This window comes from Caballeronia sp. SBC1 (assembly GCF_011493005.1).
In the GTDB taxonomy this organism is placed as follows: domain Bacteria; phylum Pseudomonadota; class Gammaproteobacteria; order Burkholderiales; family Burkholderiaceae; genus Caballeronia.
In genome coordinates, this window is sequence record NZ_CP049156.1 from 1321307 (window position 1) to 1378712 (window position 57406).

General features: G+C 59.4%; 52 protein-coding genes and 1 pseudogene (2 of these 53 cut by a window edge). 34 read left to right on the forward strand and 19 right to left on the reverse strand.

Annotated elements, in window-relative coordinates:
- Window positions 1–26, forward strand: partial view of an amidohydrolase family protein gene (locus SBC1_RS05725; protein ID WP_165088428.1) — the 3' portion only. Its footprint begins 1249 nt before the window's first position; only the last 26 of its 1275 coding nucleotides appear in the window; its start codon lies beyond the left edge, outside the window; the stop codon is at window positions 24–26.
- Window positions 27–166: 140 nt separating this feature from the next.
- On the opposite strand, the gene SBC1_RS05730 is transcribed toward SBC1_RS05725, so the two are convergent.
- The 5 genes from SBC1_RS05730 to fixL all read right to left on the reverse strand — a co-directional run bounded on the left by SBC1_RS05730 (window position 167) and on the right by fixL (window position 8276).
- Entirely contained in the window at window positions 167–784 is a 618-nt protein-coding gene (locus tag SBC1_RS05730; RefSeq protein WP_165088431.1) for a hypothetical protein, read from the reverse strand.
- A gap of 766 nt (window positions 785–1550) precedes the next feature.
- On the reverse strand, window positions 1551–3671 hold the full coding sequence (locus SBC1_RS05735; protein ID WP_165088434.1) for a M3 family metallopeptidase: 2121 nt from the start codon (window positions 3669–3671) through the stop codon (window positions 1551–1553).
- A 267-nt stretch (window positions 3672–3938) separates the two neighbouring features.
- On the reverse strand, window positions 3939–4802 hold the full coding sequence (folD, locus tag SBC1_RS05740) for a bifunctional methylenetetrahydrofolate dehydrogenase/methenyltetrahydrofolate cyclohydrolase FolD (RefSeq protein ID WP_165088437.1): 864 nt from the start codon (window positions 4800–4802) through the stop codon (window positions 3939–3941).
- Between the two features lie 301 nt (window positions 4803–5103).
- A complete protein-coding gene (gene fixJ / locus SBC1_RS05745; protein WP_165088441.1) occupies window positions 5104–5751 on the reverse strand; it encodes an oxygen response regulator transcription factor FixJ in 648 nt (215 codons plus the stop codon).
- A complete protein-coding gene (fixL, locus tag SBC1_RS05750) occupies window positions 5748–8276 on the reverse strand; it encodes an oxygen sensor histidine kinase FixL (protein ID WP_165088444.1) in 2529 nt (842 codons plus the stop codon). Before fixL ends, fixJ begins: the two co-directional genes overlap by 4 nt.
- A gap of 307 nt (window positions 8277–8583) precedes the next feature.
- On the opposite strand from fixL, the gene aceE reads away from it, so the two are divergent.
- From aceE to SBC1_RS05770, 4 genes are all read left to right on the forward strand, one after another.
- Window positions 8584–11283 carry a pyruvate dehydrogenase (acetyl-transferring), homodimeric type gene (aceE, locus tag SBC1_RS05755; protein ID WP_165088449.1) on the forward strand — a complete coding sequence of 900 codons (2700 nt, stop codon included), beginning with the start codon at window positions 8584–8586 and terminating at the stop codon, window positions 11281–11283.
- 87 nt (window positions 11284–11370) lie between these two features.
- Window positions 11371–13029 carry a dihydrolipoyllysine-residue acetyltransferase gene (aceF, locus tag SBC1_RS05760; RefSeq protein WP_165088452.1) on the forward strand — a complete coding sequence of 553 codons (1659 nt, stop codon included), beginning with the start codon at window positions 11371–11373 and terminating at the stop codon, window positions 13027–13029.
- 222 nt (window positions 13030–13251) lie between these two features.
- On the forward strand, window positions 13252–15360 hold the full coding sequence (lpdA, locus tag SBC1_RS05765) for a dihydrolipoyl dehydrogenase (protein ID WP_165088456.1): 2109 nt from the start codon (window positions 13252–13254) through the stop codon (window positions 15358–15360).
- Between the two features lie 11 nt (window positions 15361–15371).
- Window positions 15372–15545, forward strand: coding sequence for a hypothetical protein (locus SBC1_RS05770; protein ID WP_165088459.1), 174 nt, complete (start codon window positions 15372–15374; stop codon window positions 15543–15545).
- Between the two features lie 54 nt (window positions 15546–15599).
- On the opposite strand, the gene SBC1_RS05775 is transcribed toward SBC1_RS05770, so the two are convergent.
- Window positions 15600–16172 carry a phasin family protein gene (locus SBC1_RS05775; RefSeq protein ID WP_165088462.1) on the reverse strand — a complete coding sequence of 191 codons (573 nt, stop codon included), beginning with the start codon at window positions 16170–16172 and terminating at the stop codon, window positions 15600–15602.
- Between the two features lie 318 nt (window positions 16173–16490).
- Here SBC1_RS05775 and SBC1_RS05780 point away from each other — a divergent pair, with 318 nt between their 5' ends.
- Together SBC1_RS05780 and pbpG are read left to right on the forward strand one after the other, a co-directional pair.
- Window positions 16491–17450 (forward strand): histone deacetylase, encoded by a 960-nt coding sequence (locus SBC1_RS05780; protein WP_165088466.1) that lies wholly within the window; start codon window positions 16491–16493, stop codon window positions 17448–17450.
- A gap of 453 nt (window positions 17451–17903) precedes the next feature.
- A complete protein-coding gene (gene pbpG / locus SBC1_RS05785; protein WP_165088470.1) occupies window positions 17904–19100 on the forward strand; it encodes a D-alanyl-D-alanine endopeptidase in 1197 nt (398 codons plus the stop codon).
- Window positions 19101–19206: 106 nt separating this feature from the next.
- Here the strand turns inward: pbpG and SBC1_RS05790 are convergent, their stop codons facing one another.
- The gene (locus tag SBC1_RS05790) at window positions 19207–20004 is read right to left on the reverse strand and encodes an IclR family transcriptional regulator (protein ID WP_165088473.1); all 798 of its coding nucleotides are present in this window, start codon (window positions 20002–20004) and stop codon (window positions 19207–19209) included.
- A gap of 180 nt (window positions 20005–20184) precedes the next feature.
- Window positions 20185–20727, reverse strand: a complete 543-nt coding sequence (locus SBC1_RS39600) for a hypothetical protein (RefSeq protein ID WP_206366018.1) — start codon at window positions 20725–20727, stop codon at window positions 20185–20187.
- A gap of 278 nt (window positions 20728–21005) precedes the next feature.
- On the opposite strand from SBC1_RS39600, the gene SBC1_RS05800 reads away from it, so the two are divergent.
- The 10 genes from SBC1_RS05800 (at window position 21006) to iscX (ending at window position 28102) form a co-directional block, all read left to right on the forward strand.
- Window positions 21006–21248, forward strand: a complete 243-nt coding sequence (locus SBC1_RS05800; protein ID WP_165088478.1) for a hypothetical protein — start codon at window positions 21006–21008, stop codon at window positions 21246–21248.
- Between the two features lie 165 nt (window positions 21249–21413).
- Entirely contained in the window at window positions 21414–21896 is a 483-nt protein-coding gene (locus tag SBC1_RS05805) for a low molecular weight protein-tyrosine-phosphatase (protein WP_165088480.1), read from the forward strand.
- Between the two features lie 152 nt (window positions 21897–22048).
- Entirely contained in the window at window positions 22049–22576 is a 528-nt protein-coding gene (iscR, locus tag SBC1_RS05810; protein WP_047896460.1) for a Fe-S cluster assembly transcriptional regulator IscR, read from the forward strand.
- 112 nt (window positions 22577–22688) lie between these two features.
- Window positions 22689–23912 carry an IscS subfamily cysteine desulfurase gene (locus SBC1_RS05815; RefSeq protein ID WP_165088483.1) on the forward strand — a complete coding sequence of 408 codons (1224 nt, stop codon included), beginning with the start codon at window positions 22689–22691 and terminating at the stop codon, window positions 23910–23912.
- A 93-nt stretch (window positions 23913–24005) separates the two neighbouring features.
- On the forward strand, window positions 24006–24434 hold the full coding sequence (gene iscU / locus SBC1_RS05820) for a Fe-S cluster assembly scaffold IscU (RefSeq protein ID WP_031363893.1): 429 nt from the start codon (window positions 24006–24008) through the stop codon (window positions 24432–24434).
- A 162-nt stretch (window positions 24435–24596) separates the two neighbouring features.
- The gene (iscA, locus tag SBC1_RS05825; protein ID WP_165088486.1) at window positions 24597–24920 is read left to right on the forward strand and encodes an iron-sulfur cluster assembly protein IscA; all 324 of its coding nucleotides are present in this window, start codon (window positions 24597–24599) and stop codon (window positions 24918–24920) included.
- Window positions 24921–25030: 110 nt separating this feature from the next.
- On the forward strand, window positions 25031–25555 hold the full coding sequence (hscB, locus tag SBC1_RS05830) for a Fe-S protein assembly co-chaperone HscB (protein WP_165088489.1): 525 nt from the start codon (window positions 25031–25033) through the stop codon (window positions 25553–25555).
- Between the two features lie 51 nt (window positions 25556–25606).
- Window positions 25607–27472: a Fe-S protein assembly chaperone HscA gene (hscA, locus tag SBC1_RS05835; RefSeq protein ID WP_165088492.1), complete on the forward strand. Its 1866-nt coding sequence runs from the start codon at window positions 25607–25609 to the stop codon at window positions 27470–27472.
- A gap of 54 nt (window positions 27473–27526) precedes the next feature.
- Entirely contained in the window at window positions 27527–27868 is a 342-nt protein-coding gene (fdx, locus tag SBC1_RS05840) for an ISC system 2Fe-2S type ferredoxin (RefSeq protein WP_031363897.1), read from the forward strand.
- A gap of 36 nt (window positions 27869–27904) precedes the next feature.
- A complete protein-coding gene (gene iscX, locus SBC1_RS05845) occupies window positions 27905–28102 on the forward strand; it encodes a Fe-S cluster assembly protein IscX (RefSeq protein WP_047896467.1) in 198 nt (65 codons plus the stop codon).
- Window positions 28103–28208: 106 nt separating this feature from the next.
- Here the strand turns inward: iscX and SBC1_RS05850 are convergent, their stop codons facing one another.
- From SBC1_RS05850 to SBC1_RS05880, 7 genes are all read right to left on the reverse strand, one after another.
- Window positions 28209–28946, reverse strand: a complete 738-nt coding sequence (locus SBC1_RS05850; RefSeq protein WP_165088495.1) for a glycine zipper 2TM domain-containing protein — start codon at window positions 28944–28946, stop codon at window positions 28209–28211.
- A gap of 316 nt (window positions 28947–29262) precedes the next feature.
- Window positions 29263–30789: a lysine--tRNA ligase gene (gene lysS, locus SBC1_RS05855; protein WP_165088499.1), complete on the reverse strand. Its 1527-nt coding sequence runs from the start codon at window positions 30787–30789 to the stop codon at window positions 29263–29265.
- Window positions 30790–31072: 283 nt separating this feature from the next.
- Window positions 31073–32177 (reverse strand): peptide chain release factor 2 gene (gene prfB / locus SBC1_RS05860; protein ID WP_165088503.1). Its coding sequence is split into 2 segments (ribosomal slippage): window positions 31073–32095 and window positions 32097–32177, totalling 1104 coding nucleotides; the frame shifts between segments, so codons are not numbered across the junction.
- 116 nt (window positions 32178–32293) lie between these two features.
- Window positions 32294–34000, reverse strand: a complete 1707-nt coding sequence (gene recJ / locus SBC1_RS05865) for a single-stranded-DNA-specific exonuclease RecJ (protein WP_165088506.1) — start codon at window positions 33998–34000, stop codon at window positions 32294–32296.
- Between the two features lie 77 nt (window positions 34001–34077).
- Window positions 34078–35187, reverse strand: coding sequence for a regulator (locus tag SBC1_RS05870; RefSeq protein ID WP_165088509.1), 1110 nt, complete (start codon window positions 35185–35187; stop codon window positions 34078–34080).
- A gap of 305 nt (window positions 35188–35492) precedes the next feature.
- The gene (locus SBC1_RS05875; protein WP_165088512.1) at window positions 35493–35795 is read right to left on the reverse strand and encodes a HigA family addiction module antitoxin; all 303 of its coding nucleotides are present in this window, start codon (window positions 35793–35795) and stop codon (window positions 35493–35495) included.
- Between the two features lie 12 nt (window positions 35796–35807).
- The gene (locus tag SBC1_RS05880; protein ID WP_165088515.1) at window positions 35808–36095 is read right to left on the reverse strand and encodes a type II toxin-antitoxin system RelE/ParE family toxin; all 288 of its coding nucleotides are present in this window, start codon (window positions 36093–36095) and stop codon (window positions 35808–35810) included.
- Window positions 36096–36557: 462 nt separating this feature from the next.
- On the opposite strand from SBC1_RS05880, the gene SBC1_RS05885 reads away from it, so the two are divergent.
- Genes SBC1_RS05885 through SBC1_RS05895 form a run of 3 tightly spaced genes read left to right on the forward strand, consistent with a single transcriptional unit; the run spans window position 36558 to window position 39333 of the window.
- Window positions 36558–37811: a lipoprotein-releasing ABC transporter permease subunit gene (locus tag SBC1_RS05885; RefSeq protein WP_165088520.1), complete on the forward strand. Its 1254-nt coding sequence runs from the start codon at window positions 36558–36560 to the stop codon at window positions 37809–37811.
- The gene (gene lolD / locus SBC1_RS05890) at window positions 37804–38511 is read left to right on the forward strand and encodes a lipoprotein-releasing ABC transporter ATP-binding protein LolD (protein WP_165088523.1); all 708 of its coding nucleotides are present in this window, start codon (window positions 37804–37806) and stop codon (window positions 38509–38511) included. The genes SBC1_RS05885 and lolD overlap by 8 nt, the downstream gene beginning before the upstream one ends.
- Before the next feature lie 33 nt (window positions 38512–38544).
- Window positions 38545–39333, forward strand: coding sequence for a TatD family hydrolase (locus SBC1_RS05895; protein ID WP_165088528.1), 789 nt, complete (start codon window positions 38545–38547; stop codon window positions 39331–39333).
- A gap of 43 nt (window positions 39334–39376) precedes the next feature.
- On the opposite strand, the gene SBC1_RS39605 is transcribed toward SBC1_RS05895, so the two are convergent.
- Window positions 39377–40096, reverse strand: coding sequence for a hypothetical protein (locus tag SBC1_RS39605; RefSeq protein WP_206366020.1), 720 nt, complete (start codon window positions 40094–40096; stop codon window positions 39377–39379).
- A gap of 262 nt (window positions 40097–40358) precedes the next feature.
- Between SBC1_RS39605 and SBC1_RS05905 the strand changes: the two are divergent.
- The 8 genes and pseudogenes from SBC1_RS05905 to ftsB form a co-directional block, all read left to right on the forward strand.
- A pseudogene (locus tag SBC1_RS05905) lies at window positions 40359–40544 on the forward strand (TatD family hydrolase); the annotation flags it as partial.
- A 92-nt stretch (window positions 40545–40636) separates the two neighbouring features.
- The gene (locus SBC1_RS05910) at window positions 40637–43201 is read left to right on the forward strand and encodes a DNA internalization-related competence protein ComEC/Rec2 (protein ID WP_165088531.1); all 2565 of its coding nucleotides are present in this window, start codon (window positions 40637–40639) and stop codon (window positions 43199–43201) included.
- A 45-nt stretch (window positions 43202–43246) separates the two neighbouring features.
- A complete protein-coding gene (locus tag SBC1_RS05915) occupies window positions 43247–44119 on the forward strand; it encodes an alpha/beta fold hydrolase (RefSeq protein ID WP_165088535.1) in 873 nt (290 codons plus the stop codon).
- A gap of 151 nt (window positions 44120–44270) precedes the next feature.
- The gene (locus SBC1_RS05920; RefSeq protein WP_165088539.1) at window positions 44271–45998 is read left to right on the forward strand and encodes a CTP synthase; all 1728 of its coding nucleotides are present in this window, start codon (window positions 44271–44273) and stop codon (window positions 45996–45998) included.
- Window positions 45995–46849 (forward strand): 3-deoxy-8-phosphooctulonate synthase, encoded by an 855-nt coding sequence (gene kdsA / locus SBC1_RS05925; RefSeq protein ID WP_165088542.1) that lies wholly within the window; start codon window positions 45995–45997, stop codon window positions 46847–46849. Before SBC1_RS05920 ends, kdsA begins: the two co-directional genes overlap by 4 nt.
- A 266-nt stretch (window positions 46850–47115) precedes the next feature.
- Window positions 47116–47241 carry a DUF1330 domain-containing protein gene (locus tag SBC1_RS40485; protein WP_370469584.1) on the forward strand — a complete coding sequence of 42 codons (126 nt, stop codon included), beginning with the start codon at window positions 47116–47118 and terminating at the stop codon, window positions 47239–47241.
- Window positions 47242–47322: 81 nt separating this feature from the next.
- Window positions 47323–48606, forward strand: a complete 1284-nt coding sequence (gene eno, locus SBC1_RS05940; protein WP_097262069.1) for a phosphopyruvate hydratase — start codon at window positions 47323–47325, stop codon at window positions 48604–48606.
- A gap of 131 nt (window positions 48607–48737) precedes the next feature.
- Complete coding sequence (gene ftsB, locus SBC1_RS05945) at window positions 48738–49193, forward strand: cell division protein FtsB (protein WP_089165639.1); 456 nt, start codon at window positions 48738–48740, stop codon at window positions 49191–49193.
- 126 nt (window positions 49194–49319) lie between these two features.
- Here ftsB and SBC1_RS05950 read toward each other — a convergent pair whose 3' ends face one another.
- The 3 genes from SBC1_RS05950 to SBC1_RS05960 form a co-directional block, all read right to left on the reverse strand.
- Window positions 49320–49679, reverse strand: coding sequence for a hypothetical protein (locus SBC1_RS05950; protein WP_165088551.1), 360 nt, complete (start codon window positions 49677–49679; stop codon window positions 49320–49322).
- A 105-nt stretch (window positions 49680–49784) separates the two neighbouring features.
- The gene (locus SBC1_RS05955) at window positions 49785–50729 is read right to left on the reverse strand and encodes an Hsp33 family molecular chaperone HslO (RefSeq protein ID WP_165093086.1); all 945 of its coding nucleotides are present in this window, start codon (window positions 50727–50729) and stop codon (window positions 49785–49787) included.
- Between the two features lie 71 nt (window positions 50730–50800).
- Window positions 50801–51325 carry a gamma carbonic anhydrase family protein gene (locus SBC1_RS05960; RefSeq protein WP_062091101.1) on the reverse strand — a complete coding sequence of 175 codons (525 nt, stop codon included), beginning with the start codon at window positions 51323–51325 and terminating at the stop codon, window positions 50801–50803.
- A 394-nt stretch (window positions 51326–51719) separates the two neighbouring features.
- On the opposite strand from SBC1_RS05960, the gene SBC1_RS05965 reads away from it, so the two are divergent.
- The 6 genes from SBC1_RS05965 to SBC1_RS05990 all read left to right on the forward strand — a co-directional run.
- Window positions 51720–52583, forward strand: a complete 864-nt coding sequence (locus SBC1_RS05965) for a ferritin-like domain-containing protein (RefSeq protein ID WP_165088554.1) — start codon at window positions 51720–51722, stop codon at window positions 52581–52583.
- Window positions 52580–53494, forward strand: coding sequence for an alpha/beta fold hydrolase (locus SBC1_RS05970; protein WP_165088558.1), 915 nt, complete (start codon window positions 52580–52582; stop codon window positions 53492–53494). Before SBC1_RS05965 ends, SBC1_RS05970 begins: the two co-directional genes overlap by 4 nt.
- Window positions 53495–53593: 99 nt before the next feature.
- Window positions 53594–54424, forward strand: a complete 831-nt coding sequence (locus tag SBC1_RS05975) for a 3',5'-nucleoside bisphosphate phosphatase (protein WP_165093087.1) — start codon at window positions 53594–53596, stop codon at window positions 54422–54424.
- A gap of 315 nt (window positions 54425–54739) precedes the next feature.
- Entirely contained in the window at window positions 54740–55378 is a 639-nt protein-coding gene (locus SBC1_RS05980) for an L-threonylcarbamoyladenylate synthase (RefSeq protein ID WP_165088561.1), read from the forward strand.
- 158 nt (window positions 55379–55536) lie between these two features.
- Window positions 55537–56202, forward strand: a complete 666-nt coding sequence (locus SBC1_RS05985; RefSeq protein WP_165088565.1) for a site-2 protease family protein — start codon at window positions 55537–55539, stop codon at window positions 56200–56202.
- Between the two features lie 4 nt (window positions 56203–56206).
- Window positions 56207–57406, forward strand: partial view of a tryptophan--tRNA ligase gene (locus SBC1_RS05990; protein ID WP_165088568.1) — the 5' portion only. The gene runs 3 nt beyond the window's last position; 1200 of the gene's 1203 nt are visible here — the first part of the coding sequence; it begins with the start codon at window positions 56207–56209; the stop codon falls past the right edge of the window.

Genomic DNA, 57406 nt, shown 5'->3' on the forward strand with positions numbered 1-57406 from the left:
AGGTGAATTTCCGGTTGAATCGGTAGAGAACTACAATCCAACGGCAAACGATCGTCTATGCAACTGACAGCCTTCGCCGGAGGTTGCAAAAGCCAAACCCGACGGCACTTGCAACTCGCCTGATTGACGCCGAACCGAACAGTTGCAGGGCGGACGACGTAACGGGTTACTGCCTGATGAAATACATCTCATTGACGGATGTGGGCATGTTCGAACCGCCATCATCCCAGTTGATGGCAAAAACACCTTTGGGGTAAGCGGCACTAGGGCCCATCAAGAACGCTGTTCCCGTGAAATTTTTGCCAGCATATGGGCAAGGGTTCGCACCTGGATTCAACCCTTGCGCCGCCGTTTCAAACTGGATGTCTGTCACGTCTATGGTATTAGTTTGCGGCGTCAAGTTGCCGCTCCACGTGCAGTTGTATCCGTAGCTACCACTAAAAGAGTTGCCAGCGATAACGATCTGCGTTGACGAGGTCATACCAAAAGTCCCGGCTAGCGATGAGACGGTTGGCTTAACCAAAATGGTGTTTAACGTCAGCGTAGAATCTGAAGCGGGGCTTGTGGCTCCCTGAACTTTCAGGGAATAGGCCTTGCCCCCTGAATTAAGGCTCAACGTGGCATTGCCCTGAACAAACGTTCCGGACGATGGAAGCCAGCCATTACCCGTGGCGCTGTTGGCATTCCCGGTCATTGGTACTGTTCCGAGGCCGAGCGTCAGTGCCTGGCCCGTGCCACTTCCATAAACGCGCATGAAGCCGGCCCGATTAATTGTGGCGATCACGCCGTTAGCGGCTAGCCCTGTCGACATAAGCACATTGTCCGCAATGGCAGGGCCCGGCGCGCTGGGCCCTGCATCGTTCCCGCCCCCTCCGCAGCCAGCAAGAATCACGCATGAAGTGGCGGCAAGTACGCAGAGATGTCTGTTGGTCATTTGGTTTGATTTAGATTCGTTATGTATCAAGCCCAGTCGCAACAGAACGGATGGTGAATCTGTTATGCGACGGGCAGGTCTGAGAAAGATCTTGTTGGTTGAGTGGTGGAGTGGAAATTGGCGGGTTAGCAACCACATCCTGCAAAACATCAGATGAAACTTATCACGTGAATCAGCCTGTGATTTATTTGCAATAATTTTTCACAGTCCTAAATGTTTTTTTAAATTTTTAGGAGGAAAAACGGCGAATGCGTGTATTCAAGATTTCAGTAAGCGATTTTTAGTATGTATAACTGATCGATTTAAGTTTGATCAATATGGATGGCATATTGTCATGGAGATGAGAGCAGACCGTGAGCACACCGGAGGTCTTCCGCGGCCGCCAGATACGACGATCGATTTGTCACGCGCTCGTCAAGGCCAGATAACGACGATGATAATCTGTTTCGACCGCACGGTAGCAGTGGGACCACCCGAGTTCGAGCGTGTGATCGTCGATCGACGAGATCAAGCCGCTTCGGATTCGTTGCCGCTAATCGAAACGAGTTGCCTGAAACGGACTGAAAAAAAAGCGGTTCCGATTTTCACCGGAACCGCCTTCCTCATCGTGCGTCAATCAATGCGCCGTCTCCGGCGACATGCCGTTATGCCGCAACAGCGCATCGATATTCGGTTCGCGGCCGCGGAATGCCTTGAACGAGTCCATCGCCGGCCGGCTGCCTCCTACTTCAAGAATCTCGCGCCGGTACCGAGTGCCCGTCGTTGCATCCAGCACCGAACCACCGCCAATCTTCGCGGCTTCTTCGAACGCCGCGTACGCATCCGCCGACAACACTTCCGCCCACTTGTAGCTGTAATACCCCGCGGCATACCCGCCCGCGAAAATGTGCGTGAACGTATTGGTCCAGCGGGAGAAGGGCGCTTGCGGCACGACGTGGAAACGCTCGTTGATCTCACGCGCGAAGTCGTTGACATTGGTGGCGCCGGCCGGATCGTAGTCGCTGTGCAGCTGGATATCGAACATGGAGAGCACGATCTGGCGCAACGTGCCCAGACCGCTCTGGAAGTTCTTCGCAGCAAGCATCTTGTCGAAAAGTTCGCGCGGCAGCGTGGCGCCCGTGTCCACGTGACCGGACATGTCGGTGAGGACGTCCCACTCCCAGCAGAAGTTCTCCATGAACTGCGAGGGCAATTCGACCGCGTCCCATTCCACGCCGTTGATACCCGATACCCCGAGTTCATCCACGCGCGTCAGCATGTGATGCAGACCGTGCCCGAATTCGTGGAACAGGGTGATGACTTCGTCGTGGGTAAAACACGCGGGCTTGCCGCCAACGGGCGCGGAGAAGTTGCATGTCAGATACGCGACGGGCGTTTGTACGCCGCCTTCACGGCGTTTGTGCCGCGAGCGGGCGTCGTCCATCCAGGCGCCGCCGCGTTTGCCTTCGCGCGCATACAGGTCCAGATAGAACTGCGCTACGAGCGTTCCGTCCTTGTTTTCAACGCGGAAAAAGCGCACTTCCGGATTCCATACAGCGGCTTCATCGCGCCGGATACTCACGCCAAACAGCGTTTCCGTGACCTTGAACAAACCCTTCAGCACGGCCTCTTGCGGGAAATACTGCTTCACTTCATTTTCCGAGAACGAATAACGCTGCTGGCGCAAGCGCTCGGCTGCAAAGGTCGAATCCCACGGTTGCAATTCCGGCATCCCGAGCTCGGTCGCGGCGAACGCACGCAATTCCATCCAGTCCTTTTCGCCGTGCGGACGTGCGCGTACGGCCAAGTCTTCGAGGAACGCGATCACCTGTGCGGGCGATTCGGCCATCTTCGGCGCAAGCGATACCTCAGCGAAGTTTTGATAGCCGAGCGCGTGGGCTTCTTCGGCACGCAGCTTCAACTGTTCGACGACATTCGCCGTGTTGTCCCATTCGGGCTTGCCGTTGCCGTAGTTCGCACCCAGTTCGGACGCGCGCGTCACATAGGCGCGATACATCGCTTCGCGCAATGGCCGATGTTCGGCGTACTGCATGACCGGGAAATACGATGGGAAATGCAGCGTGAACTTCCAGCCCTCACGGCCTTCTTTTTGCGCGGCTTCGCGTGCCGCTTCGATCACGTCTTCCGGCAAACCTGCGAGTTCGCTTTCCTTGGTCACGACATACGAAAACGCGTTCGTGGCATCGAGGACGTGATCGGAGAATGCCTTCGATAACGCCGCTTGTTCTTCTTGAACGCGTGCAAAACGGGGTTTTTTGTCTTCAGGCAATTCGGCGCCCGACAAACGAAACCCGCGCAACTCGTTGCTTAGCATTTTCTTCTGCTCGACTGAAAGCGATGCGTGTTCTTCGCTCCCCGCAATCGCTTTGTATTTCTCATAGAGCGCCAGATTCTGTCCTACGCTCGCGGAGAACTCCGTCACGCGCGGCAAATTCTCGGCATGGGCGGCACGCAGTTCGGGGGTATCGGCGACGGCGTTCAGGTGGCCGATCACGCCCCACGCACGCGACAGCCGCTCGCTCGCGCGTTCCACGCTTTCCACAATGTCCCGCCAGGTAGCCGGCGTCTCCGGCGCGCTGGCGTGATCGACGGCGGCTTTGGCATCGGCGAGCAGGACGTCGAGCGCTGGCGTCACGTGTTCCGGTTTGATGTCGCCGAAGCGGGGCAGGTCGGAGAAGTCGAGCAGGGGGTTGCCCTGAGCTGGATTCGCGGTATTCGATGGTGTCGAATTGGACATGACTCTCCCGGTCTCGGATAAAAATGGAACCAACGATGGATGTGAGGCCGCGCAAGTTAAAGCGCGCGATTTTCGACAGTTGGCAAAACACTATTGTGGGGACGCCTCCGCCGATTCTCAAATCGATTCTGGCTAAGGCGGCGATTTACCCTATCGGCGAGCGGGCCCTGCTTTTAAACGCGGCAATCCGACAATACGTCGGCCGGTGCATCCATCATGCATGTAAGCGCTGAACGGCGTTGGCCCCAGCGCTCAACGCTCAACGCTTTAATCCCGATCCTGCTGCATCGCGCGTTCTGCGGCTTCGATGGTATTCACCAGCAGCATGGTGATGGTCATCGGCCCAACGCCGCCCGGCACGGGAGTGATGAAACCGGCCACGTCCTTCACGCCCGCGAAATCCACGTCGCCGCAGAGTTTGCCGTTTTCGTCGCGATTCATGCCCACATCGATGACTGTTGCACCGGGTTTGACCATATCGGCGGTCAGGATGTTGCGCCGTCCCGTTGCGGCGACGACTACGTCCGCGTTGCGCGTTAGCGCGGCCAGGTCGCGCGTTTTGCTGTGCGTGATGGTGACCGTGGCGCCGGCTTCGAGCAGCAGCATGGCCATTGGCTTGCCGACGATGTTCGAGCGTCCGATCACGACTGCGTTGGCGCCTTCCAGCGGGATGCTATGCGCTTCGAACATCTTCATCACGCCGTAGGGCGTGCACGGACGAAACAGCGGTTTGCCGGTCATCAGCGCGCCGGCGTTTTCGACATTGAAACCATCTACGTCCTTGGCGGGAGCAATGGCTTCGATGACCTTGTGGCTATCGATATGTTTCGGTAACGGAAGTTGCACCAGGATGCCGTGCACATTCGGATCGTTGTTCAGGTCGTCGAGCCGGGCCAGCAACTCGCTTTCGGTGAGCGTGGACGGAAAACGATCGAATACGGAATGCAAGCCGTTGTCCTGACAGGCTTTTACCTTGTTGCGGACATAGACCTCGCTGGCCGGATTTTCGCCGACGAGAATGACTGCCAGGCCGGGTTGCTGGCCACGGGCGGTCAGGGCTGCGGCACGTGTGGCTACATCGGCGCGAAGAGTCTTGGAGAGGGCGTTGCCGTCGATGATTTGGGCAGTCATAGGAGGTCTGGGCGGAGGAAAATCCGCTGCTTTTCTTGAGGGCGCAGGGTCGCAGGGGGCCTAGTGCGCCAGTGCGGCGCGGCTTTGCGGTCGGGTGTCAATTATACCGGACGGCGATTTTTGCTGGCGCGGCCCGCAGGGCGTTGCCAGGGGGGGCGATGGCGTCCCGTGTTGTCAATATTTTCGGCGCTTTGTGTTGCTGGCCGGAAAGGGTGGTTTGGCTGCGGCCGAGCCAAAACCACTACCGCCGAGGGGAAGCCAAAAGCCGCCCCTCGGCGTACCCGCGAGAAGACCTGAAACCTTATTGAGCTTGCTGCGTCTGCGGCTTGTTGGAAAGTGCCAGCCTGAGCAAATCCGCAACCGTATTCACGGAGAGCTTCTCCATGATATTCGCGCGATGCGCTTCAACCGTCTTGATGCTGATCCCAAGGTCATCGGCGATCTGCTTGTTCAAACGCCCCGCGATGATCCGCTCCAGCACCTGATGCTCCCGCGCCGTGAGCTTACCCAGCCGCTCGGCCGCCGCACGCTGCTGCGCCACGCTCGAACTCTCGGTACGCGCCTTATCCAGCATGCGTTCAACCAGCTTGCGCAACTCGGCTTCATCGAACGGCTTTTCAATGAAATCCATCGCGCCTTTCTTCATGGTCGACACGGCCATTGGCACGTCGCCGTGACCCGTCACGAAGATGATCGGCAGCAGCGAATTCTCTGCGATCAGCCGTTCCTGCAATTCGAGACCGCTCATGCCCGACATCCGTACGTCCAGTATCAGACACGAGATCGCGCCGGAATGGGCGATCGGGAGGTACGCATCGAGGTACGCTTCAGCGCTCGCAAAGCACGAGACGCGGTAGCCATTGGCTTCAAGCAGCCAGCGCAAAGAATCACGCACGGCTTCATCGTCGTCGACGACAAAGACGGTTTCCTGAGTGGTGACTGTGCTCATAGCTCTCCCGTAACAGTTTGTTGTGTGGGTTGATGACTGAGAGCTTCCGGTCCGCTACTGCCCGGACCTTCGGCTTCTCCGATTGGCAAACTGCAATGGAATGTGGCGCCCGTCACGTTGCCGGAGGCATCGATATTGTTCACCACCCAAAGACGTCCGCGATGCGATTCAATGATCGATCGGCAAATGTTCAATCCCATGCCCATACCGTCGGACTTGGTGCTGTAGAAGGGTTCGAAAAGGCGCTCAGCGGTAGCTTCATCCACACCCGGCCCCTGGTCCACCACACTCACGCAGACAAACCCGCCGTCCACCCGCTGCACGATCACGCGGATCACTGGATCGACGGCGTTCGGCTTGGCATCGTGCATGGCTTCTGCCGCGTTTTTCAGCAAGTTCACAAGCACTTGCTCGATCAGCACCGGATCCACATGGATAACGGGCATACGCGAGCGAATTTCAGTGAGAATGCGAATCTTGCGTTTGCGCGCTTCAATTTCCGCAAGACCCACCGCATCGGCGACGATATCCGCCACGCGCGTAGGCTGGCGTTTCGGTTCGCTGCGCTTCACGAATTCGCGAATGCGCTTGATGATCATGCCTGCGCGCACCGCTTGCTGCGCGGTTTTTTCGAGCACGGGCAACAGCGCGTCCTGCGTCATGCGTCCCGATTTGACCAGCGCGACGCAACCCGAACAGTAATTATTGATCGCGGCCAAAGGCTGGTTCAATTCGTGCGCCAACGACGACGCCATTTCGCCCATTGTCATCAAACGGCTGGTGAACTGCAGCTTTTCTTCCTGCTGATCGGCGAGTTCTTGCGCCTGCTTGCGCGTGGTGATGTCGGTCGCAATTTGCATCTGCGCGAGATGGCCGTCCACCCACTGAATGTATTGGCGGCGCACTTCGAACCACTTCTGGATGCCCTCCACATACACTTCCTGCGCGTCCGAGGTGCTTTCGGTCAGCGCGGTGGCGGGGAGGCCGGCGTAGGTATCGACCATGTCGATGGAGTCCGACGACGTTTGCGCCGTATCGAAGCCCGCACCCGCGAGTTCGAGATGTCCGTCCGGACGAATTCCGAACAGGTGCCGATAGTAGCGATTCGCGAACAGCAGTTCGGCTTCGTCGGCGGCAAGTACGGAGACAGCCGCGTCGAGGCTTTCCAGCACCGTGGTGAATCGCTCATGCGCGGCGGCGAGATCTTCGCGGGCGCGGCGCGGCTCGGTAATGTCGGTCATGGACGACATCCAGCCGGTTTGCCGACCCGAACTATCGATAAGCGGCGAGACATAAAGCCGCGCGTGGAAGAACGAACCGTCCTTGCGGCGCACACGCAATTCGAAGCCGGACGAGGGCGCCTTGCCGCGCAAGGTCATGTCCAGTTGCCGCTGCATTTCCGGATACGCGTCTTTCGGCCAGTACGGAAAGGGCGCCACTTTGGACACCAGATCGCTCTCGTCCCAGCCAGTCATCCGGCAAAACGCGGGATTCACGTGCGTGATCCGGCCGTGCATGTCGAGCACGCGCATACCTATAAGCACTGAATTTTCCATCGCGCGGCGGAAAAACGCCTCGGCGTAAAGTGCTTGTTGTGCCTCAAAGCGTTGCCGCGTGTGTTTCCAGAGGCTCCACAAGCTCCACAACACAAAACAAGACAAGCCGGCGACCAGCCAGACGAGCGTGTTATTGGTGAAATTCGTAAGCTGCGGATACGAATAAACACGTACCGATACCCCCTGGCCCGGCGGATCGAGCGGCAGGTCGTAGAACATGTCGCGCGGCAGCCGCGGCCGGCTGGAGGTCGTGGCGAGCTCGCGATTGTTCAGGTCGGTAATGGAAATCTTGTACTTGGCGGAGAGTTCGCTGGGAATGTCGTGCTTGAGAATTCCCTCGATGGAAAACACCGCCGCAATGGATCCGAGGAACTCACGGTCGCGATAAACCGGTGTCTGCAACGTGATGTAGCCGTTGCCGAGATCGTCGTAGAGAAGCGGGGAGTAGACCTGGCGGCGGCTGGTGCGGGCTTCGTCGAATGCAGACTGAACGGCGTCGTCCATCTGCGCGTCGGTGGGCTTGGCAAGCCGCGAGCCGAGCACGGGCAGCGGCGTATTCGGCCAGCGCGGCTTGTGCTGCGCCGTGTACCAGTTCATGTAGAGGATCTCGGGATGCCCCTGCATGATGTCGCCGGTGGAACTCTGGAACGACTGCGGGTCCCCGTGGCCAGACGCGATGTCACGGGCCAACGCCTGGATCTGCTCCTGCGCGCCCGTCATGGAAAGCCTTATTTGCTGCTGCGCCCACGCCACGTTACGGTAGAGCGTGTCTTCCTGCTGTTGCTGCTCGCGCCGGTTGAGACTCCACAAGATCAAGCTCATCACGACCAGGAAGACCAGGATCGAAATCAGTGGGGTCAGCAAATACGAGTTTGACCACCACGGTCCGTGGTGCCAGCGGGTCGGCGCCGAGTCGTTGGGTAAGCCCCGCGATCGCGCCGAGCGTGCGAAAAGCCGTTCGGTCAACATGCGCGCAATTGTAACGCAGCGCCACACTGTTAAATGGCGTAAAAAGACGTGAAACGTCCCGCAATTGATCGCAAGGACACCAACGCGTCTATCAAAAGAGCCTTGTCCCACGGTGCATTGCAGCATTTTTCCGCATTATGAGATTGAGTCTCATGATTCGAAATATTGCTTGCGTTACCGTTCTGAGGCTCTTTAGAATTGCCGCACGCGCGCTTGACCCTCATTGTTTTCCGCAATTGTGTGTTGCGGATGGCTTAAAGGCTCGCGTCGTCTGTTCACAGAGCGTTCCTCAAATCAGGAGACGAGCATGTCAGCTGTACCCGACGAAGTGATGAAATATGTCGCCAACGCCAAGGACGACGAAGATCCCCAGGAAACGGGCGAGTGGCTGGAAGCCCTTGACGGCGTGATTTCGGCAGTAGGCCCGGATCGCGCTCATTACCTGATCGAAAAGCAGATCGAATTCGCGCGCGTGCACGGCGAACACCTGCCGTTCTCCGCTAACACGCCGTACATCAACACCATTCCGGTCGCCGCTCAGGCGAAGATTCCCGGCGACCAGGACATCGAACACAAGATCCGCTCGTACACACGCTGGAACGCCATTGCCATGGTGCTGCGCGCGGGCAAGGACACGAACGTGGGCGGGCACATTGCTTCGTTCGCGTCGGCGGCCACGCTGTATGACGTGGGTTTCAACCATTTCTGGCACGCACCGTCCCCCGAACATGGCGGTGATCTCGTGTTCGTGCAGGGCCATTCGTCGCCGGGTGTGTACTCGCGCGCATTCTTGCTGGGCCGGCTGAAGGAGAGCCAGCTCGATAACTTCCGCCAGGAAGTGGGCGGCGAAGGCATTTCGTCATATCCGCATCCGTGGCTGATGCCGGACTTCTGGCAGTTCCCGACCGTGTCCATGGGCCTCGGCCCGATCATGGCGATCTATCAGGCGCGTTTCATGAAGTACATGGACGCGCGCGGCATTATCAAGGCGGGCAGCCGCAAGGTCTGGGCATTCCTCGGCGACGGTGAAACGGACGAACCGGAATCGCTCGGCGCGATTGGCATGGCCGGCCGTGAACGGCTCGACAACCTGGTCTTCGTGATCAACTGCAACCTGCAGCGTCTCGACGGCCCGGTGCGCGGCAACGGCAAGATCATCCAGGAACTCGAAAGTGAATTCCGCGGCGCCGGCTGGAACGTGATCAAGGTGGTGTGGGGCAGCCGCTGGGACTCGCTCTTCGCCCGCGATAGAACCGGTGCGCTGATGCGCCGGATGATGGACGTGGTTGACGGCGAATACCAGACCTACAAGTCGGAGTCGGGCGCCTACGTGCGCGAGCATTTCTTCAACACGCCGGAACTCAGGGCGATGGTGGCGGAATGGTCCGACGAGGACATCTGGAATCTGAATCGCGGCGGCCATGATCCGCACAAGATCTACGCGGCGTACACCGAAGCATCGAAGACGAAGGGTCAGCCGACCGTCATCCTCGCCAAGACCATCAAGGGTTATGGCATGGGCGAAGCCGGTCAGGCAATGAACATCACCCATCAGCAGAAAAAACTGCACACGGATCAGCTGAAGAAATTCCGCGATCAGTTCAAGCTGCCGATCCCTGACGACCAGATCGCGGACGTGCCGTACCTGACGTTCGAAGAAGGTTCGAAGGAACTCGAGTACATGCGTGCTCGTCGGCAGGACCTCGGTGGTTATCTGCCGGCGCGCCGTCAGAAAGCCGAGTCGCTGCCGGTGCCGGATTTGTCGGCGTTCGAGCCGGTGTTGAAGGGCACGGGTCCGGGCCGCGAGATTTCCACGACCATGGCGTTCGTGCGGATTCTCAACATCCTGCTGAAGGACAAGGCGCTCGGCAAACGCATCGTGCCGATCGTGCCGGATGAATCGCGTACCTTCGGTATGGAAGGTTTGTTCCGCCAGATCGGTATCTGGAATCAGGACGGCCAGAAGTATGTGCCGGAAGATTCCGACCAGCTGATGTTCTATCGTGAATCGGAAACCGGCCAGATCCTGCAGGAAGGGATCAACGAAGCCGGCGGGATGTGTGACTGGATCGCGGCTGCGACGTCGTATTCGACGCACAACGAGATCATGATCCCGTTCTACATCTTCTATTCCATGTTCGGCTTCCAGCGTATTGGCGACCTGGCATGGGCAGCGGGCGACATGCGTTCGCGCGGCTTCTTGCTGGGCGGTACGGCTGGACGGACGACGCTGAACGGCGAAGGCCTGCAGCACGAAGACGGCCATTCGCTGATGTGGGCGGCGTCGGTGCCGAACTGCGTGAGCTACGACCCGACCTTCGGTTACGAACTCGCGGTGATCATGCAGGACGGCTTGCGTCGCATGGTGGCGGATCAGGAAGACGTGTATTACTACGTCACGGTGATGAACGAGAACTACGAACACCCGGCGATTCCGCAGGGCGATTCGGTCGCAGCCGACATCATCAAGGGCATGTACTCGTTCCGCAAATCGGATGCCGACGCAAAAGCGCCGCGCGTTCAGCTGATGGGCGCGGGCACGATCTTCAACGAAGTGATCGCCGCGGCTGACCTGCTGAAGAACGACTGGAACGTCGCCGCCGATCTCTGGAGCGTCCCGAGCTTTACGGAGCTGGCACGTGAGGGCGCGCAAGTCGAGCGCTGGAACCTGCTGCACCCGACTGAAGAGCGCAAGGTCTCGCACGTGACGAAGCTGCTGAAGGACGCTAAAGGTCCGGTGGTGGCATCGACGGATTATGTGCGTGCACTCGTCGACCAGATTCGCGGTTATGTGCCGAACAAGTTTGTCGTGCTCGGTACGGACGGTTACGGCCGTTCGGACACGCGCGAAAAACTGCGTCATTTCTTCGAAGTCGACCGCTACTGGGTCACCGTCGCGGCGCTCAATGCCCTGGCCGATGAAGGCACGATCGACCGCAAGGTTGTTGCCGACGCGATCAAGAAGTACGCGCTCGACCCCGCTAAACCCAACCCGATGACGGTTTAACGCATCGGCCCCCGAGTGTTGTTGCGCGAAGTCGCCTTGCCTAAAAGCAGGGCGATTTTCGCGTCGCGACCCAGGAGACAATAAACAATGAGTCAAGCGATCGAAGTCAAGGTGCCGGATATCGGCGATTACACGGACATTCCGGTGATCGAAGTGCTGGTGAAAGTTGGGGATACCGTCGAGAAGGAGCAATCGCTCGTCACGCTCGAATCCGATAAAGCGACCATGGACGTGCCAAGTTCGGCCGCCGGCGTCGTGAAGGAAGTGAAGGTCAAGGTTGGCGACAACGTGTCGGAAGGTGCGTTGATCGTCGTGCTGGAAGCGGCTGATTCGGGTGCCGCTGCGAGTGCGGCTACGACCGCCAAGGCCGCTGAAAAACCCGCTGAAGCGCCTGCTCAGGAGAAGGCTCCTGCGCCCGCTGCATCTTCGGGCGGTGGATCGGTTGAAGTGAAGGTGCCGGATATCGGTGACTTCAAGGACATTCCGGTCATCGAAGTGAATGTGAAGGTCGGCGACAAGGTCGAGAAGGAGCAATCGCTCGTCACGCTCGAGTCCGATAAAGCCACCATGGACGTACCGTCGCCCGCAGCGGGCACGGTCAAGGAACTCAAGGTCAAGGTCGGCGACAACGTCTCAGAAGGCACGTTGATCCTCGTGCTGGAAGGCGGTGAAGGATCGACACCCGCCGCTGCACCCAAGCAGGAAGCACCGAAGACAGAAGCGCCTTCGGATGCACCGGCCAAATCGGCGCCTGCTCAGAAAGAAGCGCCGTCCGCACTTGCGCTCGCACCGGCTATTCCCGCTGGCGAAGGCGGCACGCGGACCTCAAGCCATGCATCGCCGTCCGTGCGCAAATTTGCGCGCGAACTGGGCGTTGATGTCGCGGCTGTCAAGGGCACGGGCCCCAAGAACCGTATCACGCAAGCTGACGTGACCGCGTTCGTGAAGGGCGTGATGAGCGGTCAGGGTAAAGCGCCGGCGGCAGCCGCCGCAGCGCCGGCCGGTGGCGGCGAGTTGAATCTGCTGCCGTGGCCGAAGGTCGACTTCACGAAGTTCGGTCCGGTCGATCCGAAGCCGCTGTCGCGCATCAAGAAGATTTCGGGTGCGAACCTGCATCGCAACTGGGTCATGATTCCGCACGTCACGAACAACGACGAAGCCGATATCACGGACCTCGAAGCACTTCGCGTGACGCTGAACAAGGAAAACGAAAAGGCCGGCGTAAAGTTCACCATGCTCGCGTTCGTGATCAAGGCGGTGGTTGCCGCGTTGAAGAAATTCCCGACGTTCAATGCGAGCCTCGACGGCGATAACCTCGTCTTCAAGCAGTATTACAACGTCGGTTTTGCCGCCGATACCCCGAACGGTTTGATGGTTCCGGTGATTCGCGACGCGGACAAGAAGGGCCTCGTCGATGTCGCCCGCGAAATGGCCGATCTGTCGAAGGCAGCACGTGAAGGCAAGCTGAAGCCGGATCAGATGCAAGGCGGATGTTTCTCGATTTCGTCGCTGGGTGGTATTGGCGGGACGCATTTCACGCCGATCATCAATGCGCCTGAAGTGGCAATTCTGGGGTTGTCGCGGGGCGCGATGAAGCCGGTGTGGGACGGCAAGGCGTTCGTACCTCGCCTGATTCTGCCTTTGTCGCTGTCTTACGATCATCGGGTTATCGATGGCGCCGAGGCCGCGCGGTTCAATGCCTATCTTTCTGCTGTGCTGGCGGATTTCCGTCGCGTGAGTCTTTGATTCTTTAGTGCTTGGCGGCCCGCGCTTCTTGTGGTCCGCCAGCCTTGTCATTGAACCTGCATTGCACTGCATTTTGCTGGTCGCCCCTGTGCGGGGCGGCACTTACTTTCTTTGAATTGCCAAAGAAAGTAAGCAAAGAAAGACAAGTCTGCCGACGGCAGAACCAATCGCTACGCTTAAGCGTTTTCGTCGGTTTTGCCCGCTTCCTTCTTAGGGGACAACATGAGTCTCACCGAACTTAAAGTACCCGATATCGGCGATTTCAAAGACGTCGATGTCGTCGAAGTGACTATCAAAGCCGGCGACGCCATCGAAAAAGAACAAGGCGTCCTCACCCTCGAATCCGATAAAGCCTCCATCGAAGTCCCCAGCGACCTCGTCGGCACGGTCAAGGAAGTCAAGGTCAAAGCCGGCGATAAAGTCTCGCAAGGCACCGTTATCGCGTTGGTGGAAACGGCCGACGCGGGGAGCGGAAAGCCTGCCGCACCGGCAGCGCCCGCTGCGGCAAAAGCCGAGGCGCCCGCGCCGAAAGAAGCGGCTGCTTCCAAGCCTGCTGAACAAAAAACCGCAGGCGGCGGATCGCAAGAAGTGAAGGTGCCGGATATCGGCGATTTCACCGACATTCCGGTTATCGAAATTCACGTGAAGGCTGGCGACACCGTCGAGAAAGAACAATCGCTCGTCACGCTCGAATCCGATAAAGCGACCATGGACGTTCCGTCGCCCGCAGCGGGCACCGTCAAGGAAGTCAAGGTCAAGATTGGCGATAACGTCTCTGAAGGCTCGGTGATTCTCACGCTCGAAGGTCAGGGCGGCGGTGTCAGCCAAGTCGAGGAAAAGCCGAAGACCGCCGCGCCGCAACCCGCTGAAAAAGCGACCGCAGCACCCGCACCGAAAGCCGCGTCGTTCTCCGGTTCCGCCGATATCGAATGCGACATGCTCGTGCTCGGCGCTGGCCCCGGCGGTTATTCGGCCGCGTTCCGCGCTGCCGATCTTGGCATGAATACGGTTATCGTCGAACGGTATGAAACGCTTGGTGGCGTGTGTCTGAACGTCGGCTGCATTCCGTCGAAAGCCTTGCTTCACGCTGCCGCGATCACCGACGCCGCGAAGGAACTCGCGCACCACGGGATTTCCTTCGGTGAACCGACGATCGATCTCGACAAACTCCGCGACTTCAAGTCGGGCGTCGTCAAGAAACTGACCGGTGGGCTGGCCGGTATGGCGAAGGCGCGCAAGGTCCAGGTGGTCACGGGCGTCGGCAAGTTCGTCGGCCCGAATCACATGGAGATCGAAGGCGAGGGCGGCAAGAAGGTTGTCCAGTTCAAGAACTCGATCATCGCAGCGGGTTCGCAAGCGGTGAAGCTGCCGTTCATGCCGGAAGATCCGCGCGTTGTGGATTCAACCGGCGCGCTCGAATTGCGTCAGATCCCGAAGCGCATGCTCGTGATCGGCGGCGGGATTATCGGCCTGGAAATGGCGACGGTGTATGCGTCGCTGGGCGCGCAAATCGATGTGGTCGAAATGCTCGATATCCTGATGGCTGGTGCGGATCGTGACCTCGTGAAGGTGTGGGAGAAGTTCAACGCCAAGCGTTTCGCGAACGTCATGCTCAAGACGAAGACGACCAAGGCGGAAGCGAAGGACGACGGCATATACGTGAGCTTCGAAGGCGAAAAAGCGCCGGCTGAAGCACAACGCTATGACCTCGTGCTCGTGGCCGTCGGCCGCAGCCCGAATGGTGGCAAGATCGGCGCGGACAAGGCTGGCGTGGCGGTGACCGACCGCGGTTTCATCAACGTCGACAAACAGTTGCGCACGAACGTCGAGCATATTTTTGCTATCGGCGATCTGGTTGGCCAGCCGATGCTCGCGCACAAGGCCGTGCACGAAGGCCACGTTGCAGCGGAAGCGGCGCACGGTGAAAAGTCGTACTTCGACGCGTTGCAGATTCCGTCCGTCGCTTACACCGATCCCGAAGTGGCGTGGGCCGGCAAGACCGAAGACCAGTGCAAGGCCGAAGGCATCAAGTACGGCAAGGCCACGTTCCCGTGGGCTGCGTCGGGCCGGGCGATTGCGAACGGCCGCGACGAAGGTTTCACGAAGCTCATCTTCGACGAAGAAACGCACCGGATCATTGGCGGCGGGATCGTGGGGTTGAATGCAGGCGACCTGATCAGCGAAGTGTGTCTCGCGATCGAGATGGGCGCGGACGCGGAGGACATCGGCAAGACGATCCATCCGCACCCGACGCTCGGCGAATCGATCGGCATGGCCGCTGAGTTGTATGAAGGCGTGTGCACGGACCTGCCGCCGCAGCGCAAGAAGTAGGGCGCTGTTAGATGATTGAAAAAAGCGGCGTGTTCGTCACAGAGCGCGCCGCTTTTGTTTGGTCGGGTGTTTTGTTTGCGCTGGACGTGGCATTCCTGCGGGGTAATAGCGCACAAGCAGAACACAAACCGAGCACAAAAAAAACCGTCCCGACTTTCGTTGGAACGGCTTTTTGTACAGCCTGATCATCTCGCCGCTACACCGAAGCTTCCGGTGCCGCCGCGTGCGAATGAATTCGCTTAGACAGTCTTCTTTGCGACGCGCGAAGCTTGAGCCGTAGCTTGCGATGCAGCCTTCGTGGCGGCCGTAGCGGCTGCGTTGAAGTTGCTTTCCGCGATCTCGACAGCTTGCTTGCTTGCCTTGTGGATCGTTTCGTACGTGGTGTTGGCGGCGGTGATGGCCGACTTCATCACGGCGACAGCCGTTTCCGAACCTGCCGGTGCGTTCTTCGCGACGTTGTCTACGAGCGTTTGCACCTTGCGGTTCTGGTCTTCGTACTGTTCTTCTGCAACACGGGCAAATTCCGCTTGCGTCGACGATGCGATTTCATACAGATGACGGCCATAGGACAGCGCCTTTTCCGCGACCGGCTGAGCCAGGCTGGCTTGCAGTGCGAGCAGTTCTTGCGCATCCTTCACCGACAACACGCGTTGCGCGTTTTCCTGGCTTTCGGCCAGCGTCGACTTAACAACTTGCAGGTTCAACTCAAGCAGCTTTTCCAGGCCTTCAAATGCCTTGTTCGTCAGGCCGAAGAGGGTGTCGAATTGAGCTTTGTTTGCAGCGGCGATTTGTTCCGGGGTCAAAAGGGTCATGTCACGCTCCTGAAAGAGTCGACCCATCATCAGCGCGGGTCGTGGGGTTTTGGCGGTGACCGGAAATCCGGAAACCGTATGAGGCGATCAGCTATTGGTGCGTCGCAACATGGAGCCTATTCTAGGCATATTCTTAAAGATGTCAAGCATCTTTTTGTGCGACGCAACATCGTACGATTGCTTATTAAACAACGGCTTACGGACGTCCTTCTTTGTAGTGGAACTACATTTCGAGATACGGTGCACCAACTTGGAACGGAAGTCGCATGCACCGTTCATTCATTGATCTCGATTCTGGAAAAGTGGAATTTCGTTTCGATGAAAGCCTTTTATAGCGATCGGTTTGTATTGCCGCTGCCGGCCGGCCATCGGTTTCCCATGCAAAAATATTACCTTTTGCGGGAGCGGGTGCAGGCCGAACTGCCCAATGTCGTGCTGGACGAAGCGCCAATCGCGGCTGATTCCGAGTTGGCGCGCGTTCATGCGGTCGATTACATCGAGCGCGTCGCGACCGGAGCGCTGGATGCGCGCGAGCAGCGAGAGATTGGATTTCCGTGGTCGCCGGAAATGGTGGAGCGCTCCCGGCGCTCAGTTGGGGCGACTATCGCCGCTTGTCACGCCGCCCGCCAGGAGGGATTCGCGGTGAATCTGGCGGGCGGCACGCATCACTCATACAGCTCGCACGGCGGCGGGTTCTGTGTGTTCAACGACGCGGCCGTTGCTGCCCGGGCGCTACAAGCCGGGTCGCGGGCGGGCGGCCAGCGCATGCCGCACATAGCGATCGTCGATCTCGATGTGCATCAGGGCGACGGAACCGCCTCCATCTTCCAGAACGATCCTAGCGTTTTCACGCTCTCGTTACATGGCACATCGAATTACCCTTTTAGCAAGGAGATCGGCGATCTCGATGTCGCGCTGCCCGATGGCTGCGGGGACGACGCCTACGCTGAGGCGCTTTCCGGGGCTTTATCGACTATGTTCGAGCGCTTTGAACCCGTCATGCTGATCTATCTGGCAGGCGCCGATCCGCATGTCGACGACCGTCTGGGGCGCCTTGCGCTGAGCGTGGATGGCCTCGCCAAACGCGATTCCCTTGTATTCAGCGCCGCGGCCAGGCGAGATCTACCCGTGGCAATAACCATGGCCGGTGGTTACGGACGCGACATTGACGTCACCGTCGATATCCATCTCCAGACCATTCAGCTTGCCGCCGTCGCGTTCGGGGCCCGGCGCGATTCCTGCTCACCCGATACACTGCGTTCGGCAAATTTCATTTGAAACGGTTTGAAACTCAGTAAACCAAATGTGTTAACTCAACGTTAACATTCGAGATCGGCCGTCATTGCCAAGTTTGTGCGAACAAAATCTTTCGGACCTTGTCGAAATGCCGGTTGAGAATCGGCATGTCTTGCCGAAAAGCTTCGTTTCCTGTCGCTGCCCACAGCATTAGTGAAATTTTTGCCTTGAGGGCACGTCATAAATCTTCCTCAAGTTTTACAAACTATTGCCGATAAGGGGCTGATAGCCAACGATCGGCAATGGCGTGTGGCAGTGAAAACGATTGCACGAGCAGCGATGATTTTTTACGATCGGAACTCAGAATTTGTTCGCTCCGATAAATCGCGTCTTACAAACCGGTTTAAGTAGTGCGGATAAGTGCTTAATATTGCTAATTTTTCGAAGCTTTACTACACTGGCGACACTCTCCCGCCGGTCCAGAACAGAACACTAATGAAAACCGAAATGTTTTCGTCGCTCAGGGTGATCCACGGCGTTGCAGTCCGAACTGCGCTGTCGGTTGCCGTGTCGGTGGCGCTCGCGACGTCTTTCGCGGCGGCACCGGTCGACGCTTTTGCCAAGACCACAACCTCGAAATCCACCAAGAAGCTGACCAAAGGCGCAGTCGCTGCGCCGCAAGCTAAAACCGTCAAGTCATCGAAAGTCGCTGCGCGCACCGCGAAGGGTGCGAAGGTTGCTCAAGTCGCTGCGGTGCAGGACGACGAGGCGCCGCGCGCCGCGCGCCGGCATCGCGTAAGTTACCGCATGGACGCGCGCGGCCGCCGTGCCGCCGTGCGTTCGGTGGCGTTCCAGCCGCGTCCGCCGACCGTTGGCCAGGCATTCGGCCTGCACGAGACGCCGGACAGCCTTGCGTTGCGCTCGAGCGTTGCGTACGTGGTGGACCAGAACACAGCAGAAACGCTCTTCGATAAAAACTCGCGCGCCGTGGTGCCTATCGCTTCAATCACGAAGCTGATGACGGCCATGGTCGTGCTCGACTCGAAGGCGCCGCTGACCGAAGAAATCACGGTGACCGACGAAGATCGCGACTACGAGAAATTCACGGGTTCGCGGCTTTCCGTTGGCTCTGAGCTCAACCGCGAAGACATGCTGCATATCGCGCTGATGGCGTCGGAAAATCGCGCGGCCGCTGCGCTGTCGCGTTATTACCCGAATGGACGTCCTGGCTTTATCGCCGCGATGAACGCCAAAGCGAAGATGCTCGGCATGACCGACACGCACTTCGAAAACTCGACCGGCTTGACGAGCCAGAATGTCTCGAGCGCCCGCGATCTCGTGAAGATGGTGAACGCCGCTTATCAGTACCCGCTGATCCGCAAGTTCTCAACCGATCGCAGCTACGACGTGTTTACCGGCAAGCGCAATCTGGCCTACAACAGCACGAATGCGCTGATCCGGAATCCGAGCTGGGACATCGGCTTGCAGAAGACCGGTTTCATTAACGAAGCTGGCGAATGCATGGTGATGCAGACGACTATTCACGGCCGTCCGGTCGTGATGGTCTTGCTTGATTCGTCAGGCAAGTATTCGCGTTTCGCCGATGCCGGCCGTTTGCGCGGTTTCCTCGAGTCTGAGACTGCTGGCGAGCCGCATATCACCAGCGCTGATGCAGGCGGCGGCGGTACCTGAATCCGTTTGAGTCTTAGTGTTAAAAAAACCGGCCTTATCGTTTGATAAGGCCGGTTTTTTAATCGCTTACGAATGCTGCGAATCTGTCGTGCTCACATAGAAAATGTCACCGCTGCTGCGAATCCGCGCTAGCTTCCGGGCGATATCCGAGCGAGCGCGAAATCTCCAGCGCAGTGCCGCTCAATTGGTTCAGCCATGAGTCCTGCAGCCGGTCCGCGGGTGCCGAAAGCGACAGGCCGGCGACGAGCCGCCCGGTGTCGTCGTAGATGCCGGCGGCGATGCAGCGTACTCCCAGTTCCAGTTCCTCGTTATCGCGGGCGCATGCCTGGCTGCGCACGAATGACAATTCGCGCTCGAGCTTGCCGATATCCGTGATGCTGTTCTGCGTGTGGCCGGAGAGGCCGGTGCGCGTGGCATACGCGCGCACGCGAGAGGATTCGTCCGCCGCGAGAAAGAGTTTTCCCACCGACGTAAGGTGCAGCGGCGCACGGCCGCCGATCGCTCGCACGACCTGCATACCGGAGCGTTCCGAATAAGCTCGTTCTATATAGACGATCTCATCGCCTTGACGCACCGAGAGATTGACAGTCTGACCTGTCTGGCGATGCAGTTCGCGCATGGGCGGCATGGCGGCCTCGCGCACGGAGAGCCGCGCCTTGACCAGATTGCCAAGCTCGAGCAGCCGCATGCCAAGCCGATACGTGCCGGGGTCTGATCGGTCGACCAGGCGACACGTCACCATGTCGTTCAGGATGCGATGCGCGGTGGACGGATGCAGCGACGTGCTATGTGAAAGTTCTTTCAGGCTGACCGGGTCGGTGTGCGCGGCGAGCGCGTCGAGCAAGCGCATCATGCGCTCGATCACTTGTATGGACGTTCGGGATTCCGGGTTCGTATCGCTCATGGAGAAAATCAGTTGATACGTCAAACAGCGGAATAATGATTGTATCTCGTATTGTGAAAAGTGCGAAAGACTCAGCGGCACGGTTGCCCCGGCCATGTCAGATTTTCTGCAGACAACAAAACCGCCCGAAACGTGGAAAGAGTTCGGGCGGCGTCGAGTGCAAGCGGGCGGGCAGAGGGTCTAGTGATTGTTCTCGGGTTGTTGTGCAGGCTGCTTGCCCCAGAGCGAACGGCCGACATACGGCGTTGATCCACGCGACTGCTGCGCCTGCGGCGCGGGTGCGGGCCGGCCCGGATTGCCCGCCTGCGGCTGCTGCGGCCTGCCCCCTTGTGGTCCGCCCGCTTGCGGGCCGCCATGACCGCCCCGATCGCCGCCTCCATTCCCTCCCTGGTTACCGCGATTGCCGCCTCGGTCGCCCCAGCCACCCTGAGGCGGCGGGCGGCGATAACCAGGGCCGTCATTCCAATAGCGCGGGCCTGGGCCGCCGTAATATCCGCCACCACCGCCGATGATCACACCCGACTGAACAACCGGCGCTCCGTAGCCATAACTGGCTTCGTAGCCCGGGGGCGCGGCTTCGTAGCCTGCGGGGTAGCCAGGGGCGGGATAAGCGGAATAGCCGCCGCCAGTCGCGTAAGCGGGCGTGCCGTCTGGGTAGACGGCGCAGCCCGCTACTAAGGCGGACGAAGCGAGGATCAGGCCTGTAACTGCGAGTTTCATCATGAGCGGGAAGACATTGGTTAACTAGTTACCGTATCTGACAGTTTCACGGAGTGAATGTCGCAAGAATTTTGTAAGGATTTATCTCCGCGGTAACAGAGTGGACGCGGCAGGAATCGCTCATGACCAGCAAACACAACGGTGACGCGGCATACGCTGTTGACAGGGATGCAACAATGCTTTGTGCTGAGGCATCTTTATGGGTTAAGGACAAACCCTTAAAATTCGAAATGTCCGGAAGTGGGCCCGTCAGCCCACAGGACCTGAGAAGGGGTTTGAAAATGAAAAAGACAATATCGACCTACTGGCCCATCGCGATGCTCGTGCCGCTCGCACTCGCGGGCTACTGTCATGCAATCCACCCGGTTTCCGGGACTGCAGCACCCCACCCGCAAAGCGCTGCCAGTGTCAGCGCGGAATTCGCGCGTGCGATTTCGCTGGGACTAGTCGGGTCGGATAACGCTGCCAACGCGTATCGACCGGCTAATGGGACGTCAGCTACGGCTGTTTCGCAGACGTTCTGAGGGGGCAATCGGTAAGGCTACGACGGCGGGGCCGCTTGGGCGCGCCAACGGCGTCCTTTGTATAATTCAGAGTTGCGTTGCGCGGATTTGTCTGGTCGAGCCGGCGCAGCCGAGCTGCGAATTTCGCTGAAGTGCTTGCTCAAGCCAATCGATGCCAGGAACCTGATGAACACTATCGCCGTCTGTTTTGTGTGCCTGGGCAATATCTGCCGTTCGCCGAGCGCCGAAGCGGTGATGCTGCATCAGGTGGGCCGGGCAAGGCTATCTGACAAGATCGTGGTGGATTCCGCCGGTACCGGCGATTGGCATATCGGCCAGCCGCCCGACGACCGCGCCCAGAGCGCTGCCAGGAAACGTGGTTATGACTTGTCGCCGCTGCGCGGCCGGCAGATCAGCCACGAAGATTTCGCCCGCTTCGATCTGCTTATCGCGATGGACGACGCAAACGCCGCCGCACTGACCGAAGTGTGTCCGCCAGAGTATCGCGACAAGATCCGGTTGCTGATGGAATTCGCGACCCGCGATGACAGCCGCGTGGTCGTCGACCCTTATTTTGGTGGCGACGAAGGCTTCGAGCGTGTGCTCGATCAGTGCGAGGATGCCTGCGAAGGCCTGCTGAGAGCGCTTCGCACACAATTGGTGGCGTGATGTCCGGCATTCGAAAGCAAGCTTCATCCAGCACAATATTCTCAGCATTTTCCTAAGAAAATGGCCTGTAGATACTTGACTAAATCCGTAGGCTATTTATACTTGACCAAAATCATCCAGTATTAGCCGTAGTCCCCGGTAGCTTACAAATTATGAGACTCACCACGAAAGGCCGTTTCGCCGTCACGGCGATGATCGACTTGGCTTTGCGCCAGGAGCAGGGCCCGGTGACGCTGGCAGGAATCAGCCAGCGCCAGCATATCTCGTTGTCCTATCTCGAGCAGTTGTTCGGCAAGTTGCGCCGGCACGAGATCGTCGAGTCGGTGCGCGGTCCGGGTGGCGGATACAATCTCGCGCGCCGTGCCGAGAACGTCACGGTGGCGGACATCATTATTGCGGTGGACGAGCCTATCGACGCCACGCAATGCGGTGGCAAGGGTGCTTGCGAAGGCACCAAGCAGCACGACGGTCACTGCATGACCCACGAACTCTGGTCTACGCTCAATCAGAAGATGGTCGAGTATCTCGACTCGGTCTCGCTGAAAGATCTCGTCGACCAGCAGCGCGCACGTGAAGGATCGCCAGCGGTGTTGCGCGACCGGCGTGCCGAATCGGCGGGCGTGGAGCCTGTGCGCGTAGCGCCGAAAGGACCGAATTCCGTTTTCAACCTGGCCGGCTGACGGCTGCCGCGTGCATTCGAGTGTTTATTCGTGCATTCATTCATGCATTTATTCGATACCGCGGCCGTCTCGCCTTGAACGAGCCAATTGAGTTAAATCCCCGGAGCAACTGATGAACAACGACATTCCCCACCTGCCCATTTACATGGACTACAGCGCCACGACCCCGGTCGATCCGCGCGTGGTGGACAAGATGATTCCGTATCTGCGCGAGCAGTTCGGCAACCCGGCATCGCGTAGCCATCAATATGGCTGGGATGCGGAGCGGGCGGTCGAAGAGGCGCGCGAGAACGTCGCGAAGCTGGTCAATTGCGACCCGCGCGAAATCATCTGGACGTCGGGCGCCACCGAATCGGACAACCTCGCCATCAAGGGCGCGGCGCATTTCTACAAGAGCAAAGGTAAGCACATCATCACGGTGAAGACCGAGCACAAGGCCGTGCTCGATACCTGTCGTGAACTCGAACGCGAAGGTTTCGAAGTCACGTACCTGGATGTGAAGGACGACGGTTTGCTCGACCTGGACAAGCTTCAGGCAGCTATCCGCCCGGACACCATTCTGGTCTCGGTGATGAGCGTGAACAACGAAATCGGCGTGATCCAGGACGTGACCGCGATCGGCGAGATCACGCGTTCGAAGGGCATCATATTTCACGTCGATGCGGCGCAAGCGACAGGCAAGATCGAGATCGATCTGCAAAAGCAGAAGGTCGACCTGATGTCGTTTTCGGCTCACAAGACGTATGGCCCCAAGGGTATTGGCGCGTTGTTCGTACGTCGCAAGCCGCGGATCCGCATTGAAGCGCAGATGCACGGCGGCGGTCACGAGCGCGGCATGCGTTCGGGCACGCTGGCCACGCACCAGATCGTCGGCATGGGCGAGGCTTTCCGGATCGCGCGTGAAGAAATGGCCGTGGAAAACGAGCGGGTCCGCATGTTGCGCGATCGCTTGCTGAAGGGCTTGCAAGATATGGAAGAGGTTTATGTGAACGGAGACATGGATCTCCGCGTGCCGCATAACCTCAACATCAGCTTTAACTTCGTCGAAGGCGAGTCGTTGATCATGGCGGTCAAGGACGTGGCGGTATCGTCGGGTTCTGCATGTACGTCGGCTTCGTTGGAACCGTCTTATGTGCTGCGGGCGCTGGGTCGCAACGACGAACTCGCGCACAGCTCGATCCGTTTTACGGTCGGCCGCTTCACGACCGAGCAGGACGTCGATTACGTGATCAACTTGTTGAAGAGCAAGATTCAGAAGTTGCGTGATCTGTCGCCGCTTTGGGAAATGCATAAGGACGGTATCGACATTTCGTCGATCCAGTGGGCTGCGCATTAAGCGCCTGGTTGGCCGCTGTGTCGGCGGCTCATTTGCGCTCACGTTAGAACATACACGCGAACGCACACGCATACGAATTCAAGGAGTTTGATCATGGCTTATAGCGACAAGGTTCTGGACCACTACGAAAACCCGCGCAATGTCGGTTCGTTCGGCAAGGACGACGACACGGTAGGCACCGGCATGGTTGGTGCGCCGGCATGCGGCGACGTGATGAAGCTGCAGATCCGCGTGGGCGCGGATGGCGTGATTGAAGATGCGAAGTTCAAGACGTATGGCTGCGGTTCGGCTATTGCTTCCAGCTCGCTCGTGACTGAGTGGGTGAAGGGCAAGACGCTGGATCAGGCGCTGACCATCAAGAACACGCACATTGCTGAAGAACTGGCACTGCCGCCGGTGAAGATTCACTGTTCCATCCTGGCCGAAGACGCAATCAAGGCTGCCGTCGCTGACTATAAGCAACGTCATGGCGCGAGTACGGCGGAAGCTGCTCCGGCTGAAGCGAAGCAACACGCGGCTTAAGCGGGTAGGTAGCGAGCAATCGGGTTTCGGGAAGGGCGCTTGGGTTATTGGCTTGGATTGTTAGTTATCCGCCGGCGCTCTGGTTTTCGATTCAAAGCAAGGCTGCAGCGTGGCGACCGGAGAAATGATTGACTCCAGACGAGCGGCTGCTGATGAGAGACTATGGCAATCACGTTGACGGACAAGGCAGCACAACACGTGCAGAAATATCTGGTTCGACGCGGCAAGGGCGTTGGCCTGCGCGTCGGCGTGCGCACAACCGGCTGCTCGGGCCTCGCTTACAAGCTCGAGTATGTGGACGAACTCGCCCCGGAAGACCAGGTGTTCGAGTCGGCCGGCGTGAAGATCATTGTCGATCCGAAGAGCCTGGCTTATATCGACGGCACCGAGCTGGATTTTGCGCGCGAAGGGCTGAACGAAGGGTTCAAGTTCAATAACCCGAACGTGAAAGACGAGTGCGGTTGCGGCGAGTCGTTTCGCGTATAGCGCGGCGCAAGAACAACAAAGAGGCGGCGCGTGCCGCCTTTTTCTTTAGTACCGCCGGTTTAGAAGTCTCTCTTAGTCCTGCTTCTGCTGATCTTTCACTCATTTTCAACATGGCAACGCTCAACGACAGTCACTTCGATCTGTTCGACCTCCCGCCGACCTACGCCATCGATGCTAAAAAGCTCGATGACGCGTATCGCACGGTGCAGGCACAGGTTCATCCCGATCGTTTTGCGGCCGCTGGCGATGCGCAAAAACGCGTTGCGATGCAGTGGGCCACGCGGACGAACGAGGCGTATCAGACGCTGCGCGATCCGCTGAAGCGGGCAACCTATATGTTGTCGCTGCGCGGCGTGCATGCCGACGCGGAGAACAATACCGCGATGGAACCCGCCTTCCTGATGCAGCAAATGGAATGGCGCGAAAACATAGAGGACGCGGCGGACGCCAAAAATCTTGGCGCGCTCGAAGCCTTGCTTCATGAGCTGCGCGATCAGGAACGTATCCGATTCGGAAAACTGGCCGCGCTGATCGACAGCCACGCGGACCAGGCGGCGAGCGAAGCCGTGCGCCAGCTGATGTTCATAGAACGCGTGGCGAGCGAGATCGGCGCGCAGATCGAGAAGCTCGACTGACCCTGACGCCGTATATAAAACCAGACGACACCAACCCCCAATAGATCAACGATGGCTTTACTGCAAATTTCAGAACCCGGCATGGCTCCGGCGCCGCATCAGCGGCGGGTAGCTGTGGGCATCGACCTTGGTACGACCAATTCGCTGGTTGCCGCCGTGCGCAACAGCGTGGCTGAAGTGCTGCCCGACGAAGACGGCCATTACCTGCTGCCGTCGGTGGTCCGGTATCTGGAGAAGGGCGGCCGGCGTATCGGCCGCGTGGCGAAGGAAGAAGCGGCGCTCGATCCGCGCAACACCATTGTGTCGGTAAAGCGCTTCATGGGCCGCGGCAAAAGCGAAGTGGAAGGGGCGGAGAACGCGCCGTACGATTTCGTCGATGCGCCCGGCATGGTGCAGATTCGCACCATCGACGGCGTGAAAAGTCCGGTGGAAGTATCGGCAGAAATTCTCGCCACGCTGCGATATCGCGCGGAAGACACGCTTGCCGACGAGCTGGTCGGCGCGGTGATCACGGTGCCCGCGTACTTCGATGAAGCCCAGCGGCAAGCCACCAAAGACGCCGCGAAACTAGCCGGTTTGAACGTGCTGCGCCTGTTGAACGAACCGACCGCCGCGGCGATTGCGTACGGGCTGGACAATGCTTCGGAAGGGTTGTACGCCGTGTATGACCTGGGCGGCGGCACCTTCGATTTGTCGATTCTCAAGCTCACCAAAGGTGTGTTCGAAGTGCTCGCAGCGGGCGGCGATTCAGCGCTCGGCGGCGACGATTTCGATGCGGCGTTGTATCGGCACGTGCTGGTGAAATCCAAGGTAACGCCCGCTACGCCGGAAGACGTGCGGCTGTTGCTGGACCGCGTGCGAACGGCCAAGGAAGCGCTGTCGAGTACATCTGAGGCCACCATTCAGGCCACGTTGTCCGACGATCAGCAAATCGATTTCACGGTCTCCGAAAGCGACTTCGCCACGCTGACTGAAGCACTGGTCGCCCGCACCTTGACTCCCACGCGCAAGGCCTTGCGCGACGCCAAGGTGGCGCCGGCCGAGATCAAGGGTGTGGTGCTCGTCGGTGGCGCCACGCGCATGCCGGTGATCCGCCGCGCGGTGGAAACGTATTTCGGCCAGCCGCCGTTGACCAATCTCGATCCCGATCAGGTCGTGGCGCTCGGTGCCGCCATCCAGGCGGACTTGCTGGCGGGAAATCGTCGCGGTGAAGGCGATGACTGGCTGCTGCTCGATGTCATTCCGCTGTCGCTGGGCGTTGAGACCATGGGCGGATTAACCGAGAAAATCATCCCGCGCAACTCGACCATTCCGGTCGCGCGCGCTCAGGATTTCACCACCTTCAAAGACGGCCAGACGGCGATGGCCATCCACGTCGTGCAAGGCGAGCGCGAGCTGGTCTCGGACTGCCGTTCGCTCGCGCGCTTCGAGTTAAGGGGCATTCCCGCCATGGCCGCCGGTGCTGCGCGTATTCGCGTGACGTACCAGGTAGACGCGGACGGGTTGTTGTCCGTGTTCGCGCGTGAGCAGTTGTCGGGAGTAGAAGCGTCGGTGGTCGTAAAACCATCCTACGGCCTCGCCGATGACGACGTCGCGCGCATGCTGGAAGAAAGCTTCACGACCGCCGAAGTCGACATGCGCGCTCGCGCATTGCGCGAGGCTCAGGTCGACGCGCAACGCCTGGTAGAAGCATCGCAGGCGGCGCTCGGCGTTGACGGCGAATTGCTGGACGAAGCGGAGCGAACCAACATTGAAGCGCTGATCGTCAAGCTCGCGGCGGTCACGGGCGGGGACAGTGTTGATGCCATTGAAACGGCGACGAAGGAGCTTGCCGCCGCCACCGATGAATTCGCTGCCCGTCGCATGAACAAGAGCATTCGCCGCGCGCTGGCCGGCCGCAGGCTCGACGAAGTCTGATCGAAGTCTGATCATTCACCGAGCCTCTCACGTACAAAGAACGGAAAGAAATTCATGCCTCAGATCGTAGTATTACCCCACGTTGAATTGTGTCCTGATGGCGCTGTGATCGACGCGGATACGTCGAAGAGCATTTGCGACAACCTGTTGGACAACGGCATCGAGATTGAACATGCGTGCGAAAAATCGTGCGCGTGCACGACGTGCCACGTGATTATTCGTGAGGGTTTCAACGCGCTTGTGCCGTCGGAAGAAGACGAGGACGATTTGCTCGATAAGGCCTGGGGACTTGAGCCGACGTCACGGTTATCATGTCAGGCGATGGTGCCGGCAGACGAGGATCTGGTTGTCGAGCTCCCGCGCTACACCATCAATCACGCCAAAGAGAATCACTGAACTTAAATCAGCGATCACGAGACAGGAGCGCTCGCCATGAAGTGGACAGACACGCAGGATATCGCGATGGCACTGACCGACACGCATCAGAACGTCGATCCGCAATTCGTGCGATTTACGGATTTGCATCGCTGGGTGACGGAGCTGCCGGGATTCGACGACGACCCCGAGCGTTCCAACGAGAAGATTCTCGAAGCGATCCAGGCGGCGTGGATTGAAGACGCGGATTATTGAATCCGGCTAATTTCCTTAGGCCAAAGCGTTACGAACGAGATAAAACGGCGATTCCATTCGGAATCGCCGTTTTGCGTTGTGCGCTGGTTTGAATGCGGACTACACCTTAGCCTGCAACCAGTGTGCCGTTTTCGATACGCACGCGCTGACCCTGGTTGAACGGAGGCGCCTGGTGATATGTGAAGTAACGCGTCTTGCCGCTTTCCATGTGCACGCGCACCGAATAATCGGTGGTGCTGCGCAGGTGTTTTTCGACCGCATTACCGCCCAAACCACCACCGAGTGCGCCGAGAATCGTCATGCCCGTTCGACCGCCGCCGCGTCCAAACTGATTACCGATAAGGCCGCCCGCAACCGCGCCGCCTACTGCACCGATGCCGGTTCCCTGGCCTTCATGCCGTACGGCCGAGATTGCTTCTACCGTACCGCAACTCGAGCAATACGCGGGTTGGGTGGGCTGCTGCTGTGCGTAGTTGGGCTGCTGTACAGGCTGTTGCGCCACTTGGGGCGCAGCTTGTTGCTGCTGCTGGGCTGCTTGGGCTGCCGCGCGCTGCTGAGCTTGCTGCTGCGCTTGTTCTTGAGCAAGCTGCTCCTGCTGCGCTTGCTGTTGCTGAGCAACGGTAGGCTCGGCCGGTTGTGTCGCTACTTGCGCGGCTTGCGTCTGATCGTTGGTTGGCGACGTGCTCGACGCTTTCGGGAACAGTCCGGTGACCGCTGCCGTGGCAGCAAGACTGGCAACGATCACCGCGCCCGCGGCGGTTGCCACCAGCGGATGAATCTTGCGCCCGCGCGGTGCGCCGGGGTTGGGTGAACTCGATGTGGTCATGTTGTTACTGTTATCCATTTTTGGACCTCCGTCTCAAGGCAGAGTGGTGTCATCAATACGGGTCTGACGTTGCTCACGAGAGCAGTGTCGAACAATCTGAAGCGTAAGGTTTGTCAATTTGTAACGTTTCCAGGCATCCACCAGATGCAAGAAACGCACCGGGTCGAAGATGCGTCGGGCAGCCTTGTTTTTTAAGGGTTTTCCAGATGAGACCCGCGTTGAACGGAAGTCTTGGTCGATGCTTTTTACCTAAAGTTACAAATTCGGCGTTTCTTCGGGACGAAAAAAAGGCGCTTTCGCGCCTTTTTTACAAATCGTCCAGATATCCCTTGAATCAGTCTTCGCGCCGCAGATGCGGGAACAGGATGACGTCGCGGATACTCGGACTGTCGGTCAACAGCATGACCAGCCGGTCGATACCGATTCCGCAGCCACCCGTCGGCGGCATGCCGTGCTCCAGCGCGCGAATGTAGTCGGCGTCGTAGAACATGGCTTCCTCGTCGCCGGCATCTTTCTGGTCGACTTGTTTCTGGAACCGCGCGGCCTGATCTTCGGGGTCGTTCAACTCCGAGAAGCCGTTCGCGATTTCGCGGCCCACAATGAACAACTCGAAGCGTTCAGTTATGCCCGGAGCCGTATCCGACGCCCGCGCCAACGGCGAGACTTCCAGCGGATAGTCGACAATAAACGTCGGCTCCCACAATTGAGATTCCGCGGTTTCTTCGAAGAGCGCGAGCTGCAACGACCCAACGCCCGCGTTCAAAAACTGCGGCTGCGATGCATCGACACCGAACTTCTTCAACTCAGTGCGCAGGAACGCGGCATCGGCGAGTTGTTCGTTTGTGTATTGCGGCGCGTATTTCTGGATCGCTTCGCAGATCGTCAACCGATGGAACGGCTTTGACAAATCCAGTTCACGCCCTTGATACACAATGTTCGCGTTGCCGCGCGCATCGACGGCCGCTTGGCGGATCAGCGCTTCGGTGAAGTCCATCATCCACGTGTAGTCCGTGTACGCGGCGTAGAACTCCATCATCGTGAACTCGGGGTTATGTCGCGGCGACACCCCTTCGTTACGGAAATTCCGGTTGATTTCGAACACGCGTTCGAAACCGCCCACCACCAGCCGCTTCAAATACAGTTCCGGCGCGATACGCAGGAACATTTGCATGTCGAGAGCGTTGTGATGCGTGACGAACGGCTTCGCCGTAGCGCCGCCGGGAATCGCGTGCAGCATCGGCGTTTCCACTTCCATGAAATCAGCCTTCGCCATGAAGCTGCGGATCGACGCGAACGCCTTCGTGCGCGCAATAAACGTCTGACGCGTTTCCGGCGTCACGATCAGGTCAACATACCGTTGCCGATAACGCATTTCCTGATCGGCGAGCCCATGAAATTTATCGGGAAGAGGGCGCAGCGCTTTGGTCAGCAGGCGCAGTTCCGTGCATCGAACGGACAGTTCGCCCTTGTTCGTGCGGAACAAAACACCCTTTGTCGCGATGATGTCGCCCAGGTCCCACTTTTTGAACGCGTCGTAGACTTCCTGGCCGACGTCGGCGGGCGTGATGAAGAACTGGATCTGGCCGCTGCCGTCTTGCACCGTCGCAAAGCTGGCCTTACCCATGACACGTTTCAACATCATCCGGCCCGCAACCGCGACTTGCAGCGGCTCGGCTTCGAGCGCGTCCTTGTCTTTATCGGCGTAGTCGGATTGCAGCGCGGCGGCTTGGTGCGTTGGCCGGAAATCGTTCGGATACGCAATTCCCTGCTCGCGCAACGCGCGGAGTTTGTCGCGACGCTCGGCGAGGATCTGGTTTTCTTCCAGTTCGGGAGCTGCGCCCGGCTGAGTCGGTTCGGTCATGATGTGTTTGGCTTTGAGTGCGATGAATGCGGCTTGGTCGTGGGACTGATGCTGCGTCCGAGTTGTTTGCGTTTCGCCGCGTGAACTTTAGCGTTGAAACATAGCGTAGAGACACAACGGAGAAACACAGGCCACACGGATGGTCGCAAATATTAGCGATGCAATGCTGCGATGGATTGCCGTGAATGAAGCAACGTCGCAACGATGATGCGGTTGGCGCGGCGGCGTGTTACTGAAGCCGCGCCGTTTGCACGACGCCTGCACGACGTTTGTTCGAGTTTGCTTATACGCCCTGTTTAAGACTTGCGCCGATGAAGTCGTCCAGGTCGCCGTCCAGCACGGCTTTCGTGTTGCTGATTTCCACGTTGGTGCGCAGGTCCTTGATGCGGCTGTTGTCGAGCACGTATGAGCGGATCTGGTGACCCCAGCCTACATCGGTCTTGCTGTTTTCCAGGTTGTCTTTCTCAACCTGGCGCTTGCGCATTTCGAACTCGTACAGCTTCGCTTTCAGCATTTGCATGGCTTCGGCGCGGTTACGGTGTTGCGAGCGATCGTTTTGGCACTGCACCACGATTCCGGTGGGCGCGTGAGTCAGGCGCACGGCCGAATCGGTCTTGTTGATGTGCTGCCCGCCCGCGCCGGAAGCGCGATATGTATCGGTGCGAATGTCGGCCGGATTGATATCGATTTCGATGGAATCGTCGACTTCCGGATACACGAAGATCGATGAAAACGACGTATGGCGTCCGCCTGATGAGTCGAAGGGCGACTTGCGCACGAGCCGATGAACGCCCGTTTCCGTGCGCAGGAAACCGTAGGCGTATTCGCCTTCGACCTTGATGGTCGCGCTCTTGATACCGGCCACGTCGCCGTCGGACTCTTCGAGAACTTCAGTCTTGAAACCTTTGCGTTCGCAATAACGAAGGTACTGGCGCATCAACATGGCTGCCCAGTCGCACGCTTCCGTGCCGCCGGCGCCAGCCTGGATATCGATGAAGCAATTGTTCGGGTCGGCCGGGTTCGAGAACATCCGGCGGAATTCCATGTCTTCAACGCGTTTTTCGAGCGCTGCCGTGTCCGCTTCACATGAGACGAGCGTGTCTTCGTCGTTTTCTTCGCGGCCCATGTCGAACAGATCTTGCGTGTCGCGAAGATCGTTATCGAGGTCCGTGATCGTTGTGACGACGTTGTCCAGCAGTTTTTTCTCGCGGCCCAGGGCTTGGGCGTTTTTCGAGTCGTTCCAGACGTTCGGGTCTTCTAGTACCCGGTTGACTTCGTCGAGACGCAGGGCTTTGGCGTCGTAGTCAAAGATACCCCCGGAGCTCGCCAGCGCGACGGCGCAGGTCGGCGAGGAGGTTCTCGATTGCGTTTAGACGTTCCGCTTCCATTTGGTCGTTTTCAGGTTTTTTGGCTAAGAGGGAAATTATAGCTTAGCGAGAGAGAGGCATCGGCGGGTGGATGAGGCTGGGCTTCGGCCCGAGCGCATTGGCCATCCTACGTTTTCTCACCCAACCGCATGCTCAACAATCATCTGTACCCGGGCGACCCCGTTCCAGGTATCGGAAACCAGCCGGTACGCCACGACGGTGCGCGCCGGCAGCGTTTCCGTGTGATTAAACCAGATAGCGTTGAACCGCTGCTGCCCGCGCCGCAATTGCAGCTTCAAATGCTTGTCCTTGACAAGCGCCTGGGACGCCACTTCAAACTCCCCGGAAAACACAGGCGCCGGAAAACCTTGCCCCCATACCGCGCCATCGATCAACTCGACAAACTGCGGCGTGAAATAAGCGTCCTCAAGCTCGCCATCGGTTTCCACCACCCGGGACAACGCGTCCGAGCTCAACCACTCGCGTCCGACGGCTTCAAACGCCGCGGTGAACCGCGGAATGTCGGCGGTAACAATCGTCATCCCCGCCGCCATCGCATGGCCGCCGAATTTCACGATCATGCCGGGCTCGCGCTTGGAAATCAGATCGACCGCATCACGCAGATGAAACCCCGGAATCGAGCGCCCCGATCCCTTCGATAAAACCCCGCTCTCATCGGCGTGAGCAAATGTGAACGATGGCCGGTGGAATTTCTCCTTCAGCCGCCCGGCGACAATCCCGATCACGCCCTGATGCCACGCCGGATTAAACAGCGTCAGCGTGGCCGAATCCGCCGGATCGATGCTCGCCAGTTCCTCAAGCGCCTGCTCCTGCATTCCGGCCTCAATCTCCCGCCGCTCGCGATTGATCGAATCCAGTTGCTGCGCCAATTCCCACGCGCGACCGATGTCATCGGTGATCAGGCATTCAATCCCGAGCGACATATCCGATAACCGTCCCGCCGCATTCAGCCGTGGCCCAAGCGCGAAACCGAGATCGAATCCCGACGCGGCGCGTGCATCGCGCGCAGCCGCGCGAAACAGCGCCGCGATGCCGGGTTGCATCCGTCCCGCGCGAATCCGCTTTAATCCCTGCGCGACGAGTATCCGGTTATTCGGATCTAGCTTCACGACGTCGGCCACGGTGCCGAGCGCAACCAGATCGAGCAGGCCGTCCAGACGCGGTTCGGGAGCGTCGGTGGTGAAAGCATTGCGTCGACGCAACTCTGCCCGCAATGCGAGCAGCACGTAGAAAATCACCCCCACACCTGCGATGCACTTGCTCTCAAACGTGCAGCCCGGCTGGTTGGGATTCACGATCGCGCGCGCGGGCGGCAGATCGTCGCCGGGTAGATGGTGATCGGTCACCAGCACGTCGATACCCAATGCATTCGCGGCCTCGACGCCATCCACGCTCGCAATGCCGTTGTCCACGGTGATCAGCAGATCGGGCTTCCCGCCTGCGCGGCTCGCGGCCAGCGCGACGATTTCGGGCGTCAGGCCATAGCCGTATTCGAACCGGTTTGGCACCAGGTAATCGATCTGTGCGCCGAACATTCGCAAGCCGCGCACGGCAACGGCGCAGGCGGTGGCGCCATCGCAATCGTAGTCGGCGACGACCAGCATGCGGCGTTTCGACGCGAGCGCGTCGGCGAGAACGGCGGCGGCTTCATCGCAACCTTTCAGCCCGATGGGCGCGTGCAATTTTTTGAGTTCGGTCTCGATCTCCTCCGGCGAACACACCCCACGCGACGCGTACAGACGCGCAATGACAGGATGAACGCCATGACGCATGAGGACGGCGGCATCGGCGGGAGAGGGGGCGCGAGTGACGATTCGGGTCATGCGGACAGGCCGGTGATGATTCGTTTCATTCGATTCATTTATTCGCTTCGCTAATTCGCGTTATTTATTCGCGTCGTTTATTCGACAAGCAGCGCCGCGATCGGACGCCGCCGCCAGAATTTACGCAACGCGCCGCGCGTGACGGTCAGCGACACGACGCCGGTGTCGCTGCACAACGTAAGGCGCAACGTGCCGAGCGTGCCATTTTCCAGTGCGGCCAAGGCGGGTGCGAACCAATCGCGCTCCAGGGTGCCGAGCGCGTCGTTCCAGTGCGCCCAGTCCTGTTCGATGAACGGTGCGGAAAACGGATCGAGTTCGACGAGCGCGCGGCCTTTGCTGGTCGTTTTTGAGGCCATAAAAGCGGCGAAAGATTCCGGCGGGGCTTGTGGCGCAACATCAGCGGCGAGCGCGAGGCCGCGCGTGGCCGGCGCTTTCGACATAACCTGCGCGAACGGGCTCGTCACGCTGCGACGCGCGCCTTGCGCGTGCAGCCAGATCGAATTGATCGAGGGCAAGCCACGCGCTTCGCGCGCTTCGTTAAGCGGATGTTCGAACCACGCCATCTGCACTTCATTCTGCAGCTTCATCCACGCGCGCGAGCGCTCGCCGGTGCCGGCTTCGTGCGGCAGCCAGATTTCGATATTGCGACCGCTCGCTCGCAACGGCGACGCGCCCGCGAGCGTACCGAGATTCGGCCCGGCGACGTACCAGCGTGCCGGTTGCGGCGCCTGAATTACCAGTCCGAGGTCTTCTATCAGCGGCTTGACGACATCGAATAACGTGCGTGCTTCGTGATCGTCTATACCCAGCGTCGCCGGATCGATCAGCACCAGATGGTCACGCGCGATCCGTACGTGCACCGGTTCGACGCATGCCCAGATGGTGTCGCCGGGTATCCCGCCGTCGGCGAGCAACATATAGGGCGCGAGCGGCGCTTCGTCGGCCGCTCGTCCGGGAATCTCATTCACCACGCCAAATTGCCGCGCAATCCAGCGCTCATGCGGCAACGTGCGCTGGAAATCGTCACCGATCACGCGCTCATCGAGCGTCGCGCGGGCAATCAGCCGGTCGAGCGCGGGACGGTCAAGCTGGTGGAGCGCAGTGGCGGCGTCCGCGGCCGATGGCAGCGCGAACGGTAAGAGGAGGTGAAGATCGGGGAGCTTGGGCGTGGGCATGATGCTGCGCATTGTAGGGCAAAGGACGCGGTGTTTTCCGGGCGCTTGCCGTTTGCCTTGTGCGCAATACGCTACCTATGCGTGACAAGTAGCAAGTAATGCGCGGGTAGCTGCCGGGCACGGAAAGTTGGTCCTGGACTACGTTAAAGCTGAGGCCGGGCTGCAGCGGTGAACGTGCGCGGATTGCACGCTGGCACGGGCTTCAGCGCTTGCGAATAAGTTTGCTCGACCCGACTCTGAAGGCCTCGCCCCAAGGCTTTGCGACGACACCCGGAGCCAGGGCGCAGCACATTTCTCTTACTGCCCAGCTCGACGCTTCACGCACGCGACAACTCACGCGGCTCAACCTTGCGGTCGATTTCCGTGCGCGTTGGCAATGTTTTCAGGTCATACATGGCTTGGAGATTCAGCCAGAACTCGGGTGTGGAGTCGAAGTAGCGTGCAAGGCGATAGGCGGTGTCGGCTGTGATGCCACGCCGTTCCTTCACGATTTCATGCATACGCGTAGCCGGCACGTTCAACGCCAGAGCCAACGCGTTCACGCTCATTTCGAGCGGAACCAGATAGTCTTCCCGCAAGACCTCGCCCGGATGAACCGGACGCATGCCGTTCTTGGACATGTGCTTCCCCATTCAGTGATAGTCGATGATTTCGACGTCGACAAGACCCTTCGTCGTCCATTTGAAACAAACGCGCCATTGCCCGTTAATCCGGATGCTGAGCTGACCGCGCCGATCGCCGGCAAGGGATTCGAGCCGGTTACCGGGCGGCGATTTCAGGTCACGTATTTCCACCGCAGCGTCCAGTGCTGAGAGCCTTCTGATCGCGACATCAGCGATTGCCCGAAACCGTTTCGGCGTTCCGCCTTCGTAAAGTGCCTGAGTGTCCTTGCATCGGAACGTTTGTATCATTATGCTCATCGTATTACGTGTAGCGTAATACGTCAATGGTTGGGGTGATGAACCGCTGCAGCGGCTTGGAGCCGAGTTTCTGAAGAGATAGCGCTGCGCGGGTGAGCCGGTCGAGTATGAACGGCGACATGGGCGTGGGAAATCGTCCGAATGGCCAGCATGGTGGCTTGCGGCATCGTTTTTCCCTCCGCCGCGTCATGCGGGCTAAAGGAGTGGCTAAGAATTGTGTGGCAAACTTCGCGCTTGATCGCAGACGGATCGGTGCCCCCGTATACGCCAAGGATTAAACAGGCGTTGTGGTTGCCACCCCTGGTGGACTGGGTCGGGTTAGAAAAAATGGCGCAAGTCATTGGTCGTGCTCTTCACGGGCGCGTGGATTGAAAGAAAGAAAGAAAGAAAGAGAAAAAGCAGCCGTGCGCCGAATGCGCGATGTAAAGATCGAAGAACGTTAGAACGCTGAAAAGGAATCGCTTGAAACTTCCCTACGAATGGCAGATCGGCTGGCGCTATACCCGCGCCGGCAAACGCACCACCGGCAACGGTTTTATCTCGTTTATCGCGCTGGTATCGATGGCTGGTATCGCCCTTGGCGTCGCGGCGCTGATCGTCGTGCTCTCGGTCATGAACGGGTTCCAGAAAGAGGTCCGCGACCGCATGTTGTCCGTGCTCGCGCACGTCGAAATATTCTCGCCGACCGGGTCCATGCCCAACTGGCAACTGACCGCGCAGGAAGCGCGCAAGAATCCGGAAGTGATCGGCGCGGCGCCCTACGTGGACGCCCAGGCGCTACTGACGCGTCAAGGCGCGGTCAGCGGTGTGGCGTTGCGAGGCGTGGAGCCGTCGCTGGAACCGGAAGTGTCGGACATCGGCAAGGAGATGCGGGGCGGCAAGCTCACTGATCTCGTGCCGGGCAGCTTCGGCATTGTGCTGGGCGCGGATCTGGCGACCAATCTCGGCGTGACCACGGGCGACAAGATCACGCTGGTCGCGCCCGAAGGCACGATCACGCCGGCGGGCATGCTGCCGCGGCTCAAGCAGTTCACCGTGGTCGGCGTGTTCGAGTCGGGGCACTACGAATACGACTCCACGCTGGCGCTGATTTCAATCGCAGACGCGCAGGCGCTGTTCCGGCTGCCAGCGCCCACGGGTGTGCGCCTGAAGCTGAAGGACATGCAGCGCGCGCCGGAAGTCGCGCGGCAACTTTCTCGCACGCTCTCCGGCGACCTTTATATTCGTGACTGGACGCAGCAGAACAAGACCTGGTTCTCGGCCGTGCAGATCGAGAAACGCATGATGTTCATCATCCTGACGCTGATTATTGCGGTGGCGGCGTTCAACCTGGTGTCGTCGCTGGTGATGACCGTGACTGACAAACAAGCGGACATTGCCATCCTTCGCACGCTTGGCGCGCAACCCGGCTCGATCATGAAGATCTTCGTGATCCAGGGCGTGACCATTGGCTTTATCGGAACGGCGCTTGGCGTGACGCTGGGGTGTCTTATTGCATGGAGCATTCCGTGGCTCGTGCCCATGATCGAGCATCTGCTTGGCGTGCAGTTCCTGCCGCCATCGGTATATTTCATCAGTGAATTGCCGTCCGAACTCGTCCCCGCGGACGTCGCGCGGATCGGCCTTATCGCATTCGTATTGTCATCGCTCGCGACGCTCTATCCGAGCTGGCGCGGCGCGAAGGTTCGCCCGGCGGAGGCACTGCGCTATGAGTGATAACAACAGCAACATCGTGCTCGAAGCATCGGCGATTTCGAAGACTTTCGTGCAGGGCGGCTTCAACGTGCAAGTGCTGGACAACGCGGAATTGCAGGTCCGGCGCGGCGAGAAACTGGCGATCGTAGGCGCATCGGGGTCGGGTAAAAGTACGCTGCTGCACGTGCTCGGCGGTCTCGATGAACCCAGTGCAGGCAAGGTTTCATTGCTGGGCAAACCGTTCACGGCATTGCGTGAACGCGAACGCAACGAGCTGCGTAATCGCGCGCTTGGCTTCGTGTATCAGTTTCATCATTTGCTCGCGGAATTCAGCGCGCTCGATAACGTCGCGATGCCGCTACGCATTCGCCGCATGAACGAGACGGACGCACGCAAGGAGGCCATGGCCGTGCTCGATCGCGTGGGGATCGGGCATCGGGCGAAACATCGGCCAGGCGAATTGTCGGGCGGCGAACGCCAGCGCGTGGCAATTGCACGCGCGCTGGTCACGCGCCCGGCATGCGTGCTCGCCGATGAGCCGACTGGCAACCTCGACGGCGCTACTGCGGATACGGTGTTCAACCTGATGCTGGAGTTGTCGCAGACGTTCGAAACGAGCTTCGTTATCGTCACGCATGATCCCGATCTCGCCGCGCGCTGCGACCGCATCATGCGCTTGCGCGACGGCGTGCTGTTCGAGGAGCCGGTCGTCCCTGTTTAATGGTGGAATAAGCTGGAATGCTGGAGGCGTTGCATGTGGATCGACACGCATTGCCATCTCGATGCATCCGAATTCGATGCCGACCGCGATGCCGTTGCCGCATCGGCATTGAAAGAGGGCGTCTCGCGGATCGTTATTCCGGGCGTGGAGCGCCAGAATTTTGACCGCGTACGGGCGCTTGCGCATCGCATTGAAGGCGGTGCTTACGCGCTCGGCATTCACCCGTTGTGCACGCCGCGTGCACACGACGACGATCTGCGCGTGCTGCGCGAGCAGATTGCCGCGAGCATGGATGATCCGAGGTTTGTGGGTATTGGTGAGATCGGGCTGGACTATTTTGTGCCCGGCCTCGACGATGCGCGCCAAATTTTCTTCTATTACGAGCAACTCAAGCTCGCACGCGAATTTGAGTTGCCTGTGATCTGCCATGTGCGTAAATCGCAAGACAAAGTACTCAAGGGCCTGCGCGTGTTCTCAGTCAAACTCGGTATTGCGCATGCGTTTAACGGCAGTTTTCAGCAGGCCGAAGCGTTCATCGCGCATGGCATGCGGCTGGGTTTTGGCGGCAATCTGACCTTCGAGCGCGCCCGCCAGATTCGACGCCTTGCCGCAGATTTGCCGCTGGACGCGATCGTGCTCGAAACCGATGCGCCCGATATTGCGCCTTCATGGCTGTACAAGCATCGCAACGCACCGGATCAGGTGCCGGGCATCGCGCGGGTGCTTGCGCAATTGCGCGGTATCGATGAAAAGACGCTTTCTTTAGGCACAACGGCTAACGCGCACGCCGCGCTGCCGCGACTCGGCCTTATCTCCGCATAGCAAGTTCTTTTGTGCGCTCAGAAGTTGTCATCCGAGGGGTGCGTTAAAGCGTATAAAGTTGCCCTGGAGTACATTGTAAATTGACTGCTTTTGCGATAGCCATTCCCTGATCGTATGAAAATCCTCGATCGGTCGTTGGTTGAAAAAACTCAATAAAGTCAAGACTCTTCTTTGTATAGACAAACCCGCCAACCAGCGGATTACTAACGGAATACATAGTCGGTATTAAAGCCATCATTGATGAAGCAGGGATGCCGATTAAATGCTCTTCCAAATCACCATTCTGGATATTTCCCTGCGGGTAAAACCATAGCGGGGTACTCACAAACAGAAACGATTCCTCCCCCATGCTGGTGAGCAGGGTTCGCATCAGCCATTTAGCCGTCTCCAGATTTAGATGTTCAATAACATCCAGGAGGCAGATTATTTTATATTCGGCAAGTTTATCGGATGGCAACGACTGGGCTAACCCGTGCCAGACGTTCCGGTATATTTTTTTGTCGAATAGCGTCTGGTTATTGCAGTTGGGGAGAAATCCATCTATGCCGTCAACCGCCCAGTGTGCGGTTTCTGGATTGCTGTGAATTAATTGTCCGAACCCACCGCCTCCAAACCCGATGTCAAGCACCTCTGCACTGGAAGCATTGTCATTCAAAATATGAAAAATAACGCCTTTCGGTGACGCAGAATTACCGCGTGCAATGAGATCGGAAACAGTTATTTCAGAGATGACGGAATAATTTTTTACAATTTGACGTAACATTTTTTTATCTTTGAGTTTTACCCGGGTCAGTCAGTTCAGTGTAACTGTCTGCAACGCGCGGGTTTGGTTGATTTGAATCATATGAGCCGCGCAGGCTGACGATCTCGATAGCGGGTGACGTTGGATGTTGGCTTGATTTAGATTCGTCGGCAGTGACTATAACCGCTCTCAACCCTCCGTTTACTTCGGTTTCGCGTTAAAAATTGTATATGCGGGTGGGCATTGGCATTATGAGGACGCTTTCCCGGATGCTGGCGCGCCCATAGAAACTGACGCGCCCGATATTGCACCTTCATGGCTGTACAAGCATCGCAATGCGCCGGATCAGGTGCCGGGTATTGCGCGGGTGCTTGCGCAATTGCGCGGTATCGATGAAATGACGCTTTCATTAGGCACAACGGCTAACGCGCACGCCGCGCTGCCGCGACTCGGCCTTATCTCCGCATAATCAGTTTCTCGTATTCGTTCGATTGCAGGCATTGAAGGCCAGTGGGTGTCTTCGATGCGTCTGCGCTCGCGTCGAGTTTTTGAGGAGCGGGCGTGCGGGGTATCTTGATTGGCTTTGCGCTGGGAATCGCCTGCTTGCAGCAGCAGGCTGTGTTGCCCGGCGCTCTTTTTCTGTGGGCGCTTTTGCTCATGCTCGGGCTTGCCGGCGCACTCGCGGTTTATTTTCCGCGGTTTCGCGCGGCATCGCTGATTGCGGCTGCATTGATTGTCGGCTTCGGTTACGCCGCCTGGCGTGCGGACACGCGATTGCAACGCGCATTGCCGGTTGCATTTGAGAACCGCAACATCGAGTTGACCGGATTCGTGCGTGGATTGCCTATGCAAGGCGCGGACAGCACGCGGTTCCTGTTTGAGGTCGAATCGAACGATGCGTCATTGCCGAACTTCCCGCGTGTCGTGCAACTGTCGTGGATAGCGGTGGATGCATCTAAACGTGGTCCCGCCGCCGCGCCACCTCCTGCTCTTTGGGCAGGCCAACGATGGACCCTGGTCGCGCGATTAAAACGCCCGCATGGCAATGCCAATTTTCGTGGTCGCGATGCTGAAGCGGCGCTGCTCGCCCGCAACATTCGTGCGACCGGTTACGTATCCGTGCCGGGTGCGGCGCGGCGTTTACCTACTGATGCGCATGGCTTTGCGCTCACTATCGATCGTTGGCGTGCGCGGTTGCGCGAGCGCGTTTTAACGGCACTCGACGGCGCTGCGCATCGAGGCATTGTCGTGGCGTTGGCAACAGGCGCCCAAGACGTGGTCAGCGAAGCCGACTGGACCTTGCTGCGCGCGACCGGGACGAGTCACCTGGTGGCAATTTCCGGGCTGCATATTGGCTTTGTCGCGGGGCTCGCGGCGCTACTAAGCGGCGGGTTATGGCGACGCTTGCGCTGGCACGGATTGCCAGCGCCGTTGATCGTATCGGCGCAAAAAGCGGCAGCAGCCGGCGCGGCTGTATTCGCGGCTTTCTACGCGGCGCTCGCCGGATTCAACGTTCCCGCGCAACGATCGATGTGGATGTTGTGCTTTGTCGCGCTCGCTGTGCTGAGCGGGCGCCGCCCGGCGTCTTCGCTGGTGCTCGCTTGGGCGCTGGCGTTGGTGCTATTGGTGGATCCATGGGCGGTGACGGCAGCAGGATTCTGGTTGTCGTTCTGCGCGGTGGCGGCCATCCTGTTTGCGATTGCATCGCGTGGGCGGCAGGCATCGGTGGGCTTCGCGGAGGAGTTCGCGGCGCCCCAGCCAGACGAGGGCCCCTCGACGAACGAATCTGACGATGAAGGCGGCGCTCAACCACGCCGGCACATCCGCGACCGGCTTGGCGACGCGATCGGGCGAATCCGCGTTCGCTCGCTGGCTTGGCTCAGACCTACGGCACGGCGCATCGGCCGCGGGCTCGCATCCAGTGCGCGCGTGCAGTACGCAATAACACTCGGACTCGCGCCGCTCACTGCGTACTGGTTTTTCCAGATTCCACTGCTGGGGCCGCTTGCCAACGCGTTCGCGATTCCCTGGATCAGCTTTCTCGTTACGCCGACCGTGCTGGTGGCTGTCTTGCTGCCCGCACCGCTTGACGTATTTGCGTACCACGCGGCGCATAGCATGCTGACCCCGATGTTCGACGCGCTCGCCCACCTGTCTGGACCCACATGGACGCTCTGGCGTTTGCCGCAGCCGGACGGTTTTGCGCTTACGGCTGCGGCGTTTGGCGTGATATGGGCGCTCGCTCCGCGCGGCTGGCCGCTGCGGTTCGCCGCTCCGCTCACCTGGTTGCCGCTGGCGCTTCCTGTCTCTCAAGCCCCTCCGAACGGCACGTTTCGAGTAACGGCGCTCGACATTGGCCAGGGATCTTCTGTCGTCCTCGAAACCACGCACCACACCTTGCTCTTCGATGCGGGTCCGGGCCCTGAATCCACGTACGCGGGTGAGCGGCTTGTCGTACCGTATCTATTCGCCCACGGCCTCTCCACACTCGATACGCTGATGATCAGCCACTCGGACTCCGATCACTCGGGCGGTGCACCCGCGGTGCTCGAGAGCATTCAGGTCCGGCAATTCGTGGCGTCGCTGCGGCCGCGCGAACCGTTGTGGAAGACGGCACAGGATCACGGCAGCGCTTTGTTGCGCTGTGTCGCGGGGCAGCGCTGGCAGTGGGACGGCGTGGTGTTCGACGTGCTATGGCCACAGCCTGGGCCGCTCGCGGCCAAACCGAACGCCACGTCATGCGTGCTGAAAGTGACAAGCGCGGCGGGGCGCTCGGCGCTCTTGGCCGCCGACATTGAAGCCGACGTCGAGCGCCAGCTGTTGCAACTCGGGCAAGGTCAGCCCGCCTGGCTTCAGGCTGATGTGCTGATAGTGCCGCATCACGGCAGCAAGACGTCGTCTACCGAGCCTTTCCTCGACGCCGTGAGGCCGCGCGTCGCGGTATTTCAGGTAGGCTACCGCAACCGTTTTAACCATCCGCATCCGACGGTTTTCGAGCGGTATCGACTACGTCATATCGAGTTATCGCGCAGCGACGAAGACGGTGCGGCGCGCATGGAGGTGTCGGCGGACGTGTCCATCGAACGTTTCAGGCAGACGCACCTGCGTTACTGGATGGGACGGTGAGCACAACGTTAAGAACGACATATTAGAAAAGAGAGGGCACGCCGCTTGAAAGACATCCTGCATTTTTCGCACGCGAACGGGTTTCCCGCATCGACATACCGGACGATCTTCGCCGAACTCGCCGACGACTACGAAATTCGTGCGGTCGAACGTTTTGGTCACGATCCGCGGTACCCGGTTACGCGCGACTGGCCGCATCTGGTGGATCAACTGCTCGAGGATATTGACGCCCGACGGCCGCCCGACGCGAAAGTGTGGCTGGTCGGCCATTCGCTGGGCGGTTATCTCTCGCTGATGGCGGCGCTCAAGCGGCCGCAATGGGTGAAAGGTGTCGTGATGCTGGATTCGCCGGTGATCGCTGGATGGCGCAGCAGTTTGTTGCGTTTATCGCAATTGACGGGGCTCGACACGCGGCTTTCGCCTGCCGCCGCCACGAAAAATCGACGCACGCACTGGCCGAGCCGCGAAGACGCATGGCGTCACTTTCACGCGAAAACCGCGTTTGCCCGCTGGGACGAGCGGATGCTGTCGGATTACGTCGATTTCGCGATTCCGGCGGAGGCGGGTAACGCAGGTGGCATCGCAGGTATCAATGAAGCGGCGGGCATTAACCGCCAGCGCAAGCTCGCTTTCGATCGAGAGGTCGAATTCCGCATCTACAAAACCCTGCCGCGCACGCTGGGTGCGCGGGTTGCGCATGGCGTGCCGGTGCCGGTCGGGTTTATTGCGGGAACGCATTCGAGGGAAGTGCGCCAAGTCGGGCTGGACATGACACGGCGTATTGTGGGCGGGCATCTCGAATGGATCGAGGGCAGTCATCTGTTCCCAATGGAGCACCCGGTGGAAACGGCGCGCGCATTGCAGCGCACGCTTAACGGGTTGCGGGGACAACACGCCCCGCGGCAAGACGCGATGTAGGCCACCTTAGCAAGCCACCTGAGTAAGCCACATTCAAGCCGCCGATAAACCCCCGATCGAAACCTGCCGCTCGCGGTAAATCGGGCCCGTCCCGCTCTGGGTTCTGGGGCGCCTTTCGGGTATAATCCGTTTTTCCCGCGAGCACCTAGCGATGACCAAATATGTATTCGTCACCGGCGGCGTAGTGTCTTCCCTCGGCAAGGGTATTGCCGCCGCTTCCCTCGCAGCGATCCTCGAATCGCGCGGTCTGAAAGTCACCCTCTTAAAGCTCGATCCCTACATCAACGTCGACCCCGGCACGATGAGCCCGTTTCAGCACGGGGAAGTGTTCGTGACGGAAGACGGTGCGGAAACGGACCTCGACTTAGGCCATTACGAGCGCTTCATCAGCACGAAGATGCGCAAGGCCAATAACTTCACGACCGGTCAGATCTACGAGTCGGTGATCCGCAAGGAACGCCGGGGCGAATATCTCGGCAAGACGGTTCAGGTCATTCCGCATATCACCAACGAAATCCAGGCGTTCCTGCAACGCGGCGCGGCTGCGGCCACGTGCGGCGAGCCCGACGTGGCTATCGTGGAAATCGGAGGGACGGTGGGTGACATCGAATCTCTGCCGTTCCTCGAAGCCGCGCGCCAGATGAGCCTGCGACTCGGCCGCAACAGTGCGTGTTTCGTGCACCTGACGCTTGTGCCGTACATCGCGACGGCGGGTGAGCTCAAGACGAAACCCACGCAGCATAGCGTGCAGAAACTGCGTGAAATCGGTATCTCGCCGCACGTGCTGCTGTGCCGCGCGGACCGTCCGATTCCCGGCGACGAACGCGCGAAGATTTCGCTGTTCTCCAATGTTCCCGAAGACGCGGTCATTTCGGTGTGGGACGTGGACAGCATCTACAAGATTCCGCAGATGCTGCACGACCAGGGTCTAGACAACATCATTTGCGAAGAGCTCAAGCTGACGGCGAAACCCGCTGACCTCAGCATGTGGGCCGGCCTCGTCCAGAAGCTCGAGAATCCGCAGAACGAAGTCACCATCGGCATGGTCGGCAAGTATGTGGAACTGACCGAGTCGTACAAATCGTTGATCGAGGCGCTTAAGCACGCGTCCATTCATACGTCGACGAAGGTCAACATCGAGTACATCGATTCCGAACAGATCGACACGGACGGCGTAGCCGCTCTGAAGCATCTCGACGCCGTGCTCGTGCCTGGTGGTTTCGGCGCGCGTGGAACAGAGGGCAAGATCAAGGCGATTCGTTACGCGCGTGAGTCGAAGACGCCGTACCTGGGCATTTGCCTCGGCATGCAACTGGCCGTGATCGAATTCGCACGCGACGTTGCCGGTCTGTCGGATGCGAACAGCACGGAATTCGATTCATCGACGACCAACCCGGTTGTGGCGCTTATTACCGAATGGTATGACCGCGCAGGCCGCGTTGAGAAGCGCACGGAAGAATCGGATCTGGGCGGCACGATGCGCCTGGGTTCACAAAAATGTCCGATCAAGCCCGGCACCATGGCTGCGCGTATCTACGGCACCGATGTGAACGAGCGCCATCGGCATCGTTATGAAGTGAACAACCGCTTCGTGCCGCAACTCGAGGCGGGCGGGCTGGTGATCAGCGCGCGCACGCCGAGCGAAGATTTGCCGGAAATGATGGAGCTGCCGGAATCCATGCACCCGTGGTTCGTCGGCGTGCAGTTCCACCCGGAATTCACGTCGTCACCGCGCGACGGCCATCCGTTGTTCAAGGAATTCGTTGAAGCCGCGCGCGCGCATCATCTGGCGCTGAAGGCGAACGGCGTGGCGAGCAGCACTACTGCTGAACACGCACCCGCGCCGGCCGTGGCGGTTTCCGTCGGAGCGCAAGCATGAAGCTGTGTGATTTCGAAGTTGGTCTCGACCAGCCGTTTTTCCTGATCGCGGGCACGTGCGTCGTCGAGTCGGAGCAAATGACCATTGACGTCGCCGGCCGCCTCAAGGAAATCTGCGCAAAAATAGGCGTGCCGTTCATCTACAAATCGTCGTACGACAAAGCCAATCGCAGTTCCGGCAAGTCGTTCCGCGGTCTTGGCATGGACGAAGGCCTGCGGATTCTCGGCGAAGTGAAAAAGCAACTCGGCCTGCCGGTTCTCACCGACGTTCACTCTGAGCACGAGATTGAAGCGGTTGCGTCGGTTGTCGACGTGCTGCAAACGCCTGCGTTCCTGTGCCGTCAGACTGACTTCATTCACGCGTGCGCGCGTTCAGGGAAGCCGGTCAACATCAAGAAGGGTCAGTTTCTTGCGCCTCACGACATGAAGAACGTCATCGACAAAGCCCGCGACGCTGCCCGCGAAGCCGGCTTGTCGGACGACCGGTTCATGGCGTGCGAACGCGGCGTATCGTTTGGTTATAACAATCTGGTCTCCGACATGCGCTCGCTCGCGATCATGCGGGAAACCAACGCGCCCGTCGTCTTCGACGCCACGCATTCCGTCCAGTTGCCGGGCGGGCAGGGCACGAGTTCAGGCGGCCAGCGCGAGTTCGTGCCGGTGCTGGCGCGTGCCGCGATTGCAACAGGTGTTGCGGGCGTGTTCATGGAGACGCATCCAGACCCGGCGAACGCGAAGTCCGACGGGCCGAACGCCGTACCGCTGCACAGAATGGAAGCACTGCTGGAGACACTCGTCGCGTTGGATCGGGCCGTGAAGCGCGGACCGTTTCTCGAGAACGATTTCAGTTAAAGACGCAGCGGGCACCGCGTGTATTCAAGCGCCGGTGCTCGCCCAGCATCAACATCCGCAGCGTACCGGCAGGGGTGTGTCATGGCGAAGAAGGGTTACGTCATCATGAACGCGAAAGTCTGACCCCGATAAATTCACCGTGTAATAGCCGTTATCAGTGAAGGCGATTGAAGCATACGGTGGTAAGTTTCTGGTGCGTGGAGGACGGAGCGAGGCGTTTGAAGGATCCATGCGCCCACCCTCGGCCGTACTCGAATTCGTTGACTATGTTGACAGCGAGATTGACTACGAGACGGCCAAAAAAATGGGATCACTCCGCTCAATACGAAGCGGCGCGCCACGTGCGAACGGGCGCGGCAGAATTGAACATGATGGTCGTAGAAGGCCTCTGAAGCCAGGCGCTCGCGTACTGGCAAGATGTTAAACACCGACCTGCTGTCTGACCTGATTCACCGTCATTTCTTGAGGAAACCATGAGTGCTATCGTAGATATCATCGGTCGCGAGATTCTCGACTCGCGAGGCAATCCCACCGTCGAATGTGACGTCCTGCTGGAGTCGGGCACGATGGGCCGCGCTGCGGTGCCGTCGGGTGCATCCACCGGATCGCGCGAAGCGATCGAATTGCGCGACGGCGAAGCCGGCCGCTACGGCGGCAAGGGCGTGCTGAAGGCAGTCGAACACATCAATACCGAAATCTCCGAAGCCATCATGGGCCTCGATGCATCGGAACAGGCTTTCCTCGATAAAACCCTGCTCGAACTCGACGGTACCGACAATAAGTCGCGCCTCGGTGCGAACGCCATGCTGGCTGTTTCCATGGCCGTGGCGAAGGCGGCGGCAGAAGAAGCCGGCTTGCCGCTGTATCGCTACTTCGGTGGCTCGGGCGCCATGCAATTGCCCGTTCCCATGATGAACATCGTGAACGGCGGCGCGCACGCGAACAACAGCCTGGACATCCAGGAATTCATGATCGTTCCGGTCAGCCAGCCGACGTTCCGCGAAGCACTGCGTTGCGGCGCTGAAGTGTTCCACGCGCTGAAGAAGATCCTGAGCGATCGTGGCATGAGCACGGCGGTGGGTGACGAAGGCGGTTTCGCACCGAACTTCGGCAGCAACGACGAGTGCTTGTCGACCATTGTCCAGGCAATCGAGAAGGCCGGTTACCGTGCAGGCGAAGACGTTTTGCTGGCGCTGGATTGCGCCGCAAGCGAGTTCTACCACGACGGCAAATATCAACTCGCGGGTGAGGGTTTGCAGTTGTCGTCGGCGGAATTCACCGATTACCTGGCTACGCTCGCCGATAAATTTCCGATCGTGTCGATTGAAGACGGCATGCACGAAAGCGACTGGGACGGCTGGAAGATTCTCACCGACAAACTCGGCAAGAAGATCCAGCTCGTCGGCGACGATCTCTTCGTGACGAACACGCGCATCCTGAAAGAAGGCATCGACAAGGGCATCGCCAATTCGATCCTGATCAAGATCAACCAGATCGGCACGTTGACGGAAACCTTTGCAGCAATCGAAATGGCGAAGCGCGCGGGTTACACTGCGGTCATCTCGCATCGTTCGGGCGAAACTGAAGATTCGACCATTGCGGATATCGCGGTCGGTCTGAATGCTGGCCAGATCAAGACGGGTTCGTTGTCGCGGAGCGACCGGATCTCGAAGTACAACCAGTTGCTACGCATTGAAGAAGATCTCGGCGATATCGCGAGTTATCCGGGTAAGTCGGCGTTCTACAATTTGCGCTAAAGATTCGGCTGGATTGCGACGTTAGTTAGTCTGGACGGCCGCCGATTTATTCAGTCCGCCGTCTCGTGTTCTGTTGAATGCGAGGCGGCGCCAAATACAGTTGAAGTGTTAGCGTTTTTCTCGCCTCTTAAATGCGGATTGTCACCTTTGTTCTGATCCTGCTGCTGGCGATGATCCAGTATCCACTGTGGTGGGGACACGGCGGCTGGTTACGTGTTCACGAACTGCAGCAGCAACTCGTCAACCAGACAAAGAAAAACGCCGACCTGAAACTGCGTAACGAACGCGTGCAGGGTGAAGTGGCGGACTTGCAGAACGGCACGTCAGCCGTTGAAGAACGCGCGCGTTACGAGATGGGAATGATGAAGGACAGTGAGGTCTTCGTGCAGTTCGTCTCGCCGAATTCGCCGGCTCCCGCCAACTCGGTGAACGCACAATCGAGTGCGTCTACGCGCGGGCAAGTGTCCGCCGCGCCGTTACGTGTCGTGCCCAATCCGGTGTCGCGTTCGAAGGAAGAGCGCCGGGCGTTCGAACGGCAAGCGACGAAGGACAAGATGGACGCGGCCAAGAAGAAGCAGGGCGGTTAGCTCCAGGCCCGTCGATCGAAGCAATCGGATGTAAAAAAAGCTGTTTCAACATGAGTTGAAACAGCTTTTTTCTTGCGCGCTGCGGCCTTCTGGCAAGCAACGCACGAACGAGGCTCGTTTGAGACGCTACCAATAATATCCCGGGTACCCGTAGCCGAAGCCCGTTCCCCATCGGTTACCCCAGCCGCCGCTCGAATATCCGCCGTACACTGTAACCGGCGGCCGATAGTACTGCGAGTAGGCCTGGGCGGCCGCCTCTGCCGCCATTGCCTGCTGCTGCTCGGCCAGCACTTGCCGGTCGATCTGGTTATAGCGCTGCTGCTCGGCCTGCGAAAGTGGCTGCGGCGCTTGATTCTGCGCGGCCGGCAAGCGGCTATAAATAGGCGAGGGTCCTGGCGGGTCCATCATGCAGCCGCCGAGCGCGAGCAGCGTTGCGCCGGACAACGCTACAGCCAGTTTCTTCGATACACATCCCAACGGTTTCATTTCGACCTCCAGCGGGCCGGACACTAAGCGGAAACGGATGATGACACGCCGCGGCACAGCGGAGAGCCATTCTGCGACGTCTTGTTACAGAGAGGCTGGATGGATTTAATGCCGTTGATCTGGCGCCGGACTCACGCCTTGTGAGATTTCTCCAGCAACAAAAAGTTGTGCCACATCTACCGGATCGAACTCGTAGCGCTGGTTACAGAACTCGCAGTGGACCTCCACGCTGCCGCGTTCTTCAACCACGCTGTCGACTTCGCCGCGTCCCAACATCTTGAGCATGCCGCCCACTTTCTCGCGCGAACACGTGCATTCGAAACGCGCTTGCGCCGGCTCGAAATGTTGCACGTTTTCCTGCCAGAAGAGCCGTTTGAACACCACTTCCGGTTCTTCCTTCAGCAACTCTTCGTTCGAGAGCGTGCCGCCGAGATGGCAAACGCGCTGCCATGTATCGGCATCGTGTTCGCCAGGATGTGGAACGATGCCGCCATCGCCGGGAAGCTTTTGCAGCAGCATGCCCACGGCGCGCTCAGTGTTCGCGGCGAGCCACATGCGCGTGTCGAGTTGCTCGGAGTGGTGCATGTAGTGTTCAAGCACTTCCGCCATGGACGCCAGCGGCCCATGCTCACCGCTCAACGGCACGATCCCCTGATAAGCCTGCTGCCCGGGCTTTTTGTCGCGCGGATCGAGCGTGATCACGCAACGGCCGTGGCCGTTACGGTTGAGCAGGTCGGGAAGCGTCATGTCATCCGTAATTGGCACGGGTGCTTCGCTCGCGCCTTCAATGGATTCCGCCAGCTTCGCGGTTGCCCGCAGTGACAAGTCCGAATTGCATTGCACGACGAGCATGGTCACCGGTCCATCGCCGTAGATTTGCATAATGAGCGTGCCGTCGAACTTGAGATTCGCCGACAGCAAGGCGCACGCGGCCATCATTTCGCCGAGCACGTTGCGCACGGGCGTGGGGTACGAGCGGCGCGTGAGCACTTCCTGCCAGGTGTCACGCAGCGAGACAATTTCGCCGCGCACGGGCGCCGCGTTGAACATGAATTTTTGAAGCTGGTCGTTAACCACGCTTGAGTCCTTTGATCGACGGCGTAACGCGTGTCAACCGGCGTTTAGCCGATTCGCACGAGTTGCGCCTTGTAAAATTCGCGGCGGTCCGCGTAACCACGCGTCCCCGCCTGCATCTGGGCAATATCCGCTTCCGTGAGCTCGCGCACGGCTTTCGCGGGTGCACCGAGGATCAGGGTATTGTCTGGGAAGGTTTTACCTTCGGTCACCACGGCGCCCGCGCCAACCAGGCAGTTGCGGCCGATGACCGCACCATTCAAGACCACGGCCTGAATTCCGATCAGTGCGCCTTCCTTGATCGTGCAGCCGTGCAGCATGGCCTGATGGCCGATGGTCACATTCGCTTCAATCGTCAGCGGATAACCCGGGTCGGTATGCAGCACCGCGCCTTCCTGGATGTTGCTTCCTTGGCCGAGCACGATGGGCTCGTTATCGCCGCGTAGCGCGGCGCCGAACCAGACGCTTGAATTTTCTTCCAGCGTCACACGGCCGATGATGGTCGCCGTATCAGCGACAAATACGCTTTCGTGGATGGTCGGGGCGGCATCGCCAAGCTTATAGATTGCCACTGTGTCTCCTGTGAGTGCTTGCCTTGAGCCATGATGGGCGGAATGGCCTACCGGCCTGGGACGCGGGCGACCGGTACGATCGAATGAAATCGGTTGGAATTTCAGTCCCAGGCGGTTTCAGGCCGGTCGAGTCGATGCTATAGACTGCGGCGCCGGCGCGCTTTCTGCCAAAGCTTCCTGCCAAAAGTATTCCGCCGAAAGTGCTATTTTAGCCGGTTGCGCCAAGGCGACGTGCGGCCCGGCTTTTACGGGCCTGATCGACGGGTTCTGAACCCGGAATTCCAAGCCGGCGTATTTGAAGAGGCTTTCTCGCGCGAGCGCGAATCTGACGACTGTGCCGATCAACCGCTACCGTTTAAAAGCACCACATAAGTAACCCAAAGCATCCTGAATCATGTCCGAACAGCTCGATTATTCTGCGTCCACCAGCGTCCGTCCGACAGCGCTAGGTTTGCTTCGGGAGCGGGATCCCGCCACCAAGGCGAGCGCTGCCCAGCGGTTCTACGAGCGTTTGCTGTCGGGGCACACCACGCTCGACGCCACTGCCCACATTCCCGATCCACTCGATCTGCCCGGGCGCCCTGCATCGCCGGAACTGGTTGCGCCGTCATCGCTAAAACGCCGCAGCATGCAATCGGACGCGGGGCGTGCAGTGTTGCTGCACGCACTGGCGCATATCGAATTCAACGCGATCAACCTGGCGCTCGATGCCGTCTGGCGTTTTCCTTCAATGCCCGACGCGTTTTACCGCGACTGGTTCAAGGTTGCCGCCGAGGAGTCGCGCCACTTTTCATTGCTGAGCGCGCGTCTGGCGGAATTCGGCCATCAGTACGGCGATTTTCCCGCGCACGACGGCCTGTGGGAGATGGCGGAGCGTACGCGGGGTGACGTGCTTGCCCGCATGGCGCTCGTGCCGCGCACGCTGGAGGCGCGCGGGCTGGACGCTGCGCCGCCGATTCGCCGGCGCCTCGCTCAAGCGGGCGACCACGCATCCGCGGCCATTCTCGACGTGATTCTTCACGATGAAATCGGCCACGTGCTGATTGGCAATCACTGGTTCCGGCACCTGTGCAGCGAGTCCGGTGCCGATCCGCACGCCACCTACGCGCAACTCGCCGAGCAATATCACGCCCCCAAACTACGCGGTCCGTTCAACTTCGAAGCGCGTCGCGACGCCGGTTTCGACGAAGCCGAACTACGCGCGCTTGCGGGTCTGGACGACATCGATTCCATTGAAACTGCCTTAAATCCCCGATGACCCCTCTCAAAACGCCCGTTTCCGAATTCGTCACCACGCGCGGCACGCGGCTGCACGTGCGCCGATGGGGATCACCCGACGCGCCCACGCTGTTCATGCTGCATGGCTGGATGGATATTTCGGCATCGTTTCAATTTGTCGTCGATGCCCTCGCTGGCGACTGGCAGGTGATCGCGCCCGATGCGCGCGGTTTCGGGCTGTCGGACTGGCCGGTCGCGCAGGGCAAGAGCGGCCATTACTGGTTCCAGGACTACCTGGCCGATCTTGATGCGCTGCTCGACCATTACGACAAGATTGCGCCCGCGTCGCTGCGTGGGAAGCCGGTGAACCTGGTGGGCCACAGCATGGGCGCGAACGTTGTTTGCCTGTACGCGGGCGTGCGGCCGGAGCGGGTGCGCCGCGTGGTGGATCTGGAGGGATTCGGCATGGCAGCCACCAAGCCGGAGCGTTCGCCCGCACGGATCACGCAATGGCTGGACGATTTGCGCGCACAGCCAACGCTAAACACGTACGCGACGCTCGACGACGTCGCCCAGCGGCTGATCCGCACGAATCCGCGCCTGCCGCTGGCGAAAGCACGCTTTTTGGCCCAGCACTGGGCTAAACCCGACGATACCGGCCGTTTGCATCTGCTCGCCGATCCCGCGCACAAAATGCGTGGGCCGATGCTGTATCGGCTGGATGAGGTGATGGCCGTCTGGTCGAAGGTTCGGGCGAAAGTCCTGCACGTCGAAGCGCTGGCGTCGCCCACCCTCGCGATGATTGCCGGCGACGTTCCAATCGACGAATTCAAGCAGCGTTTCAAGGCTTTTACCGACTGGCGCGAGGAGATCATCGATCACGCCGGCCATATGCTTCATCACGATCAGCCCGAGCAAGTGGCGGCGCTGATCGAAACGTTTTGCGCTTGAGCCCGGCGGCGCTGGATTGTGCAATCGAACGAGCGGTCAGCGCTGGAACCCGTTTGACGCGTTGCAGTAGAATGACTGGTAATTCCCAGAGCTTCCATGATGAACGCCGACCTGCATTGCCACTCCACCGTTTCTGACGGCCAACTCGCTCCAGCCGAGGTTGCCGCGCGCGCTCACGCGGGCGGTGTGACGCTGTGGTCGCTCACCGACCATGACCAGCTTGGTGGTCAGCGCGAGGCGCGAGAAGCCGCAGAAGCGCTCGGCATGGGGTACTTGGGCGGGGTGGAGATCTCGGTGACGTGGGCGGGGCGTACGGTGCATATCGTCGGCTTGAACGTGGATACCGAAAACCAGGAGCTGATCGATGGCCTTGCGGCCACGCGCAGCGGCCGCGAGGCTCGCGGGGAAGCCATAGGCGAGGCGCTAGCCGACATCGGCATCCCGAACGCCTACGAGGGTGCGCTGCACTACGTGAACGATCCCGCCATGATCTCGCGTACGCATTTCGCACGATTTCTGGTCGAAAAGGGCTACGCGGAATCGACCTCGGACGTTTTCTCGAAATATCTCGGCGACGGCAAGCCGGGTTATGTCGGCCATCGCTGGTCCAAACTGGCGGACGCCATGAAGTGGATCAAGGTGGCGGGCGGCGAGGCGGTGATCGCGCATCCCGGGCGCTACGATTTCTCTCAAGTCGAATTCGCCGCGTTTTTCGATGAATTCATCCAGCTCGGCGGTCGCGCGATTGAAGTCGTGACAGGCAGCCACACGCCGGACCAGTATCGTGAATATGCGGAAGTCGCTCGCCGGTATGGTTTCCTCGCATCGCGCGGCTCGGATTTTCATGCGGCGGGCGAGGGGCGTATCGACCTCGGTCAATTGCCGCCGCTTCCCGCCGATCTCAAGCCTGTGTGGGAGTGCCTGGCTTAAAGGTGGATTGCGCAGGTTCGTAGTCGGGCGGCGCGTTGAACCGCTTTATTGAACGTCGCAAACGCTGCGCATGATCCTTGCATCCGTCCACTTCTGTTTGTCGCGCAACTCCATGCATTTGCGGGTATTCTCGCGTGTTCGCATGGGAACCGCCCGGCGCCTTTATCTGATATTCGGCTTAAAGGCAGCTTGAATTCAGTTTGAAGTAGCGGGCGTCATGCCAGGTGCGTAAAACATAAAAACGCAACGCGTGCGCGCAGCGTGTCGGCGCCCGTTGGCAGGCAACTCCGGACAACCCACTACGTCGATCTGGTCATGTCTCAATTCTTTCGAATTCATCCTGACAATCCGCAGCCGCGCCTGATCAACCAGGCGGTGCAGATCATCAACGATGGCGGCATTGTCGCGTTGCCGACCGATTCCAGCTACGCGCTCGCGTGCCATCTCGACGACAAGAACGCCGTCGAACGCATCCGCCGGATTCGAGGACTCGACGAGAAACAACTGCTCTCGCTGCTGGTGCGCGATTTATCGGAATTGTCGAATTTCGCAATCGTCGATAACCGCAACTATCGTCTGATTAAATCCGTGACACCCGGTCCTTACGTGTTCGTCCTGCAGGCGACGAAGGAGGTGCCGCGGCGCCTGTCGCATCCATCGAGAAAGACGATCGGCTTGCGTGTGCCGAATCACGCGATCACGCTTGCATTGCTCGAAGCGCTGGGTCAGCCGCTGCTCGGCTCGACGCTGATCCTGCCCCCCGACACCCATCCGCTCAACGACGCAGAAGAGATTCGCGAAAGGCTCGAAAAACAGATCGACCTGGTCATCGATGCCGGTGCATGCCCAATGGAACCCTCCACGGTGATTGACCTGACCGGCGACGAACCTGTGCTGGTGCGCCCCGGCCGTGGCAGTCTGGAACCATTCGGACTGACTGCTGAAAACGCCTGAAAACCCCGCACGATGACACAATAGGCAGTGACGTTGCGTTCGGGCGGAAGCCCGGACGCAAACTCGCTGCCTCGACGCTCGCGCCCCACCGCCCTTGGGCGAACGCCAAATCGTCCGCCAACGAGTGGCGCCACAACTGCTTGATACAATAGCGAGCTATGGATTCCTCCCTGATACAAACCATCGCGGTCTACGCGCTTCCCGTGATCTTCGCGATCACGCTGCATGAGGCTGCTCACGGCTATGCGGCTCGCCTGCTGGGCGACAACACGGCTTATGTGCTTGGCCGCGTGTCGCTCAACCCAATGCGCCACATTGACCCCGTCGGCACGCTCGCCATTCCGCTGATCCTTTATTTCGTCACCAGCGGCGCGTTCATGTTCGGCTATGCGAAGCCGGTGCCCGTGGCCTTTGGCAACCTGCGCAATCCGCGTTGGGGCAGCTTGTGGGTAGCGGCGGCCGGGCCCGCGAGCAATTTCGTCCAGGCGCTCATCTGGGGCGTGGTCGCCGTGCTGCTGGCATCGTTTAACATCAACGAACCGTTCTTTACGCGCATGGCCGCGGCCGGCGTTGGCGTGAACCTCGTGCTCGGCGTGCTCAACCTGTTTCCCTTGCCGCCGCTCGACGGTGGACGCGTACTGATGGCGCTGCTGCCCGTACGTGCGTCGATCATGCTTTCGCGGCTTGAACCTTATGGTTTTTTCATCGTGATGGCGCTTGTCATGACCGGTACCTTGACGCGTTTCTGGCTCGGGCCGCTGGTGAGCGCCGGGTATGTCGCGGTGTCGGCCGTCCTGAATCCTCTTGCCTCGCTCTTACAATAAATCCATGTTCCCTGATCGTATCTTCTCTGGCATGCGGCCGACCGGCTCGCTGCATCTAGGTCACTATCACGGTGTGCTCAAGAACTGGGTGCGACTGCAGTCCGAGTACCCGTGCTTTTTCGCGGTCGTCGACTGGCATGCGCTGACGACCCACTACGAAACGCCTGAAGTTATCGAGAAGAATGTGTGGGAAGTGCTGATCGACTGGCTCGCGTCCGGTATCGATCCTGCGCAGGCCACGCTCTTCATCCAGAGCCGCGTGCCTGAACACGCCGAGCTTGCGCTGCTGCTCGGCATGAGCACGCCGCTCGGCTGGCTCGAACGCGTGCCGACCTACAAAGAGCAGATCGAGAAGCTGAAGGAAAAGGATCTGACCACGTACGGTTTTCTCGGTTATCCGGTGCTGATGGCCGCGGACATCCTGTTGTATCGCGCGTCGCTCGTGCCGGTGGGCGAGGACCAGGTGCCGCACGTGGAAATGACGCGCGAGATCGCGCGGCGCTTCAATTATCTGTACGGGCGTGAGGCGGATTTCGAAGAGAAAGCACTCGATGCCGCGAAGAAACTCGGCGGCAAGCGCGCGAAGCTGTATCACGAGCTGCGGGTTGCGTATCAGCAGGAAGGCGACGACGAAGCGCTGGAAAAGGCGCGTGCGATGTTGCAGGAGTCGCAGAGCCTGTCCATGAATGACCGCGAACGGCTGTTCGGTTATCTGGAAGGCGCGCGCAAGATTATCCTGGTCGAGCCGCAGGCGCTGCTGACAGAAGCCTCACGCATGCCGGGACTCGACGGCGCGAAGATGTCGAAGTCGTATGGCAACACTATCGGCTTGCGTGAAGACGCCGAGACCATCACGAAGAAAGTGCGCACCATGCCGACCGACCCGGCGCGGGTTCGCCGCACCGATCCCGGCGATCCGGACAAATGCCCAGTGTGGCAACTGCATCAGGTCTATACCGACGAAGCCACGCACAAGTGGGTGCAGACGAACTGCCGCAGCGCGGGAATTGGCTGCCTTGAATGCAAGCAGCCGGTGATCGAAGGCATTTTGCACGAGCAGCAACCCATGCTGGAACGTGCGCAGAAATACATGGACGATCCGTCGCTGTTGCGCGCGATCGTGGCTGACGGTTGCGACAAGGCGCGCAAGTTCGCAGTGGAGACCATGCGTGACGTCCGCGACGCGATGGGGCTCTCGTACAAC

What these genes read in the sequence shown, in the direction of transcription:
- fixJ (WP_165088441.1), bottom strand. Translation starts at nt 5,751, where the DNA reads ATGAGCACAGTCACCACTCAGGAAACCGTCTTTGTCGTCGACGACGAT.
- SBC1_RS05770 (WP_165088459.1), top strand. Translation starts at nt 15,372, where the DNA reads ATGATTGAAAAAAGCGGCGTGTTCGTCACAGAGCGCGCCGCTTTTGTT.
- iscU (WP_031363893.1), top strand. Translation starts at nt 24,006, where the DNA reads ATGGCTTATAGCGACAAGGTTCTGGACCACTACGAAAACCCGCGCAAT.
- SBC1_RS05950 (WP_165088551.1), bottom strand. Translation starts at nt 49,679, where the DNA reads ATGAAACCGTTGGGATGTGTATCGAAGAAACTGGCTGTAGCGTTGTCC.
- SBC1_RS05815 (WP_165088483.1), top strand. Translation starts at nt 22,689, where the DNA reads ATGAACAACGACATTCCCCACCTGCCCATTTACATGGACTACAGCGCC.
- SBC1_RS05735 (WP_165088434.1), bottom strand. Translation starts at nt 3,671, where the DNA reads ATGTCCAATTCGACACCATCGAATACCGCGAATCCAGCTCAGGGCAAC.
- SBC1_RS05970 (WP_165088558.1), top strand. Translation starts at nt 52,580, where the DNA reads ATGACCCCTCTCAAAACGCCCGTTTCCGAATTCGTCACCACGCGCGGC.
- SBC1_RS05980 (WP_165088561.1), top strand. Translation starts at nt 54,740, where the DNA reads ATGTCTCAATTCTTTCGAATTCATCCTGACAATCCGCAGCCGCGCCTG.
- SBC1_RS05870 (WP_165088509.1), bottom strand. Translation starts at nt 35,187, where the DNA reads ATGCGCAGCATCATGCCCACGCCCAAGCTCCCCGATCTTCACCTCCTC.
- aceF (WP_165088452.1), top strand. Translation starts at nt 11,371, where the DNA reads ATGAGTCAAGCGATCGAAGTCAAGGTGCCGGATATCGGCGATTACACG.
- SBC1_RS40485 (WP_370469584.1), top strand. Translation starts at nt 47,116, where the DNA reads ATGTTGACAGCGAGATTGACTACGAGACGGCCAAAAAAATGGGATCAC.
- iscR (WP_047896460.1), top strand. Translation starts at nt 22,049, where the DNA reads ATGAGACTCACCACGAAAGGCCGTTTCGCCGTCACGGCGATGATCGAC.
- lpdA (WP_165088456.1), top strand. Translation starts at nt 13,252, where the DNA reads ATGAGTCTCACCGAACTTAAAGTACCCGATATCGGCGATTTCAAAGAC.
- aceE (WP_165088449.1), top strand. Translation starts at nt 8,584, where the DNA reads ATGTCAGCTGTACCCGACGAAGTGATGAAATATGTCGCCAACGCCAAG.
- SBC1_RS05985 (WP_165088565.1), top strand. Translation starts at nt 55,537, where the DNA reads ATGGATTCCTCCCTGATACAAACCATCGCGGTCTACGCGCTTCCCGTG.
- fdx (WP_031363897.1), top strand. Translation starts at nt 27,527, where the DNA reads ATGCCTCAGATCGTAGTATTACCCCACGTTGAATTGTGTCCTGATGGC.
- SBC1_RS05805 (WP_165088480.1), top strand. Translation starts at nt 21,414, where the DNA reads ATGAACACTATCGCCGTCTGTTTTGTGTGCCTGGGCAATATCTGCCGT.
- eno (WP_097262069.1), top strand. Translation starts at nt 47,323, where the DNA reads ATGAGTGCTATCGTAGATATCATCGGTCGCGAGATTCTCGACTCGCGA.
- SBC1_RS39600 (WP_206366018.1), bottom strand. Translation starts at nt 20,727, where the DNA reads ATGATGAAACTCGCAGTTACAGGCCTGATCCTCGCTTCGTCCGCCTTA.
- SBC1_RS05920 (WP_165088539.1), top strand. Translation starts at nt 44,271, where the DNA reads ATGACCAAATATGTATTCGTCACCGGCGGCGTAGTGTCTTCCCTCGGC.
- SBC1_RS05790 (WP_165088473.1), bottom strand. Translation starts at nt 20,004, where the DNA reads ATGAGCGATACGAACCCGGAATCCCGAACGTCCATACAAGTGATCGAG.
- iscA (WP_165088486.1), top strand. Translation starts at nt 24,597, where the DNA reads ATGGCAATCACGTTGACGGACAAGGCAGCACAACACGTGCAGAAATAT.
- SBC1_RS05975 (WP_165093087.1), top strand. Translation starts at nt 53,594, where the DNA reads ATGAACGCCGACCTGCATTGCCACTCCACCGTTTCTGACGGCCAACTC.
- iscX (WP_047896467.1), top strand. Translation starts at nt 27,905, where the DNA reads ATGAAGTGGACAGACACGCAGGATATCGCGATGGCACTGACCGACACG.
- kdsA (WP_165088542.1), top strand. Translation starts at nt 45,995, where the DNA reads ATGAAGCTGTGTGATTTCGAAGTTGGTCTCGACCAGCCGTTTTTCCTG.
- folD (WP_165088437.1), bottom strand. Translation starts at nt 4,802, where the DNA reads ATGACTGCCCAAATCATCGACGGCAACGCCCTCTCCAAGACTCTTCGC.
- SBC1_RS05800 (WP_165088478.1), top strand. Translation starts at nt 21,006, where the DNA reads ATGAAAAAGACAATATCGACCTACTGGCCCATCGCGATGCTCGTGCCG.
- pbpG (WP_165088470.1), top strand. Translation starts at nt 17,904, where the DNA reads ATGAAAACCGAAATGTTTTCGTCGCTCAGGGTGATCCACGGCGTTGCA.
- fixL (WP_165088444.1), bottom strand. Translation starts at nt 8,276, where the DNA reads ATGTTGACCGAACGGCTTTTCGCACGCTCGGCGCGATCGCGGGGCTTA.
- SBC1_RS05895 (WP_165088528.1), top strand. Translation starts at nt 38,545, where the DNA reads ATGTGGATCGACACGCATTGCCATCTCGATGCATCCGAATTCGATGCC.
- SBC1_RS39605 (WP_206366020.1), bottom strand. Translation starts at nt 40,096, where the DNA reads ATGTTACGTCAAATTGTAAAAAATTATTCCGTCATCTCTGAAATAACT.
- hscA (WP_165088492.1), top strand. Translation starts at nt 25,607, where the DNA reads ATGGCTTTACTGCAAATTTCAGAACCCGGCATGGCTCCGGCGCCGCAT.
- hscB (WP_165088489.1), top strand. Translation starts at nt 25,031, where the DNA reads ATGGCAACGCTCAACGACAGTCACTTCGATCTGTTCGACCTCCCGCCG.
- SBC1_RS05850 (WP_165088495.1), bottom strand. Translation starts at nt 28,946, where the DNA reads ATGGATAACAGTAACAACATGACCACATCGAGTTCACCCAACCCCGGC.
- SBC1_RS05880 (WP_165088515.1), bottom strand. Translation starts at nt 36,095, where the DNA reads ATGAGCATAATGATACAAACGTTCCGATGCAAGGACACTCAGGCACTT.
- SBC1_RS05955 (WP_165093086.1), bottom strand. Translation starts at nt 50,729, where the DNA reads ATGTTCAACGCGGCGCCCGTGCGCGGCGAAATTGTCTCGCTGCGTGAC.
- SBC1_RS05780 (WP_165088466.1), top strand. Translation starts at nt 16,491, where the DNA reads ATGAAAGCCTTTTATAGCGATCGGTTTGTATTGCCGCTGCCGGCCGGC.
- recJ (WP_165088506.1), bottom strand. Translation starts at nt 34,000, where the DNA reads ATGACCCGAATCGTCACTCGCGCCCCCTCTCCCGCCGATGCCGCCGTC.
- SBC1_RS05875 (WP_165088512.1), bottom strand. Translation starts at nt 35,795, where the DNA reads ATGTCCAAGAACGGCATGCGTCCGGTTCATCCGGGCGAGGTCTTGCGG.
- SBC1_RS05965 (WP_165088554.1), top strand. Translation starts at nt 51,720, where the DNA reads ATGTCCGAACAGCTCGATTATTCTGCGTCCACCAGCGTCCGTCCGACA.
- ftsB (WP_089165639.1), top strand. Translation starts at nt 48,738, where the DNA reads ATGCGGATTGTCACCTTTGTTCTGATCCTGCTGCTGGCGATGATCCAG.
- lysS (WP_165088499.1), bottom strand. Translation starts at nt 30,789, where the DNA reads ATGACCGAACCGACTCAGCCGGGCGCAGCTCCCGAACTGGAAGAAAAC.
- lolD (WP_165088523.1), top strand. Translation starts at nt 37,804, where the DNA reads ATGAGTGATAACAACAGCAACATCGTGCTCGAAGCATCGGCGATTTCG.
- SBC1_RS05775 (WP_165088462.1), bottom strand. Translation starts at nt 16,172, where the DNA reads ATGACCCTTTTGACCCCGGAACAAATCGCCGCTGCAAACAAAGCTCAA.